At 64.8% G+C, this 52849-nt stretch carries 61 protein-coding genes and 1 pseudogene (2 of these 62 running past the window's edge); 34 read left to right on the top strand and 28 right to left on the bottom strand.

Going from position 1 to position 52849, the window contains the following annotated elements:
* On the bottom strand, positions 1-820 hold the 5' portion of the coding sequence (hemC, locus tag D3876_RS06970) for a hydroxymethylbilane synthase (protein WP_119760616.1). Its footprint begins 107 nt before the window's first position; only the first 820 of its 927 coding nucleotides appear in the window; its start codon is at positions 818-820; its stop codon lies beyond the left edge, outside the window.
* A gap of 43 nt (positions 821-863) precedes the next feature.
* Here hemC and tsaD point away from each other — a divergent pair, with 43 nt between their 5' ends.
* Both tsaD and D3876_RS06960 read left to right on the top strand, forming a co-directional pair.
* Positions 864-1898: a tRNA (adenosine(37)-N6)-threonylcarbamoyltransferase complex transferase subunit TsaD gene (gene tsaD, locus D3876_RS06965; RefSeq protein ID WP_119760614.1), complete on the top strand. Its 1035-nt coding sequence runs from the start codon at positions 864-866 to the stop codon at positions 1896-1898.
* Complete coding sequence (locus D3876_RS06960) at positions 1895-2875, top strand: NAD(P)H-dependent glycerol-3-phosphate dehydrogenase (RefSeq protein ID WP_119760612.1); 981 nt, start codon at positions 1895-1897, stop codon at positions 2873-2875. The genes tsaD and D3876_RS06960 overlap by 4 nt, the downstream gene beginning before the upstream one ends.
* Positions 2876-3094: 219 nt before the next feature.
* On the opposite strand, the gene D3876_RS06955 is transcribed toward D3876_RS06960, so the two are convergent.
* Entirely contained in the window at positions 3095-3817 is a 723-nt protein-coding gene (locus D3876_RS06955) for a DNA alkylation repair protein (RefSeq protein WP_119760610.1), read from the bottom strand.
* 197 nt (positions 3818-4014) lie between these two features.
* Here D3876_RS06955 and D3876_RS06950 point away from each other — a divergent pair, with 197 nt between their 5' ends.
* Genes D3876_RS06950 through D3876_RS06940 form a run of 3 tightly spaced genes read left to right on the top strand, consistent with a single transcriptional unit; the run spans position 4015 to position 6227 of the window.
* The gene (locus tag D3876_RS06950) at positions 4015-4332 is read left to right on the top strand and encodes a phasin family protein (protein WP_119760608.1); all 318 of its coding nucleotides are present in this window, start codon (positions 4015-4017) and stop codon (positions 4330-4332) included.
* A 7-nt stretch (positions 4333-4339) separates the two neighbouring features.
* On the top strand, positions 4340-5578 hold the full coding sequence (locus D3876_RS06945; RefSeq protein WP_119760606.1) for an FAD-dependent oxidoreductase: 1239 nt from the start codon (positions 4340-4342) through the stop codon (positions 5576-5578).
* Between the two features lie 10 nt (positions 5579-5588).
* Positions 5589-6227, top strand: a complete 639-nt coding sequence (locus D3876_RS06940; RefSeq protein WP_119760604.1) for a Pr6Pr family membrane protein — start codon at positions 5589-5591, stop codon at positions 6225-6227.
* Here the strand turns inward: D3876_RS06940 and D3876_RS20750 are convergent.
* The 5 genes from D3876_RS20750 to D3876_RS06915 all read right to left on the bottom strand — a co-directional run bounded on the left by D3876_RS20750 (position 6210) and on the right by D3876_RS06915 (position 11059).
* Positions 6210-6563: a helix-turn-helix domain-containing protein gene (locus D3876_RS20750; RefSeq protein WP_420801940.1), complete on the bottom strand. Its 354-nt coding sequence runs from the start codon at positions 6561-6563 to the stop codon at positions 6210-6212. The two genes, D3876_RS06940 and D3876_RS20750, sit on opposite strands and share 18 nt — an antisense overlap.
* Positions 6529-7695 carry an aminotransferase class V-fold PLP-dependent enzyme gene (locus D3876_RS06930; protein WP_119760601.1) on the bottom strand — a complete coding sequence of 389 codons (1167 nt, stop codon included), beginning with the start codon at positions 7693-7695 and terminating at the stop codon, positions 6529-6531. The genes D3876_RS20750 and D3876_RS06930 overlap by 35 nt, the downstream gene beginning before the upstream one ends.
* Positions 7692-8489: a tryptophan 2,3-dioxygenase gene (locus D3876_RS06925; RefSeq protein WP_119760599.1), complete on the bottom strand. Its 798-nt coding sequence runs from the start codon at positions 8487-8489 to the stop codon at positions 7692-7694. The genes D3876_RS06930 and D3876_RS06925 overlap by 4 nt, the downstream gene beginning before the upstream one ends.
* Positions 8490-8587: 98 nt before the next feature.
* Positions 8588-10678, bottom strand: coding sequence for a RelA/SpoT family protein (locus D3876_RS06920; RefSeq protein WP_119761137.1), 2091 nt, complete (start codon positions 10676-10678; stop codon positions 8588-8590).
* 63 nt (positions 10679-10741) lie between these two features.
* Entirely contained in the window at positions 10742-11059 is a 318-nt protein-coding gene (locus D3876_RS06915) for a CC_3452 family protein (protein WP_119760597.1), read from the bottom strand.
* A gap of 115 nt (positions 11060-11174) precedes the next feature.
* Between D3876_RS06915 and D3876_RS06910 the strand changes: the two genes are divergently transcribed.
* A complete protein-coding gene (locus D3876_RS06910; RefSeq protein WP_119760595.1) occupies positions 11175-11681 on the top strand; it encodes a winged helix-turn-helix transcriptional regulator in 507 nt (168 codons plus the stop codon).
* Between the two features lie 72 nt (positions 11682-11753).
* Here D3876_RS06910 and rpoZ read toward each other — a convergent pair whose 3' ends face one another.
* A complete protein-coding gene (rpoZ, locus tag D3876_RS06905; protein WP_119760593.1) occupies positions 11754-12098 on the bottom strand; it encodes a DNA-directed RNA polymerase subunit omega in 345 nt (114 codons plus the stop codon).
* Between the two features lie 122 nt (positions 12099-12220).
* Between rpoZ and D3876_RS06900 the strand changes: the two genes are divergently transcribed.
* The gene (locus D3876_RS06900; RefSeq protein ID WP_119760591.1) at positions 12221-13393 is read left to right on the top strand and encodes a phospholipase D-like domain-containing protein; all 1173 of its coding nucleotides are present in this window, start codon (positions 12221-12223) and stop codon (positions 13391-13393) included.
* Positions 13394-13401: 8 nt separating this feature from the next.
* On the opposite strand, the gene D3876_RS06895 is transcribed toward D3876_RS06900, so the two are convergent.
* Complete coding sequence (locus D3876_RS06895; protein WP_238475273.1) at positions 13402-14031, bottom strand: class I SAM-dependent methyltransferase; 630 nt, start codon at positions 14029-14031, stop codon at positions 13402-13404.
* A gap of 184 nt (positions 14032-14215) precedes the next feature.
* On the opposite strand from D3876_RS06895, the gene D3876_RS06890 reads away from it, so the two are divergent.
* Positions 14216-15526: an MFS transporter gene (locus D3876_RS06890; RefSeq protein ID WP_119760589.1), complete on the top strand. Its 1311-nt coding sequence runs from the start codon at positions 14216-14218 to the stop codon at positions 15524-15526.
* On the opposite strand, the gene D3876_RS06885 is transcribed toward D3876_RS06890, so the two are convergent.
* Positions 15477-17777: a CDC48 family AAA ATPase gene (locus D3876_RS06885; RefSeq protein WP_119760587.1), complete on the bottom strand. Its 2301-nt coding sequence runs from the start codon at positions 17775-17777 to the stop codon at positions 15477-15479. The genes D3876_RS06890 and D3876_RS06885 overlap by 50 nt on opposite strands.
* 282 nt (positions 17778-18059) lie before the next feature.
* On the opposite strand from D3876_RS06885, the gene D3876_RS06880 reads away from it, so the two are divergent.
* A complete protein-coding gene (locus tag D3876_RS06880) occupies positions 18060-18941 on the top strand; it encodes a LysR substrate-binding domain-containing protein (protein WP_119760585.1) in 882 nt (293 codons plus the stop codon).
* Between the two features lie 148 nt (positions 18942-19089).
* On the opposite strand, the gene D3876_RS06875 is transcribed toward D3876_RS06880, so the two are convergent.
* Positions 19090-19539 carry a peptidylprolyl isomerase gene (locus D3876_RS06875; RefSeq protein WP_119760583.1) on the bottom strand — a complete coding sequence of 150 codons (450 nt, stop codon included), beginning with the start codon at positions 19537-19539 and terminating at the stop codon, positions 19090-19092.
* 393 nt (positions 19540-19932) lie between these two features.
* Between D3876_RS06875 and mgtE the strand changes: the two genes are divergently transcribed.
* The 3 genes from mgtE (at position 19933) to D3876_RS06860 (ending at position 22487) form a co-directional block, all read left to right on the top strand.
* Positions 19933-21348 (top strand): magnesium transporter, encoded by a 1416-nt coding sequence (mgtE, locus tag D3876_RS06870; protein WP_119760581.1) that lies wholly within the window; start codon positions 19933-19935, stop codon positions 21346-21348.
* Positions 21349-21383: 35 nt separating this feature from the next.
* A complete protein-coding gene (locus tag D3876_RS06865; protein ID WP_119760579.1) occupies positions 21384-21788 on the top strand; it encodes a DUF1489 family protein in 405 nt (134 codons plus the stop codon).
* Positions 21789-21899: 111 nt separating this feature from the next.
* A complete protein-coding gene (locus D3876_RS06860) occupies positions 21900-22487 on the top strand; it encodes a response regulator transcription factor (protein WP_119760577.1) in 588 nt (195 codons plus the stop codon).
* 10 nt (positions 22488-22497) lie between these two features.
* Here the strand turns inward: D3876_RS06860 and D3876_RS06855 are convergent, their stop codons facing one another.
* From D3876_RS06855 to argH, 4 genes are read right to left on the bottom strand one after another with little or no spacing between them, the layout of a single operon-like run.
* Positions 22498-23265, bottom strand: coding sequence for a precorrin-2 dehydrogenase/sirohydrochlorin ferrochelatase family protein (locus D3876_RS06855; RefSeq protein WP_119760575.1), 768 nt, complete (start codon positions 23263-23265; stop codon positions 22498-22500).
* 45 nt (positions 23266-23310) lie between these two features.
* Positions 23311-24582, bottom strand: coding sequence for a diaminopimelate decarboxylase (gene lysA / locus D3876_RS06850; RefSeq protein WP_119760573.1), 1272 nt, complete (start codon positions 24580-24582; stop codon positions 23311-23313).
* A 3-nt stretch (positions 24583-24585) separates the two neighbouring features.
* Positions 24586-24828: a lipoprotein gene (locus tag D3876_RS06845; RefSeq protein ID WP_119760571.1), complete on the bottom strand. Its 243-nt coding sequence runs from the start codon at positions 24826-24828 to the stop codon at positions 24586-24588.
* Positions 24825-26201, bottom strand: coding sequence for an argininosuccinate lyase (gene argH, locus D3876_RS06840; RefSeq protein ID WP_119760569.1), 1377 nt, complete (start codon positions 26199-26201; stop codon positions 24825-24827). Before argH ends, D3876_RS06845 begins: the two co-directional genes overlap by 4 nt.
* Before the next feature lie 16 nt (positions 26202-26217).
* Here argH and D3876_RS06835 point away from each other — a divergent pair, with 16 nt between their 5' ends.
* Entirely contained in the window at positions 26218-26832 is a 615-nt protein-coding gene (locus D3876_RS06835) for a TlpA family protein disulfide reductase (protein WP_238475272.1), read from the top strand.
* Between the two features lie 301 nt (positions 26833-27133).
* Here the strand turns inward: D3876_RS06835 and D3876_RS06830 are convergent, their stop codons facing one another.
* Positions 27134-27757, bottom strand: coding sequence for an NADPH-dependent FMN reductase (locus D3876_RS06830; RefSeq protein ID WP_119760565.1), 624 nt, complete (start codon positions 27755-27757; stop codon positions 27134-27136).
* A 66-nt stretch (positions 27758-27823) separates the two neighbouring features.
* On the opposite strand from D3876_RS06830, the gene D3876_RS06825 reads away from it, so the two are divergent.
* From D3876_RS06825 to D3876_RS06815, 3 genes are all read left to right on the top strand, one after another.
* Complete coding sequence (locus D3876_RS06825; protein WP_119760563.1) at positions 27824-28264, top strand: OsmC family protein; 441 nt, start codon at positions 27824-27826, stop codon at positions 28262-28264.
* 62 nt (positions 28265-28326) lie between these two features.
* On the top strand, positions 28327-30039 hold the full coding sequence (locus D3876_RS06820; RefSeq protein WP_119760561.1) for an N-acyl-D-amino-acid deacylase family protein: 1713 nt from the start codon (positions 28327-28329) through the stop codon (positions 30037-30039).
* 3 nt (positions 30040-30042) lie between these two features.
* On the top strand, positions 30043-31089 hold the full coding sequence (locus tag D3876_RS06815) for a YeiH family protein (protein WP_420801939.1): 1047 nt from the start codon (positions 30043-30045) through the stop codon (positions 31087-31089).
* Here the strand turns inward: D3876_RS06815 and cueR are convergent.
* A complete protein-coding gene (cueR, locus tag D3876_RS06810; protein WP_119760559.1) occupies positions 31081-31476 on the bottom strand; it encodes a Cu(I)-responsive transcriptional regulator in 396 nt (131 codons plus the stop codon). The genes D3876_RS06815 and cueR overlap by 9 nt on opposite strands.
* Positions 31473-33818 (bottom strand): heavy metal translocating P-type ATPase, encoded by a 2346-nt coding sequence (locus D3876_RS06805; RefSeq protein ID WP_119761132.1) that lies wholly within the window; start codon positions 33816-33818, stop codon positions 31473-31475. The genes cueR and D3876_RS06805 overlap by 4 nt, the downstream gene beginning before the upstream one ends.
* Positions 33819-34320: 502 nt before the next feature.
* Here D3876_RS06805 and D3876_RS06795 point away from each other — a divergent pair.
* Positions 34321-34551 (top strand): hypothetical protein, encoded by a 231-nt coding sequence (locus D3876_RS06795; RefSeq protein WP_119760555.1) that lies wholly within the window; start codon positions 34321-34323, stop codon positions 34549-34551.
* A 196-nt stretch (positions 34552-34747) separates the two neighbouring features.
* Positions 34748-35109, top strand: a pseudogene (locus D3876_RS06790) (DUF411 domain-containing protein).
* 27 nt (positions 35110-35136) lie between these two features.
* On the opposite strand, the gene D3876_RS06785 reads toward D3876_RS06790, so the two are convergent.
* Positions 35137-35907 (bottom strand): thioesterase family protein, encoded by a 771-nt coding sequence (locus D3876_RS06785; protein WP_119760553.1) that lies wholly within the window; start codon positions 35905-35907, stop codon positions 35137-35139.
* Positions 35908-36002: 95 nt separating this feature from the next.
* On the opposite strand from D3876_RS06785, the gene D3876_RS06780 reads away from it, so the two are divergent.
* Together D3876_RS06780 and D3876_RS20400 are read left to right on the top strand one after the other, a co-directional pair.
* Positions 36003-37250 (top strand): TetR/AcrR family transcriptional regulator, encoded by a 1248-nt coding sequence (locus D3876_RS06780; protein ID WP_119760551.1) that lies wholly within the window; start codon positions 36003-36005, stop codon positions 37248-37250.
* Positions 37251-37261: 11 nt separating this feature from the next.
* Positions 37262-37582 carry a hypothetical protein gene (locus D3876_RS20400; RefSeq protein ID WP_182911901.1) on the top strand — a complete coding sequence of 107 codons (321 nt, stop codon included), beginning with the start codon at positions 37262-37264 and terminating at the stop codon, positions 37580-37582.
* Between the two features lie 347 nt (positions 37583-37929).
* On the opposite strand, the gene D3876_RS06770 is transcribed toward D3876_RS20400, so the two are convergent.
* A complete protein-coding gene (locus D3876_RS06770; protein ID WP_119760547.1) occupies positions 37930-38232 on the bottom strand; it encodes a glycine zipper 2TM domain-containing protein in 303 nt (100 codons plus the stop codon).
* A gap of 1290 nt (positions 38233-39522) precedes the next feature.
* On the opposite strand from D3876_RS06770, the gene D3876_RS06765 reads away from it, so the two are divergent.
* The gene (locus D3876_RS06765; RefSeq protein ID WP_119760545.1) at positions 39523-39831 is read left to right on the top strand and encodes a hypothetical protein; all 309 of its coding nucleotides are present in this window, start codon (positions 39523-39525) and stop codon (positions 39829-39831) included.
* Between the two features lie 27 nt (positions 39832-39858).
* On the opposite strand, the gene D3876_RS06760 is transcribed toward D3876_RS06765, so the two are convergent.
* Positions 39859-40311 carry a hypothetical protein gene (locus D3876_RS06760; RefSeq protein ID WP_119760543.1) on the bottom strand — a complete coding sequence of 151 codons (453 nt, stop codon included), beginning with the start codon at positions 40309-40311 and terminating at the stop codon, positions 39859-39861.
* Between the two features lie 262 nt (positions 40312-40573).
* Between D3876_RS06760 and D3876_RS06755 the strand changes: the two genes are divergently transcribed.
* Entirely contained in the window at positions 40574-40972 is a 399-nt protein-coding gene (locus tag D3876_RS06755) for a low affinity iron permease family protein (protein ID WP_119760541.1), read from the top strand.
* Between the two features lie 9 nt (positions 40973-40981).
* On the opposite strand, the gene D3876_RS06750 is transcribed toward D3876_RS06755, so the two are convergent.
* The 4 genes from D3876_RS06750 to D3876_RS06735 are packed head-to-tail and all read right to left on the bottom strand — an operon-like array spanning position 40982 to position 42628.
* A complete protein-coding gene (locus D3876_RS06750) occupies positions 40982-41344 on the bottom strand; it encodes a VOC family protein (RefSeq protein ID WP_119760539.1) in 363 nt (120 codons plus the stop codon).
* Positions 41341-41778 carry a hypothetical protein gene (locus tag D3876_RS06745; RefSeq protein WP_119760537.1) on the bottom strand — a complete coding sequence of 146 codons (438 nt, stop codon included), beginning with the start codon at positions 41776-41778 and terminating at the stop codon, positions 41341-41343. The genes D3876_RS06750 and D3876_RS06745 overlap by 4 nt, the downstream gene beginning before the upstream one ends.
* The gene (locus D3876_RS06740) at positions 41775-42272 is read right to left on the bottom strand and encodes an SRPBCC family protein (protein ID WP_119760535.1); all 498 of its coding nucleotides are present in this window, start codon (positions 42270-42272) and stop codon (positions 41775-41777) included. Before D3876_RS06740 ends, D3876_RS06745 begins: the two co-directional genes overlap by 4 nt.
* Positions 42269-42628, bottom strand: a complete 360-nt coding sequence (locus tag D3876_RS06735) for an ArsR/SmtB family transcription factor (protein ID WP_119760533.1) — start codon at positions 42626-42628, stop codon at positions 42269-42271. The genes D3876_RS06740 and D3876_RS06735 overlap by 4 nt, the downstream gene beginning before the upstream one ends.
* A 302-nt stretch (positions 42629-42930) precedes the next feature.
* Here D3876_RS06735 and D3876_RS20395 point away from each other — a divergent pair, with 302 nt between their 5' ends.
* From D3876_RS20395 to D3876_RS06700, 7 genes are all read left to right on the top strand, one after another.
* Complete coding sequence (locus D3876_RS20395; protein ID WP_182911900.1) at positions 42931-43095, top strand: hypothetical protein; 165 nt, start codon at positions 42931-42933, stop codon at positions 43093-43095.
* Positions 43096-43149: 54 nt separating this feature from the next.
* The gene (locus tag D3876_RS06730) at positions 43150-43515 is read left to right on the top strand and encodes a hypothetical protein (RefSeq protein WP_119760531.1); all 366 of its coding nucleotides are present in this window, start codon (positions 43150-43152) and stop codon (positions 43513-43515) included.
* A 169-nt stretch (positions 43516-43684) separates the two neighbouring features.
* A complete protein-coding gene (locus D3876_RS06725; RefSeq protein WP_119760529.1) occupies positions 43685-44260 on the top strand; it encodes a hypothetical protein in 576 nt (191 codons plus the stop codon).
* The gene (locus D3876_RS20745; RefSeq protein WP_119760527.1) at positions 44257-44631 is read left to right on the top strand and encodes a GFA family protein; all 375 of its coding nucleotides are present in this window, start codon (positions 44257-44259) and stop codon (positions 44629-44631) included. Before D3876_RS06725 ends, D3876_RS20745 begins: the two co-directional genes overlap by 4 nt.
* 250 nt (positions 44632-44881) lie before the next feature.
* Positions 44882-45829: a hypothetical protein gene (locus D3876_RS06715; RefSeq protein WP_119760525.1), complete on the top strand. Its 948-nt coding sequence runs from the start codon at positions 44882-44884 to the stop codon at positions 45827-45829.
* 438 nt (positions 45830-46267) lie between these two features.
* A complete protein-coding gene (locus tag D3876_RS06705) occupies positions 46268-46906 on the top strand; it encodes a hypothetical protein (protein ID WP_119760521.1) in 639 nt (212 codons plus the stop codon).
* Positions 46907-47084: 178 nt separating this feature from the next.
* Entirely contained in the window at positions 47085-47627 is a 543-nt protein-coding gene (locus tag D3876_RS06700) for a DUF4136 domain-containing protein (RefSeq protein ID WP_119760519.1), read from the top strand.
* 99 nt (positions 47628-47726) lie between these two features.
* Here the strand turns inward: D3876_RS06700 and D3876_RS06695 are convergent, their stop codons facing one another.
* Complete coding sequence (locus D3876_RS06695; RefSeq protein WP_119760517.1) at positions 47727-48398, bottom strand: hypothetical protein; 672 nt, start codon at positions 48396-48398, stop codon at positions 47727-47729.
* A 184-nt stretch (positions 48399-48582) separates the two neighbouring features.
* Here D3876_RS06695 and D3876_RS06690 point away from each other — a divergent pair, with 184 nt between their 5' ends.
* Both D3876_RS06690 and D3876_RS06685 read left to right on the top strand, forming a co-directional pair.
* On the top strand, positions 48583-48975 hold the full coding sequence (locus D3876_RS06690; protein ID WP_147417601.1) for a hypothetical protein: 393 nt from the start codon (positions 48583-48585) through the stop codon (positions 48973-48975).
* Between the two features lie 100 nt (positions 48976-49075).
* Positions 49076-49672 (top strand): hypothetical protein, encoded by a 597-nt coding sequence (locus D3876_RS06685; RefSeq protein ID WP_119760513.1) that lies wholly within the window; start codon positions 49076-49078, stop codon positions 49670-49672.
* Positions 49673-49729: 57 nt separating this feature from the next.
* Here D3876_RS06685 and D3876_RS06680 read toward each other — a convergent pair whose 3' ends face one another.
* Complete coding sequence (locus D3876_RS06680; RefSeq protein WP_182911899.1) at positions 49730-50347, bottom strand: outer membrane protein; 618 nt, start codon at positions 50345-50347, stop codon at positions 49730-49732.
* Between the two features lie 178 nt (positions 50348-50525).
* Between D3876_RS06680 and D3876_RS06675 the strand changes: the two genes are divergently transcribed.
* Entirely contained in the window at positions 50526-50852 is a 327-nt protein-coding gene (locus D3876_RS06675; protein ID WP_119760509.1) for a hypothetical protein, read from the top strand.
* Between the two features lie 14 nt (positions 50853-50866).
* Positions 50867-51196, top strand: a complete 330-nt coding sequence (locus D3876_RS06670) for a hypothetical protein (RefSeq protein ID WP_119760507.1) — start codon at positions 50867-50869, stop codon at positions 51194-51196.
* A gap of 140 nt (positions 51197-51336) precedes the next feature.
* Here the strand turns inward: D3876_RS06670 and D3876_RS06665 are convergent, their stop codons facing one another.
* Complete coding sequence (locus D3876_RS06665) at positions 51337-52377, bottom strand: P63C domain-containing protein (protein WP_119760505.1); 1041 nt, start codon at positions 52375-52377, stop codon at positions 51337-51339.
* 110 nt (positions 52378-52487) lie between these two features.
* Between D3876_RS06665 and D3876_RS06660 the strand changes: the two genes are divergently transcribed.
* On the top strand, positions 52488-52849 hold the 5' portion of the coding sequence (locus D3876_RS06660; RefSeq protein WP_119760503.1) for a cyclodeaminase/cyclohydrolase family protein. 340 nt of this gene lie beyond the right edge of the window; only the first 362 of its 702 coding nucleotides appear in the window; the start codon lies at positions 52488-52490; the stop codon falls past the right edge of the window.

Below are 52849 nucleotides of genomic sequence, written 5' to 3'. Positions count from 1 at the left end.
TCACATGCTCGCGGCCATCATTGCTGAGCAGTTCGGCGCGCAGCCAAAGCCCCATCGCCTCGCGCAAGGCGAGCGCGGCGACGGGCGAGCGGCAGTCCGCGCCGAGCTTCTCGAGCAGCAAACGCTCGGCGGCGACGCACATATGTGTCGTCGCATGGTCGATCGCTCCCAAAAAGGCGCGCAGTGCGCCGCGGTCGGCAAGACATTCGATTCCGACCGCCCCCTGTGACGGCGCGGGCAGCATCTGCTCGACGGGGACCGCATGGCCGATCCCCGCCTGGCCCAGCCGGTCTAGCCCTGCTGCGGCGAGCAGCGTCGCGTCAGCCTCGCCACGTTCGAGCTTTTCGAGCCGCGTCGCGACATTGCCGCGAAACAGCACGATCTCCAGATCGGGGCGTGCGCGCAGGATTTGCGCCGATCGCCGCGGCGAGCTGGTTCCGACGCGCCCGCCTGCTGCAATTGCGCTTATGCTCTCGGCGCCGATCAACCGATCGCGCACATCCGCGCGTTCGAGCATCGCCGCGATCGCGATTCCGGAGGGACGAATCGTCTCGACATCCTTCATCGAATGCACCGCGAAATCGATGCGACCGTCCTCCAGCGCGCGGTCGATCTCCTTGGTCCACAGCGCCTTGCCGCCAACCTCCGCGAGCGCGCGGTCCTGAATCTTGTCGCCGCTGGTCTTGATCGGGACGATCTCGATCGCGCGCGGCGCGAGCTTATGGGCTGCAATCAGCGCGTCGCGCACCATATTGGCCTGGGTCATCGCCAGCGGCGATCCGCGTGTGCCGAGCTTCAGTGTATCGGGAAGGGAGGTCATGGCGGGTTGTGCTAGCGATGAACGCCACTAGAGAAAAGGCACAATGGCACTCATCCTCGGCATAGAATCGAGCTGCGACGAGACCGCGGCGGCGGTGATCGCCACCGACCGGCGCATCCTCTCGCACAAGCTCGCGGGGCAGGAGGCCGCGCATCGGCCCTATGGCGGCGTCGTGCCCGAGATCGCGGCACGCGCACATGTCGAGGCGTTGGAGCCGCTTGTCGCCGCTGCACTCGCCGAGGCGGGGGTCGAACTCGAGGATATCGACGCAATCGCCGCGACCGCGGGGCCGGGGCTGATCGGCGGCGTGATGGTCGGGCTTGTCACAGCCAAGGCGCTCGCGCTCGCCGCGGACAAGCCGCTGATTGCGGTCAATCATCTCGAAGGCCATGCACTCTCGCCGCGGCTGGCGGATGCCGAGCTTCAATTTCCCTATCTGCTGCTGCTCGTGTCGGGCGGGCATTGCCAGTTGCTCTTCGTAGAGGGTGTCGGGCGGTATCGCCGGCTGGCAACAACGATCGATGACGCTGCCGGCGAGGCCTATGACAAGACCGCCAAGCTGCTTGGCCTCGGCTTTCCCGGCGGCCCGGCGGTCGAGAAGGCAGCGCTGGATGGCGATCCGAAAGCCGTCCCCCTCCCCCGCCCGCTCCTCGGTACGCCCGAGCCCCATTTCTCCTTTGCCGGCCTCAAGAGCGCGGTGCTGCGCGCGCGCGATGCGGGCACCCACCGCACCGAGGATATCGCGGCCTCGTTCCAGCAGGCGGTGGTCGATTGCCTGGTTGACAGGACTCGCCGGGCGATCGGACGCGCGCCCGGCGCGACCGCGCTCGTCGTCGCGGGTGGGGTTGCGGCCAACAAGGCGGTGCGCGGGGCACTCGAGGCGCTGGCCGCTGAGAACGACCTTCCCTTTTTCGCACCGCCGCTCTGGCTGTGCACCGACAATGCCGCGATGATCGGCTGGGCGGGCGCCGAACACTTTCTTCAGGGCAGGTCCGATCCGCTCGATTTCGCGGCGCGGCCGCGCTGGCCGCTTGATCCGAATGCGGAAAAGGCACGAGGAGCAGGGGTCAAGGCATGAAAATCGGGGTCATTGGGGGCGGAGCCTGGGGCACTGCGCTTGCGCAGGTTGCGGCGGCTGGCGGCGAGGACGTGCTGCTGTGGGCGCTCGAACCCGACGTGGTAGGCTCGATCAATGGCAGTCACACCAATCCGCTTTATTTGCCCGACGTCCCGCTATCGCCCGGGATTCGCGCGACGGGCCTGCTGGCCGACCTGTCCGACAGCGATGCGCTGCTGGTGGTAAGTCCCGCGCAGCATGTGCGCGCCGTGCTTGGCGGCATCGACGCCGACGGCCGCGCGCTGATCCTGTGCGCCAAGGGGATCGAGTCGGGGACGCAGAAGCTCGTCTCCGAGATCGCCGAGGAAATGTGCCCCGAGGCGTCCATCGCGGTGCTTTCCGGACCGACCTTCGCGGCGGAGGTCGCCAAGGGCCTGCCCACGGCGGTCACGCTGGCCTGCGCGGATGCGGCGCTGGGCGAACGCATCGCAGCGCGCCTCGCGCGCCCGCGTTTTCGCACCTATGGATCGGCCGACGTGATCGGCGCCGAGATCGGCGGCGCGGTCAAGAATGTGCTCGCGATAGCGTGCGGCGTCGTCGACGGGCGCGGACTCGGTTTCAACGCACGCTCAGCGCTGATCGCGCGCGGCTTTGCCGAGATGACACGCTTCGGCGTCGCGCGCGGCGCACGCCCTGAAACGCTGGCGGGACTTTCGGGGCTGGGCGACCTCGTCCTCACCTGCTCGTCGACCCAGTCACGCAACTTTTCGCTGGGCAAGGGGCTGGGCGAGGGTCGGAGCGCGGGGGATCTTCTTGCCGATCGCCGTACGGTTGCCGAAGGCGCCTTTACAGCGCCCGTGCTGCAACAGGCCGCGCGCGCCGCAGGGGTCGAGATGCCCGTCGTCGATGCGGTCTGCGCGCTGCTCACGGGCGCAATGACGGTGGACGCGGTGGTCGAGGACCTGCTCTCGCGACCGCTGCGTCCCGAAGCGCACTAGGAGCCGTGGACAATTATCGTCATTCCAGAAGCCGATTTTCTCCAAATCTCTGATTTGGGTAGAAAATCGAGCTATCTGGAACCCACGAACACTGCACCCTGACAGCATGGTTGCTGCGTTCATGGATTCCGGGTTCCAAGTCGAACCAGCGTAAAACCTTCGGTTTTCCGGGTTCGCCTAGGCCCCAGAATGACGATGAAGGACAATTGTCCACGCGCCCTAGCTCGGTTTCTTCGCGAGCCGTTCCTGAAGCTGCGGGCTTGTCAGCGCCTTCAGCGCGTCCTTGCCGACCCAGCGTGGCGTAGGCGCATTCGACGCCGCCAACCGTTCGGCGATCCTGATCGCCTCGTCATTGAGAATCCGCCGCCGACCACCGACGGCGCGCAGCGCCCAGTTGACGCCCTTCTTCACGAAATTGCGATCGTCCTCGGCGGCGGGTTCGATCAGCGTCAGCGCATCCAGAAAGGGGTCGTCGAGCAGGCCCTTGCCATGGAGCGCAACGCTTGCGAGCAGCGCGAACGATGCGCGCTTAACGAACTCCTCGTCGCGCGACGCCCACGCATGAATCCGGTCAAAGGCATGGGGCGTCCGGTCCCACAGCGAAAAGCACAGCGTGTCGCACACCGCCCAATTGTCGAAATCGGCCGCCCAGCGATCCATGCGATCGGGCGTGACCGCCTCGATGTCATCGACATAGGCGCACAACATCCGCGCCTCGTAGCAGCGCGTTGCCCAGAGCGCGTCGGCGAGCGCTTGGCTGCGCCCCAGACTTTTGGCGAGTTTCTGGATCGACGCCATTTTGACGCCATAGGCGTCGTTCGCATGGATGCCGTAGCGCGGCCCCAGGCTGTCACGATAAGCGGGATCGGCCTCTGCCTCGAAGGTGGCAACGGCCAGCCGGACGGCCTGATCCACGGGTAGCTCAACTGATCGTGCCGGCATCGCGCGCCTCCCCCAACCAGAATTGAACGCCGGGGTTGCGACGTCAACCTTGGCGCTTGTGCGCCGCGCTCGATTCGGCAATCTTGGCAGGACCATAGGGGAGAGGGATTTGACGAAGACCGCCTCCGTTCGAGTGCCGTACGGCGTGCCGATCTTCGATCGTCTCCACCCGACCGCGAAAGCAGGAGGAGAGGATCATGGCTGAAGGAAAATCGGGCGCCACGGGCAAGAGCGCGGATTCGGCGACGGATGCGCTGACCGAGGCGGGCAAGAAGGCCGCCGAAAATTCGGGCGCGATCAGCCTCAAGATGATCGATCATGCCGAAACCAACACGCGCGAGGCCTTTGCGGCGATGCGTGCTGCTGCAAAGGCCTCGAGCCTAGCCGAGGTCCTCCGTATCCAGGGCGATTTCATCCGGGATCAAGGCGTCCGCAGCATGACTTTGGCACGCGAGGTGGGTGAGATGATCGTGCAGTTCGGCAAGGAATCGCTCGACCCGTCGGGCAAGGGCTGACGCTGCGATGGCCGGGCTCACGCGTCGGGGGGCGCTGGGCGTTGGCGCTGGCGCGCTCGCCTCATCGGCGCTCGGGGCGCCGCGCGGCGCAGCGCGTCATGACGTGATCGTGGTCGGCGCGGGCGTATTCGGCGCCTGGACAGCCGCCAGGCTGCAGGATCAGGGCAAGCGCGTGCTGCTGCTCGACGCCTGGGGGCCGGCGCATGCGCGCGCGTCCTCGGGTGGCGAATCGCGGATGACGCGGGGCAGCTACGGTGCGGACGCCGTTTATACGCGCATGGCGTGGGACTCGCTCGGCGATTGGCAGGCGCTCTCTGACGCGGCGGGATTGCCGGTATTTCACAAGGCCGGCGTGCTCTTCTTCTTCCCTCGGCAGGATGCTTTTGTCGAAGCGACGCTCAAGGTTCATCGCGAACTGAAGCTGCCAACGCAGTTGCTCGACATCGCCCAAATGCGGTCGCGCTTTCCGCAGATCGACTTCGCGGGGATCGAGCTCGGCCTTTACGAGCCGGCGTTCGGCGCACTGATGGCGCGGCGCGCTGTGCAAACGCTGGTCGACCGGTTCGTGCGCGCGGGCGGCGCCTATCGACAGGCGGCGATCGTGCCGCCCGATCCCGCCGTTGCGCGTCTCGACCGCGTCGTAACGGCGGCGGGCGAGACACTGTCAGCGACGCAGTTCGTCTTCGCGTGCGGCCCGTGGCTGCCGAGGCTTTTTCCCGACATTCTCGGCCGCCGGATATTCCCGACGCGGCAGGAGGTGTTCTTCTTCGCACCGCCCGCGGGCGATGCGCGATTCGGCCCCGCCCAACTCCCCGGCTGGGCCGATTTCAACGATGGCGACATCTATTACGGCTTTCCCGATCTCGAGAATCGCGGCTTCAAGATCGCGCACGACGCACACGGTCTGCCGATCGACCCCGACACGGTCGATCGCACGCCCTCAGCCGCCGCTCTCGCCGATGTCCGCAGCTTCATGGCGCGCCGCTTCCCCGCGCTCGCCAAGGCTCCCCTCAGCGAGGCGCGCGTCTGCCAGTATGAGAACAGCGCCAATGGCGACCTGCTGATCGACCGCCACCCGCGCTGGGCCAATACGGTCCTTGTCGGCGCAGGTTCGGGACACGGGTTCAAGCATGGCCCGGCGGTCGGTCGTTATGCGGCGGCGCTCGTCACTGATACGCTCGACACGACCGAACCGCGCTTCTCGCTCGCGTCCAAGGGCGAGACGCAGGTGCGCGCGGTGCATTGAGGGGAAAAGCATGAATGCAGGCAGAAGTGTCGCGGCGCTTGGACTTGTTTTGGGAACGGCGACGTTGCTGCTCCAGCTTACGCTCACCGTCACGACCTCGATGCAGCAGGGGCGCAGCCTGCCCGGCGCGATCGTATTCTTCTTCAGCTTCTTCACGATCCTGACCAATATCGGGATCGTGCTCGTCTATCTCGCCGAGTTCTGGCAGCGTCCCGCGCTGCACTTCTTCCGCGAGAGCGTGCACCGCGCCGCGCTGGCGGCGTCGATCGTCTTCGTCATGCTCTTCTACCATCTGATGCTCGCGCGGATCTGGGACCCGCAGGGGCTGTTTCGCGTGGCGGATGTCACGCTCCACTATCTGCTTCCTGTCCTCTACCTGCTCTGGTGGCTGGGCTTCGCGGCGCATCGCCATCTCGAATGGGATGCGCTGCCGCGCATGCTCGCCTATCCCGTGATCTACGTGATCTGGGTGATGGCGCGCGGCGCGGTGGTGGACGAATATCCCTATCCGGTGCTCGAAGTAGCGCGGCTGGGCTATGCCCAGGTTCTCGCCAACATCGCCTTTCTGTTTGTGTTGTTCGCGGCGCTGTGCACGGCCTTCATCGCGGTCGACCGGATGATACCGCAGCGATCAGGCGCCCATCGCTAGATCGGGTTGGGTGCGCAGCCGCTGCGCGTCCTGCACGGGTGGCGCACCGAACAGCCGGCGATATTCGCGGCTGAACTGCGACGGGCTGTCATAGCCCACCTCATGCCCCGCACTCGCCGCATCCATGCCGCGCGACAGCATCAGCGTGCGCGCCTCGTGAAGCCGGATTTGCTTCTGGTACTGGAGCGGGCTCATCGCGGTCACAACCTTGAAATGATGATGAGCGCGTGTGAGATTGGCCGGATCAAGCGCGAGCTTGAAACCCAGATATGGAAGCTGCGGGCTCGCCTCGCGAAGCGGATCAGGGCGCGGAAGCGATGCCGCGCGATCTTTCAAGAAACAACTCGATATCGGATGCGTCATGATAAAGGCCGAGCCCGATACGCAGCACGTCGCCGCGCACGTCGACCGTCACCCCGGCCTCTGCAAGCTGACGATACCAGGACTGCGCCTCTTGCGAACGAAGCGCGAGGAAACGCGCATGCGCGCCGCCGTCGGGCGGATTGATCAGTTCGGCGCCGGCAAAACGCGTGCGATCCAGCCGCTCGGCAAGCCGCTGCTGAAGCGCGGCGACATGCGTGGCAATCGCGGCGGTGGTCAGCCCCTCGCGCGCGAGCATCTCGCGCACCGCGACGAAGCGGTAGAGCCCCGACGGATCGAAAGTCGCGCCAAGGAAGCGCCGCGCATCGGGCGCATAGCCGATCGTCCCTGGTGGCAGCGACAGATCGTCAAATTCAGCATACCAGCCGCTGATCTCGGGCCGGGCGCCAAAGCCTGGCGGGCAGTGCATGAAGCCCACGCCCTCGCCCGCCATCGCATATTTGTACCCGCCCGCAACGAAGATCAGTCTGTCGGCGACCGCCGACAGATCGGTCTCCACCGCCATGAAGCCGTGATAGCCGTCGATCGCGACCCAGCAGCCCTCGGGATCGGCCAATGCCGCGAGTTCGGCGAAGCGATCGAACACATGGCCGCTGTTGAAGAAGACCTGGCTGACGAAGATCAGGTCGTGCCGGCGCTCTCGCGCCGCGTCGAGGAAGCGGTCGGCAAAGCTCTCAAAGGGCGCGACGGGCACGGTCTCGAGCGTGATACGTCCCGACTCGACCCAGCGCGCCGCCTGACGGCGAAAGCTGTGGAACTCGCCGTCGCTCGACAGCACGCGCACCGGCTTCTCGGTGCGCGCGGAGAGCAGGCGCAGCATCAGCTCATGCGTGTTGGAGGCGAAAACGATAGTGGAAGGATCGGGCAAATTGAGTTCAGCGGCGACCTGGGCCTGGGCGGCGGGCCAGACTTCGCCCATCACCCTGTCCCATTTGCGGTCGGCAAGGAAGGCGCCGTCCTCCCAGCAGCGGCGCTGGCCCTCGAAGCTCGCATCGGGCCAGAGATGGTGCGAATGCGCCGCCAGATGCAGCCGACCCTCACGTTCCTGTGCGCCAAGCGCCTGCGTAAACAGATGCTTGTGGCTCATAGCGCCGTCCTGAGCGTCCACAGCTCGGGAAAGGCGCGTTTGCCGACGGTCGACTGGAGATACTGGACCCCCGCGGTGCCGCCGGTGCCACGCTTGAAGCCGATCACGCGCTCGACGGTCTGCGCATGCTTGTGTCGCCAGGTCCCGAGCGCGTCATCGAGATCGACCAGCTTCTCAGCGAGCTGGTACAGATTCCAGTAACGCTCGGTGTCGCGATAGACCTCGGTCCACGCCGCCTCGACCGCGGGGTCGGGCTGATAGGGCGTCGCCCAGTCGCGTTCGAGCGCGGTTTCGGGGACCGCGATTCCGGCGCGGGCGAGCGCGCGGTTGGCCTCGTCCCACAGGCTCGGCGCTTCAAGCGCGGCGCGCATCGCGGCCTGCGCGTGCGGGCGGTCTTCCTGATAACGCAGAAAAGCGCCGTCCTTGAGGCCGAGCAGATATTCGACGGTGCGGAACTGGTCGGACTGGAAGCCCGAACTTGTGCCGAGAACATAGCGGAAGCGCGAATAATCGCTGGGCGTCATCGTCGCGAGAATGTCCCAGGACAGTGTCATGACCGCCTGGATGCGCGAGACGCGCGCAAGCCCCTTGTAGACGGGCACCAGCGCGTCGGCGCGGATCTGGTCGAGCGCGAGCTTGAGCTCGGCGATCATCTGCTTGAGCCAGAGCTCCTTGGTCTGGTGGATGATGATGAACAGCAGCTCGTCATGCCGGTCGGAAACCGGATGCTGCGCGGACAGCAGATCGTCGAGCGCGAGATAGCGCGCATAGGTCATGTCTTGGGGGTCGGTCATGCAATGTCTCGAAGCGGATGGGGTGATGCTCTCTGGCGTCAGCCTATCGCGTTCGACGCCGCCCGAAAAGGACCGCGCAATATCATTTCAGAAACGCGCTAGATTCGTTCGGCCTGGCTGACGGCATCGGCGGCACGCAACGCCGCAAGGATGCGCATCAGATGCTGCACGTCCTTCACCTCGAGATCGACGGTGAAGGTGTGGAAGCTGCCGTCGCGATTTTCCATGCGCAGGTTGAGGATGTTCGCCTTGTGCGTGCCGAAGATGCCCGCCATCACCGCGAGTGCGCCGGGTTCGTTCTTGATGACAACGTTCAACCGCGCGGTGCTGCTGTCCGAGGTTTCGCCCCAGGCGAGATCAATCCAGTCGGCGTCGACGCCGTCCGACAGCGTCTCGCAGTCGATGGTATGCACCTCGATGCCTTCATTGGGCCGCCGCAGACCCACGATCCGGTCGCCGCGCACCGGATGGCAGCATTCCGCCAGGCTGAACGCGACCCCCGGGGTCAGGCCGCGGATCGAGATCGCCTCGCGCTGCGCAGGCGCGTGGCCGCCAGGGGCGCTGCTGCCTGCGGAGCCCGGCATGAGCGCCTCCATCACCTCGACATCGGAAATCATCTGCCGCGCGATGGCTTCCATCAGCGAAGCCTCATCGGGCTTTTTCAGCCGCTTCACCGCCTGCGCCAGCGCTTCGGAACCGAGTTGTGCCGGAAGCCGCCGGACGATTTCGTCATAGATCTTGCGGCCGAGCGCGATCGTCTCGTCCCGTTCCTTGTGACGGACATAGCGGCGGATCGCAGCGCGCGCCTTGCCCGTCACGACGAAGTTGAGCCAGCCGGGCTGCGGCTCCTGCCCCTTGGACTTCAGGATCTGAACCTGATCGCCATTTTCGAGTGGCGTCCTGAGCGGCACGACGCGGCCGTTGACCTTGGCGCCCACCGTCTGGTCACCAAGATCGGTATGGACACCATAGGCGAAATCGACGGGGGTTGCGCCCTTGGGAAGCTGATACAGCTCACCCTTGGGCGTGAAGGCGAAGATCCGATCCTGGTACATCGCCATGCGCGTATGTTCGAGCAATTCCTCAGCGCTATCGGCTGTTTCTAGGATCTCGAGCAGGTCGCGGATCCACCCCGCCTGCCCGTCCGCGCGATCGTGCTGCTTGTAGGCCCAGTGCGCCGCGAGTCCGAATTCGGCCTGGGCGTGCATCGCCCGGGAGCGGATCTGGATCTCGATCCGCGTTTCGCCGGCATGGATGATCGTGGTGTGGATAGACTTGTAGCCGTTGCGCTTGGGGGTGGAGATGAAATCCTTGAAGCGCCCCGGCACCATCGGCCAGCGCTGATGGATCACGCCCAATGCACGGTAGCAGGCATCCGAATCCTCGGCGATGACGCGGAACGCCATGATGTCCGACAATTGCTCGAAGCTGATGTGCCGTTCGGCCATCTTCTTCCAGATCGAATAGGGATGCTTCTCGCGCCCCGAAACCTCGACCTCGATACCCGCGCGGGAAAGCAGCAGCTTCAGCCCCGAACTGATCTTGGCGATGCGGTCGCCGCCACCCTCCTGAAGCTGTTCAAGCCGCTTGGTGATCGACGCATAGGCCTCGGGCTCGAGATGCTGGAAGGCGAGCGTCTGCATCTCCTTCATGAACTCGTACATCCCGATCCGCTCGGCGAGCGGTGCGTAGATATCCATCGTCTCCCTGGCGATGCGCCGGCGCTTTTCATCATTCTTGATGAAGTGCAGCGTTCGCATGTTGTGGAGCCGGTCGGCGAGCTTGACGAGCAGCACGCGGATGTCGTCGGACATGGCGAGCAGGAACTTGCGAAGGTTCTCGGCAGCGCGCTCGCTCTCGGTCTGCGCCTCGATCTTGGAGAGCTTGGTCACGCCGTCGACAAGCCGCGCGACATTGGGGCCGAAGATCTTCTCGATCTCCTCCTGTGTCGTCAGCGTATCCTCGATCGTGTCGTGGAGGATCGCGGTGGCAATCGTCTCATCATCGAGGTGAAGATCGGTGAGAATACCCGCCACCTCAATGGGATGGCTAAAATAGGGATCGCCCGATGCGCGCTTCTGGGTCCCGTGCATCTGCATCGAAAACACATAGGCGCGGTTGAGCAGCGCCTCGTCGGCGTTGGGGTCGTAGGACAGGACCCGATCTACAAGTTCATATTGCCTCAGCACGCGACCCATTTGGGGTCGCGCGTGGGTGCATTGCAACAGATTATTGCGGATTTCCGCGATATGTCATGCCTTGGCGTTGCACCTTGCGAGCGCCTCGGCGTCGAACTCCTCGGCGCCGGCGCGAAACGATGCGAGCTGACCGAGTTCCTTTGCCAGCGACTCGCAAACAAAGGCGGCGCGGCTCTTGCCCTTGGTCGCCGACGCGCAGCCATTGCCGTCGCATTTCCAGATCGTGTCGCGCACGACAAGGCTGGTTGCTGTCGACGTGGCGACCGGCTTGGCCGCATAGAAACTGCCATTGGGCTGAGCCGAAGCCGCGGTGGCGGAAAGCAGCAGGAAGGAAGCTGCCGCCGAGGCGAACAGGGGAGCAAAGCGGATCATGGAGTGCGTCCTTGGCAATTTAAGTTGCGAATCACTACCTATCAGGATGAATTGCTAGTTGCAACTTAAAACCTATATAATTTGCATGACAGGAATTTTACGCTAGGTTTGCGCCATGGGATTAAGAGAACCGCTGAAAGATCTGGCGCAGCATGAATGCGGACTTCCGTGCGCGCTTGAGGCGATGGGCGAGAAATGGTCGTTCCTGATCCTGCGCGCGGCCTTCAATCGGATCTGCCATTTCGAAGAATTCCAGTCGGAGCTTGGCATTGCGCGCAACATTCTCGCCAACCGGCTTTCGCGGCTCGTCGAGCATGGCATTTTGATGCGTCAGCCGCTCCCGGAGGATCGTCGCAAGATCGAATATCGTCTCACCGAGAAAGGCGCAGCGCTGCTTCCGGCCATGCTCGCGCTCAGGCAATGGGGCGAACGTTGGGAATCGGGCACGCCGTCCACACCTGTGCTCGTCGACAAGCAGGATCTCCAGCCGATCCGCCCAATCACCATCCGCGCGCACGACGATCGCGAGCTCAAGCTTGAGGATCTGTGCTGGATGCACGCCGAGGAAATCCGCGCGATCGGCGAGACCAAACAGCCGCCGCTCGCCGACAAGGCGGCCTGAACATCCATTCGCCAGAAACGAAAAAGGCCGGGCAAACGCCCGGCCTTTTCGATTTCAGCAGCAGCGCGGCGATCAGCCGTCGTAGTCGCCGCCGATATTCTGGTTGCGCGGGGGTGCTGCCGCGGTCAGGCGCAGCGCCTCGGCAGACTGGCTGAGCGAGCCGATCTCGTCGACGACATCGTCCTCATCGATCTGGACGCGCTGGAGCATCGAGACCACGGCCTCCTTCATGTCGGCGGGATGAATCGTCTCGTCGGCGATCTCGCGCAGCGCAACGACCGGGTTCTTGTCGCGGTCGCGGTCGAGCGTCAGTTCGGCCCCGCCTGAAATCTGCCGCGCGCGCTGGGCCGCGAACAGCACCAGGTCAAACCGGTTGGGCACCTTGTCGACGCAATCTTCAACGGTAACGCGCGCCATAGTCGCTCCACTTGCTGGCAGATATCGGAAAGAAGCCGGCGAGGTAGCGATGCAGAGCCCAAGAGTCAAGGAAATGCCGCTTTTCCCTTGCCCTTTGCCGCACCCGCACTCATTGATCGCGGATGGACGACGCACGCCCCGCGCGACGCGAAGCACCACAGGAGGTCGACGGCCATCGGCTGACTCCGATTGTGGAGGGACCCGCGCGGCTCAAGGCGCTGCTCGCGCTCATCGCGGGCGCACGCGAGCGAATCCGTCTCTATTATTATATGTTTCTACCCGATTCCTCGGGAGTCGCGGTGCGTGAGGCGTTGCTCGACGCGATGAATCGCGGCGTGCGCGTGTCGCTGATCGTCGACGGCTTCGGCAGCAATACCACGCCCCCCGGATTCTTCGCGCCGCTCAACGATGCCGGCTGCGAACTGTGCCAGTTCATTCCACGCTATGGCAGGCGCTATCTTCTAAGAAACCACCAGAAGATCGCGATCGCCGATGACAGGACCGCGATCATCGGCGGCTTCAACATCGGCGACGATTATTTTGCGCCGCCCGAGGCGGGCAAATGGCACGATCTCGGCCTTGAGGTGCGCGGCCCTGCGGTCGGCTGGCTCGTCACCTATTACGACATTCTCGACCGCTGGGTCCGCTCGGACAATGCGAGCTTTCGGGCGCTCAGGCGGATGCTCGCCGAGGCACTCCCTCCCGCGCCCGGCGGCCCGTTGCGGTGGCTCCTGGGTGGCCCCACCCGGCGGCTGAGCCCGTGGGCGCGCACGGTGAAGCACGATCTGGAGCACGCCCGGCGCGCGGACATGATCGAAGCCTATTTCTCGCCCAGCCGCTCGATGTTCAAGCGAACGCGCAACGTCGCAAAGCGTGGCGGCACCCTGCGCCTTATCACCGCGCAGCGATCCGACAATCCCGCGACGGTTGGCGCCGCGCGCCTGCTTTATGGCGGCCTGTTGAAACAGGGGTGCGAGGTCTACGAATATCTGCCCCGCATGCTCCACATGAAGCTGATGGTCATCGACGATATCACTTATGTGGGATCGGCCAATTTCGATATCCGCAGCCTGTTCCTCAACATGGAGCTGATGTTGCGCATCGAGGATGCGGGCTTTGCCGCGCACATGCGCGCCTTTTTCGAAAGCGAACTCGCAGATTGCGAGCGTATCACCCCCGAGTTGCACAACGCGCGCGCAACCTGGCTCAATCGCGTGCGCTGGGCGCTGTCATGGTTCGTCGTGAACGCGATGGACTATACCGTCACGCGCCGGCTGAATTTCGGGCTCGATTAAACCCCGCGTCAGCCCTTCCACGCCCAGTAGAGCTGCGCGGGCGGGATGTTCCAGAATTCGAAGCCATGATCGATCCGCTCGAAATGCGGCGCGATGAAGTCACGAACCTTGGGCGAGAATTGATAGACGAGGAAGGCGCCGCCGGGGCGGAGCGCGGCCTGGGTCTCCTCGGCGATCTTCGGGCCAACGCCTGCAGGCAGCGTCGAAAAAGGAAGGCCGGACAGCACATAATCGGCATGATCATGGCCTTGCTCGGCAACGATCCTGCGCACATCGGCTGCCGAACCCAGTACCGGGATGAACCGCGGGTCGGGGATCTCCTCGGCCAGATACTCGATGAAATCCGGGTTGGTGTCGATCGCGATCAGCTTCGCGTCGGGCGCGAGCCTCTTCAGGATAGGGCGGCAGAATGTGCCCACGCCCGGCCCATATTCGACGAAAACCTTGGTGTTGGCCCAGTCAACACGCGCCAGCATATTGGCGATCAGCATGTCCGACGAGGGGATGACCGATCCTACCATCACCGGATGCTTCAGAAAGCCCTTGAAGAACATCGCCCAGGGACCGGAACGGCGCCGCGCCCATTCGACAAGCCACGCGGGCAGCTTGCGACCGGTCTTTGCGGATGATGCGGGCATGAAATTCCTCGTCGGTGACAGCAAGGTTACGAGCCCTCGCAAATAAGCGGTTCTTATTCAAGTGGAGGTTAACCCGGTAGCGCCGCAGTTTTTCCTTTCGCATGCGCATTGTTCGGGCGTATCGGGTCGGCATGGGCACGAAACCGGATGGAGCGGTCACCGCGAAGGGCATGACGCGCCTGCCATGTCGATATTGAACGCGGAAGAGCGCGCGCGTCGGCGCGATTTCGGACTGCTGTTCCTCGTGATGCTCACCATCGCGGCGGGCAACACCGCAATGCAGTCGGTCCTCCCTGCGCTCGGGCGCTCGCTCAAGGTTCCCGACAGCGCGGTTGCGGCCGCCTTTTCGGTTTCGGCGGCGATCTGGGTCGTCGCGGCACCTTTCTGGGCGAAGCGGCTCGACCAGCACGGCCAGCGCAAGATGGTGGTGACCGGACTTGTGGGCTTCACCGTGTCGACGCTGCTATGCGGGCTGTTCCTGGCCGCGGGAATCCTTGGCTGGATCGCGCCCGCGCTGACATTCGTGGCCTTTGTTGGCGGCCGGATGATCTACGGCGCTTTCGGCGCCGCCACACCACCCGCCGCGCAGGCGATGGTCGCGGCGCGGACAAGCCGTGACGAGCGCACCAAGGCGCTGACGATGCTCGCGTCCGCGTTCGGGCTCGGTACCATCCTCGGCCCGGCACTCGGTCCCTATTTCCTGCTTCCCGTTGTGGGCATGGCCGGCCCCGCTCTGGTCTTCGCGCTGATCGGGCTGATCGTGGTGATTGCGGCATGGCGGCTGCTTCCCGACGACAGTCCGTCCGCCCATCCGCACGGCGCAGCCGCGAGCTATCCCTCGATCGGCGGCCAGTCGACGGGTGCGACCGTGACCGCTGCGATCGCGTCGCACTCGGTCGAAGTGCGGATGCGCGATCCGCGCATCTGGCCCTGGATGCTCTCGGGGCTGGTGATGGGGCACGCACAGGCGATGACGGGCCAGGCGATCGGCTTTCTCGTAATCGACCGTGTGGGCGGCTCGCTCGATGCCGCGCTCCAGGCCACGGGGATCGTGCTGATGATGGGTGCGGGCGCCGCGCTGCTCGTCCAGTGGGGCCTGATCCCGATGCTCGGGCTCAGGCCGCGCGCGCTCGTGCTGATCGGTCTGGTGCTGTCCGCGATCGGATGTGCGCTGACCGGGCTTGCGACCGATCTGTACGGAATCGCGACCGCCTTTGCGCTGTCATCGCTCGGCTTCGGCTTCACCCGGCCTGGCTTTACCGCGGGGTCGTCGCTCGCGGTGGGCGCGAAGGCGCAGGGTTCTGTCGCGGGCAAGGTCACCGCGATCAACGGCGCAGCGTTCGTGCTGGGACCGTCGATCGGGGTCGGCATGTACGAACTGTGGCGGCCGCTGCCCTATTTCACCGCGGCCGCCGCGCTCGTTGCGCTCTTCGCCTATGCCTGGGTCACTCTTGACCCTTCGGACCGCGCGGATGGAGCATCCCCGGCGCGATGAAACCGATCGGGTCGATCTTCATTGCATCCTGCTTGAGCTTCGATGCCATCGCTTCATATTCGCGCTCCATCTCGGGCGTGACCGACGCGCGCGATTCGGTGAGCGCCTTTTCGAAATGGCCCATCGTCACGCGCTTTACGTCGAGCGACTCGCGCAAAGCGAACAGCCCCGCACGACGCACGAGATCCTCGAGGTCGGCACCCGTGAAACGGTCGGTCCGCTTCGCGAGTTCGTCGAGATCCACGTCCTCGTCCAGCGGCATCTTGCCCGTCTGAATCCCCAGGATACGCCGGCGCCCCCCCTCATCGGGCACGCTCACATAGACAAGTTCATCGAAACGGCCGGGGCGCAGCAGCGCCGGGTCGATCAGATTGGGGCGATTGGTCGCGCCGATCACGACGACCGACTGAAGTTCCTCGAGCCCGTCCATTTCGGCCAGTATCGTGTTGACCACGCGCTCGGTGACCTGCGGTTCACCCATGCCGCCGCCACGCGCGGGGACAAGGCTGTCGAGTTCGTCGATGAAGATCACGCAAGGCGCGACCTGCCGCGCGCGCGCAAAGAGCCGCGCGATCTGCTGTTCGCTTTCGCCATACCATTTGGAGAGGAGATCGCTCGACTTGGTGGCGATGAAGTTCGCCTCGGCCTCGCGCGCCACCGCCTTGGCCAGCAGCGTCTTGCCCGTGCCCGGCGGGCCATAGAGCAGAAAGCCCTTGGCCGGACGGATGCCGAGCCGACGGAACGCATCGGGATCCTTGAGCGGCAGTTCGACGCCTTCGCGCAATCGCATCTGCGCATCATCGAGGCCACCGATATCGTCCCAACTGACATTGGGCGCCTGCACCATCACCTCGCGCATCGCGGAGGGCTGGACGCGCTTGATCGCGGCGAGGAAATCCTCGCGCGTGACCGACAATGTGTCCAGCACCTCGGGCGGGATCGTGCCCGCGGCCAGATCAAGCTTGGGCATGATTCGCCGCACCGCTTCGATCGCCGCCTCGCGCGCGAGCGCGGCAAGATCGGCGCCGACAAAGCCATAGGTTGTCCGCGCCAGCTCGGCGAGGTCGACCTTGTCGCCCAGCGGCATGCCGCGCGTATGGATGCCCAGGATCTCGCGACGGCCGCGCTCGTCGGGCACGCCGACGATGATCTCGCGATCGAAACGCCCCGGACGCCTGAGCGCCTCGTCAATCGCCTCGGGCCGGTTGGTCGCGGCGATGACGACAAGGTTGGTGCGCGATTCGAGCCCGTCCATGAGCGTGAGCAACTGGGCCACGAGTCTCTTTTCGGTCTCGCCCTGCACCTGTCCACGCTTGGGCGCGATCGAATCGATCTCGTCGATGAACAGGATCGAGGGCGCGGCCTTTTGCGCCGCCTCGAAGATTTCACGCAGCTTCTTCTCGCTCTCGCCGTACGCAGAGCCCATGATCTCGGGCCCGTTGATCAGGAAGAATTCGGCGTCGCTCTCATTCGCGACCGCGCGCGCGAGCCGGGTCTTGCCGGTACCTGGCGGACCGTGGAGCAGAACGCCACGCGGCGGATCGACGCCCAGACGCTGGAATAGTTCAGGGTAGCGCAGCGGCAGCTCGACCATTTCGCGAAGCTGATCGATGGTGGAGGCCATGCCGCCGATATCGTCATAAGTGACGTCGGCGCGGCGCGCTTCCTTTGGTTCGGTATATTCGGGCAGCAGCTCGATCTCGGTGTCCGCATCGATATGGACGATGCCCTTCGGACTGGTCGAAACCACCGCGAGCCGGATCTCCTGAAGCGCATAGGCGGGCGCGGCGAGCATCTGGCGCAACTGTTGCGGCATCTCGCCCCGATCCACCTGCTGCTGGCCAACGGTTGCGATCACGTCGCCTGCCGAGACCGGGCGCCCGGCAAAGGTGCGCTGAAGCGCCTGACGTGAACCCTGGAGACGCAGATTTTGTTGTGCGGGTGCGAAGACGACGCGCTGTGCCGGCTTGGTTTCGATCTTGCGGATTTCGACGAAATCGCCCGAGCCGACGCCGGCATTGGCGCGCTGGAGGCCATCGAGCCGTACGAGCTCAAGCCCTTCATCCTCCTGATAGGGCAGCACCGCGCGTGCGCCGGTCGATCGCTTGCCGACGATTTCGACGATATCGCCCTCGGCAAGGCCAAGTGTTTGCATCGTTGCACGCGAAAGCCGGGCAAGCCCCCGACCGCTATCCTCGGCGCGCGCGTTCGCGACTTGCAATCGCCGCCCCTGGGTTTCCTCGTCAGCCATTGGCTATTTGCTCCGCTATCAACGACAGCGGCAAGATAGGGCGCGCGTGGACCCCTTTCGACCCCGGACCAAAAAAAAGGGCCGATCCCGAAGGACCGGCCTTGAAAGTTTTTAGGAGAGGATGCCTGAAAGGCCCGCTCTATGTGCAGTGCAGCAAAGAATGTTGCAAGTGCGAAAAGCCTCTTGCCGATTGCATATATTGCAATCATAAAAGTGTCACGGACAATCAATAGTGAAGCGAGACGCGGCTAGCACCGCCCCAAATGCGTACGAGGAGAATTGATGCGGCGTTTGCCCCCACTCACCGCGATCGAGGCTTTTGTCCAGGTTGCGCGGCTCGGCTCGATCAAGGCCGCGGCGGAGGAGCTTGCGCTGTCTTCGCCGGCGCTAAGTCGCCGCGTCCAGGCGCTCGAACGCTTCCTTGGCCGCGCATTGTTCAGCCGGCGCCATCAGGCATTGGTGCTTACCGAAGACGGCGAAAGGCTGCTCCGCCAGATCGCGCCCGCGATCGACATGCTGTCGCTGGCGATCGACGATCTGTCGACCAATCAAGACGTTCTTCGTTTGCGGCTCGGCATCCTGCCGCTCTTCGCGTCGCAAAAACTGATGCCGCATTTGCCGGCGCTGCGCGCCAGACATCCCGAACTGCATCTCGACATCGACACCGCCGCGCATAGCCTTTCACGGCTGGGCGAAGGCCTCGATGTCGCGATCCCGCTCGCACGCGAGATCGACCCCGCCCTGTATTCGCGGCGTCTGGGGCGGAACCGTGTCTATCCCATTGCGGGACGCAAGCTGACCGAGGGCCCCAATGCGATCCGCACGCCCGAGGATCTGGCGCGCACCACGGTGCTGATCCATCGCGACATGCCCGAGACTTTCGACGTGTTTCGCAACGCGCTGGGACTGAAGAGCCTTGAGCCGATCGCGATCGATCATTTCGATTCGGGCCAATTGATGCTCGAGGCCGCAGCGGGCGGACTCGGCGTCGCCTTCATGCTCGACAGCCATCTGGAGGATGCCGACGATCCGCGGCTCGTCCGCCTGTTCGATGTCGAGGTGGAGAGTCCCTACAGCTATTGGTTCGCGTGCCGCCCGCGCGCACTGGAAGCGCGCCCGGTACGGCTGTTTCACGACTGGCTGGTGCCGCTGTTCGAGACTTGAGGGGCAGCCCATTTCAACCCGCTCATCCTGAGTAGAGACCGAGCTTGGCGAGGGCTCGTATCGAAGGACGCACTCGAACGGTCCTTCGATACGCCATTTCGCCAAGCTCAATGGCTACTCAGGATGAGCGGATACATGAACGCCCGCCTCAGCTCGTGCGCGCGGTGACAATCTTGCCGGGGTTCGCCGGGGGCTCGCCCTTGGGGAGCGCGTCGACATGCTCCATGCCCGAGGTCACTTCACCCCAGACAGTGTACTGACCGTCGAGAAAACGGGCATCGTCGAAACAGATGAAGAACTGGCTGTTGGCGCTGTTGGGGTTCTGCGCGCGCGCCATCGAGCAAACGCCGCGGACGTGCGGTTCGCGGTTGAATTCGGCGGCGAGGTCGGGAAGTTTCGAGCCACCCATGCCCGTGCCGGTGGGATCCCCGCCCTGCGCCATGAAGCCGTCGATCACGCGGTGGAAGATCACGCCGTCGTAAAAGCCTTCATCGGCGAGCTCGGAGATCCGGGCGACGTGGCCGGGTGCGAGGTCGGGGCGCAGCTTGATGACGACGTCGCCGCCATTGTCGAGGGTCAGGGTAAGAGTGTCCGCCATGATCGGCTCCCGGCAAATAGGGTTGCAAAACTGCCGCCCCATATAGCGATCCTTGGCGGCAGGGAAAGTCCGCGCGCGGTGAGGGGGACAAGAGGCGGAGACAGCGCGGGTCGCGTGTACGCTGTCTCCGCCGGGCTTGTGCCAAGCCTGGACGGTTTATAGCCAAGAGCCTCCGCGGAAACATCCCTTTTGACAGCCATTCCACGGATTGCCTGTGCCGTTTCGAGAGCCTAGAGCCTTTCCCGGCAAGGCGGAATCGCCTTGCCGGACAAGAAAGGCTCTCGACTCAATATCTGGAGCACTTCCTGACCGAAAAACCGGTTCCCACTTTTCCGGGAAGTGCTCTAGAGCAACAATCTTGCTGGGGGCCGTGTTTCACGAGGGGAGGCAGCGATGACCGAGACCGAGCTGAAACATGTGCCTGAGGATGTATCGGTCGTTGCCGAACCCAGTCATGACGCCGAGGACCGGCTGACCCCCGAATTCGTGACGGGCGTGCTCGAACGCGTCGATTCGGGTGACGCGGAGGGTGCGCGCGCGCTCGTTGAGCCTCTGCACCCCGCCGACATCGCGGATCTCTTCGAGCTCACCCCGTCCGATCGACGCCAGGCGCTCGCCGCCGCGCTATCCGACCTGCTCGATGGCGACGTTCTCGCCGAGATGAACGATTATGTTCGCGAGGACCTGATCGACGCGCTCGAGCCGCATCAGGTCGCCGAAATCGCGGGCGAACTCGATACCGACGACGCCGTCGCGATCATCGAGGACATGGAGGAAGACGACCAGCGCGCCGTTCTCCGCGCACTGGCCCCCGACGACCGTGCCGCGATCGAAGAGGCGCTGTCCTACCCCGAGGAATCGGCCGGCCGCCTGATGCAGCGCGACCTCATCGCGGTGCCCGAGCATTGGACGGTGGGCGACGTGCTCGACTATTTGCGCGGCAACGAGGATCTGACCACCGATTTCTGGGAAGTCTATGTCGTCGACGCGGCGCACCATCCGGTGGGCTGTTGCGCGCTGAGCTGGGTGCTGCGCACGCCGCGTTCGATCGCAATTTCGGACGTAATGGCGCGCGAGCAGACGCTGATACCGGTCGACATGGATCAGGAAGAGGCAGCGCTGAAGTTCCAGAAATATGCGCTGATCTCGGCGGCGGTGGTCGACCAGTCGGGCCGCCTGGTCGGCATGATCACCGTCGACGACATCGTCCACATCATCCAGGAGGAAGCGGGCGAGGACATCCTCAAGCTTTCGGGCGCGGGCGAAGGCGACATCAACGAGCCCGTGATGGACAGCTACAAGAGCCGCGTGCGCTGGCTGATCGCCAATCTCGCCACCGCGCTCGTTGCCTCCACGATCATCGGGCTGTTCGAAGGCACGATCGCGCAAATGGTGACGCTTGCCGCGCTGATGCCAATCGTTGCGGGGGTCGGCGGCAATGCGGGCACGCAGACCATGGCAGTCACCGTGCGCGCGCTCGCCACCAATCAGCTCACCCAATCCAACACCTGGCGCACGATCCGGCGTGAAATTCGGGTCGCACTGCTCAATGGCGCGACCGTGGCGGTGGTGATCGGAATCGGCGTCGCACTCGCCTTCACCAATCCGCAGCTCGGTGCCGTGATAGCCGCGGCGATGATGACCAACATCCTGATAGCGGGCATGGCCGGCGTGCTCGTGCCGCTGACGCTCGAGCGCTATGGCGCCGACCCTGCGGTCGCGTCCTCGGTCTTCGTCACCATGACGACCGATTCGATGGGCTTCTTTGTCTTTCTGGGGCTCGCGGCCGCAACGGGGCTGACGGGATAGCTTGATCCTGGCAGCGGAGGCGCCCAATTGGGGACATGGCCGAACTCAATCTCACCAAGGTCGCCGTGGGCTGCCCCTCGCTCGAGATTCTCGCGCAGCGGATCGCCGCGCGCAGCAAGAACGAGGTCGCCGAAGTGACGACACGTTATCGCCCGACGCGCCACGAAGAGCTGATCGGCGGGTCGCTCTACTGGATCATCAAGCACAAGCTTGCCGCGCGACAGACGATTCTCGGTTTCGAGGAGATGGAAAGCGAGAAGCGCTGGATCATCCGGCTCGATTCGCACGTGGTTGCCGTCCAACCGCGCCCACGACGCGCACATCAGGGCTGGCGCTATCTCAAGACGAGCGATGCCCCTTCGGATCTCGGCGCTCTCGGCGACGCCGACGAACTGCCGCCCGAGATGCTGGGCGAACTCTCCTCGCTCGCGCTCCTCTGAGTCTGATCGGTTGCAGTGGGAATCAAGGTCTGGGAATTGGCAGTTCATTAACCAAATCGTGAGGGCTTTGCCCTAACCATCCCCGCCTGAGAAATGTCAGCCGGAGTGAATATGGCCCTGTCTCCGCTCAGTGCGGCCAAAGCGACGCCCCCGGGCGCACCGCTCGATATCCTCGTCGTCGACGACAGCCGGACCAACCTGCAGGTCATCGGCCGCAGGCTGTCGCAGATGGGATATCGCTGCTGTCTGTGCGCGAGCGGCGCCGAGGCGCTCGACCGCATCCAGGGGCGCAACTTCGATCTCGTGCTGCTCGACATGGTTATGCCCGGCATGTCGGGAATGACGGTTCTGCGCGAGATCCGGGGCATGCAGCACCGCCGCCACACACCCGTACTGATGATCACCGCGCGGAGCGATCCGGGCGCCGTGGTCGAGGCGCTGGGCGGCGGCGCCGACGATCACGTTGCCAAGCCCTTCGAATTCGAGGTGCTCGATGCGCGGATGCGCAGGCTGATCGAGCGCGCGCAGGAAATCGAGGAACTGCGCCGTTCCAACGAATCGCTCGATGCGCGTATCGCGCACCGTGCGATCGAGATCGGCGAGCTCCGCTCCAAGGTCCACGACATGCTGGCCGATCGCCAGAGACTTGCCGATTCGCTTCAGGCGCTTCAGCAGCAGGTAGACCAGCTCGGCAGCTAGGCGCTGCTGCTTACGCCTCATCCCGCCGGGTCAAGAATATGGAAAGGCCCGCGGGCAACGGCTCCGACGGCGCCGCTATGACACGCGCGGCGTCCGCCCGGATGCGTGCGAGGATTGCGGCGGAAACATCAGGCGCGTGGAATATTGTGTCCGCCTGACCCAATAGCCGCGCCTCGCGCAGGCTGAGATCATCGGGATCGTCCGAACGCAGCACCATCGTGACGAGCCCGGCATCGAACCTGATGTCGGGCGCGGCGAGCCAGCGCGCCACGGCGTCGCCGTCCTGCGCGCGCAACGGATCGAGCGGACCTTCAAGCGCCGCATCGATCGCGCGACGCCGCTGATCGGGCTGGGTCCAGCGGGCACGGATCGCGCCCCGCGCCGAATGAAGCCCCGTCGCCAGCTTGCCCAGCGAAGCCGGCAGCAGCGCCTCGATCCGCTGGCGTAGCACCTTGGCCAGCCCTGCCGACGCGCCGCCCGTCCCGATCGCGACCAACACCGGATCGCGATCGACGATCGCGGGCAATGTGAAATCGCACAGCGCGGGTCGGTCCACCGCATTGACCAGTATCCCACGCGCCTTCAGCCGCGCGACCGCGGCCACCGCCAGATCCTCATCCTCGATCGCGACGATCGCAAGCGCTGCTGCGTCCCCCTCTCCCACGATGATGGCGCCGGCGCGCTGGAGCAGCCGCGCCTTGGCGTCGCGCACGGCACCCTCGCCAAGCAGGATGACCGGGCGCGCCTTCAGGCGCAGGAATATGGGCAGGCTGTGCATTGGCATGCCTTGTCGCGCTTGGCGGCGCGATTGCCAAGTCGCGCCTCAGCCACCCAACCAGTCGGGCATCGAATCGGCGGCGATCAGCGCCTCAAGCGGCTGGCGTGCGCGCACCACCGCCCACCGATCGCCCGAGACCAGCACCTCGGGGGTCAACGCGCGGCTGTTGTACGTGCTTGCCATCGTCGCGCCATAAGCGCCCGCGGTCATGAACGCGATCAGGTCGTTCGCCGCCACGGCGTCCATCTCTCGCGCGATCGCGAAGGTGTCACCCGTCTCGCAGACCGGCCCCACCACATTGGCAGTGAAGCGATGGCCCGATGGAGTCACCGCGCGGATCTCGTGCCAGGCGTCGTAGAGGCTGGGGCGAAGCAGATCGTTCATCGCGGCGTCGGCGATCACCCAGGGATGCGTCACGCCGTCCTTGACGCGGATCACGCGCGAAAGCAGCACGCCGGCATTGGCCACGATCAGCCGACCGGGCTCGAACGCCACGCGCACGTCCCAACCGGCGGTCACGCGGCGGACCATCGCGCCATAATCGGCGGGACTTGGCGGCACCGGCAATGCGGGGTCGTAGGGCACGCCCAGTCCGCCCCCCAGGTCGGCGATGGTGATGTCATGCCCCGCTGCGCGCAATTCGCGGACCAGCGCGCCGATCTTGGTGAAAGCCGCCTCGAGCGGTTCGAGCGCGGTCAACTGACTGCCGATATGCACCGCGACGCCCTGCAGCTTCAGCCCGGGCATCGCGCCGGCGCGAGCATAGGCTGCGAGCGCGGTGTCAATGGGAATGCCGAACTTGTTTTCGGACTTGCCCGTCGAGATCTTGGCATGCGTGCCCGCATCGACGTCGGGATTGACGCGATAGGCAACGCGCGCCTCGACCTCGAGCTCGCTCGCGACTGCCGACAGCATCTCGGCCTCGGGCTCGGACTCCAGGTTGAACTGGCCGATACCGTGCGCGAGCGCGAGGCGCATCTCGTCGGCGGTCTTGCCGACGCCAGAAAAGATGATCTTGTCGGCCGGAATTCCCGCGGCGATTGCGCGGATCAACTCGCCCGCCGACACGACATCGGCGCCGAAGCCCTGCCCCGCGAGCACCGAAAGCACCGCGCGGTTGGGGTTGGCCTTGACCGCGAAGGAAATCCACGGCTCGCCACGCCCGGCGCCCGACACCGCCTCGCGAAACACGCGCGCGTGACGCTCTATGGTTGCCTGCGAATAGACGTAGACGGGCGTGCCGACCGCCTCGGCGATCGCTTCCAGCGCCACGTCCTCGGCGTGCAGCCTGCCGCTGCGAAGATCGAAATGGTCCATGGCTCAGGTCGTCGGCGGAAGGTCGAACTTGTCGTCCTCACGCTCTTCGGATTGCTTGAGAATTTCGTCCTGACGCTCGGGTCGCGCCTGATCGTCGGGGGTGATCAACTCCTCCGATGTCGGAGCGGTCCTTGCGAGCGCGGGTGCGGGGGGGACCTCGTCACCCGCGACGCGCGTCAGCGGCTTCTTGCTGCCGCATCCGGCAAGCACCGTCGCGAGCGCCGCAACGATGAGCAGTTTTCTCATGCACCCATTCCCAATCCAACTTTCGCTTCGATGATGCGCTTCAATACTTCGGACGGCGCCGTGCCGCCATGGCTCGTCCGGCTCGCGACCGAAGCGTCGACCCCCAATAGGCCAAAACAGTCCTGCGTGATACGCGGATCCACTGACTGAAGCACGTCTAGCGGCAGCTCGCCCAAGGTCACGCCACGTTCCTCGGCCAACTTGACGACGCGCCCGGTCACATGATGCGCCTCGCGGAAAGGCAGCCCGCCCGAACGCACCAGCCAATCGGCAAGATCTGTTGCGGTGGCAAAGCCCGATTCCGCAAGCGCGCGCATGCGATCCGTGCGGAAAGTCGCGCTTTCGACCATCCCCGACATCGCCGCGATCGAAAGGCCGAGCAGGTCGTGCGCTTCGAACACGGGTGGCTTGTCGTCCTGCATGTCCTTCGAATAGGCGAGCGGCAGCCCCTTCATCGTCATGGTGAGCGCCACCATGCACCCCGCGATCCGCCCCGAATGGCCGCGCACCAGCTCGGCCGCGTCGGGATTGCGCTTCTGCGGCATGATCGAAGAGCCCGTCGACCATTGGTCGGACAAGGAGACGAAGCCGAAGGGCTGGCTCGCCCAGATGATGAACTCCTCGGCCAGCCGCGACAGGTGAACGGCGCACTGGGTCGCGGCCATCAGATAGTCGAGCGCGAAATCGCGGTCCGAGACCGAATCGAGCGAATTGTCGGTGGGCCGGTCGAAACCAAGCGCCGCGGCGGTCGCGTGCCGGTCGATCGCATAGCCCGTGCCCGCGAGCGCGGCCGCCCCCAGCGGGCACTGGTTCAGACGCCGGCGCGCATCGGCGAAGCGCGAGCGATCGCGTCCGATCATCTCGTAATAGGCCATCAGGTGATGCCCCAGCGTCACCGGCTGCGCCGATTGCAGGTGGGTGAAGCCGGGCATCACGCTTGCGACATGGTCTTCGGCGCGTGCAACGAGGGCGCGCTGCAGCGTCGCCAGTGCGGGTTCGACCATGTCGATCGCGTCGCGCACCCAAAGCCGAAAATCGGTGGCCACCTGATCGTTGCGCGAGCGCGCGGTGTGCAGCCGTCCCGCGGCGGGACCGATGATCTCTGCAAGCCGGCTCTCGGTCACCATATGGATGTCCTCGAGCGTCAGATCCTCGGGAACGCCATTGGCCTCATATTCGCCCGCGATGGCTTCTAGGCCCTGCGTGATCGCCGCGACATCCGCCGTGTCGACGATGCCTTGCGCCCCCAGCATCGCGACATGCGCCTTCGAACCGGCGATGTCCTGCCGCCACAGGCGCTTGTCGAAGGGGATCGAGGCGTTTATCTCGCGCATGACAGCGGCGGGACCTTCCTCGAAACGCCCACCCCACATCGCATTGGAGCCCTTGGTGCGGTCTTCGCTCATTCTACTCCTCGGCCTGGCAGCACTTGGCGGCTGCGATAGGCAATCCGAACCCGCCCCGCAAGCGAACGTCGCCGCGGAAGGCGTGCAGCCCGAACAATTCACGGGCACGCTCGAAATTTCCGGGCGCGGCACGCCGATGCCCAAGGACGCCTTCACCGCGCCCGACGGCAGCGAGGTCACGCTCGAAAAGTTCAGGGGCAAGGCCGTGCTCGTTAATCTTTGGGCGACGTGGTGCGGCCCCTGCATCAAGGAAATGCCCGCGCTCGACGCGCTCGCCAAACGCGAAGAGGGTCGGCTGAAGGTCCTCACCATTTCGCAGGATTCGAAGGGCAAGGAGGTCGTGGCGCCTTGGTTCGAGAAGAACCGCTTCGACAAGCTCGAAGCCTATCTCGACCCCGAGAACCGGCTGGGCCTCAACTATGCCAGCGGCATGCTGCCCACCACCGTCCTCTACGACGCCGAAGGCAAGGAGGTCTGGCGCGTGATCGGCGGAATGGACTGGAACGGCCCGCGCGCCAACACGCTGCTCGCCGAAACGCTGGGCAAGGACGCCAAGGGGGCCGCCACGCCCAGAAGGCCCTTTACCCCTTCGGGCTGACGTAAACTAAATCCGCCCCCTGTCAGTGCTCCGGGCTTGACCCGGAGCCCATGTCCGAAGCGACGATGCGCCTGCGGATATGGGCTCCTGCTTGCGCAGGAGCACTGACGCAGATGCTTCACGTCCCCTAGACACGCGGCAGAAATGCCACATATCGCAAATCCTCGTCCTACAGGCCTGTCCTACATGCACGCCTTTCGTCACCGTGCCTCGCGATGCGTTCGGCCGCGTCGCTTCCGGAGGGCGAATCAAGATGCGCGTTTGTGGGAAGTTTGCGAAGTTAAGCGGCCGGGGCGTCGCCTTATCCGCCCGCCCCTGCGGCGCCGCTCGCGGCATGGGCGAGGTCGTGGAGCGCCTTCATCCGCGCGAAGCTCACCACCTGGCCCGCCAGGATATCGAGCTGCTGGACGATCGCGGGATCGCTCACCTCTCCCTCGGGGTTGAAGACCGGCATCATCGAATTGATCGCGACCGCCATCGGCGTCGACCAGCCCCTGAGTGCGTGCGTGATCGAGCGCAAAGTGGCGAGCGTCGTGCCCGTCGCCTGCCAGCCCGCCGCCACCGCGATCAGCCCGACCGCCCGCCCTTCGAAATAGACGCGCTCGTCGGCCGCCATGTCCTGCACATAGTCGAGCGCATTCTTGATCAGCCCCGAAACGGTGCCGTGATAGCCCGGCGAGGCGATGACGATGCCATCGGCACGGCGCAGACCATCGATCAGCGCGCGCGCCTTGTCGGTGCGCTCGATGATCTCGGGCGCGTACATCGGCATGTCGAGCGACGGCCCGTCGAACAGCAGCGTCTCGGCGCCATCCGCCTCGCAGCGCTTGAGCACGTGGCGCAGCGCGCGCTCGCTCGCGCTGCATTGCTTGGCGGTTCCGCCAAGACCAACGATGAGCGGCGTGCGGGTTTCAAGGCTCGACATGCGCGCCGCTATCGAAGAAATCTCGGGGGCGGGCAAGCCGCTTGTCCGCAAGCAAGGGAGATACGCATGGCGAATGGGCGGATCGAAGCGCATGTGAGCGAGACCGGCGACAGCCCGTTCGCGGTGCGTATCGACGTGTCAGGTCATGTGCTGACGGGCGATGAGCCCGAGGATGTCGGCGGCGCGGATCTTGGCCCTGCACCCTATGACCTGCTGCTCTCGGCGCTCGGCGAATGCACAGCGATGACGGTCAGGCTCTATGCGCGGCAAAAGGGCTGGCCGCTCGATCATGTCTCGGTCAGCCTCACGCACCGCAAGGGCGGCATCGAAGGCCAGCCCGCATGGACCGACAATTTCACCAAGACCGTCCACATCCATGGCGACGAGCTGTCCGACGAGCAGCGCGCGCGGCTGATCGAGGTCGCGGGCAAATGCCCGGTCCACCGGACGCTCGAGAACACGCCCGTGATAGCGACGATCGCGGGCGATCCGCGCGGCGGGCGCTAATCATTTGGAAAACGCTGGTGGCTCTGCAACAAGGTTGGCAATCAAAGTTTAGGGGGGTCCTCATGGCGCTTCGCATTCGCCGCATGTCTGCATCATTACTGCTGGCCGTACTGATTGGCGCAAGCGCGCCCGCCGCACCCGAATATGACCTGCTGATCCGCGGCGGCACGCTCTATGACGGGTCGGGCGACGCCGGCGTGGTGGGCGACATCGCGGTCAAAGGTGATCGGATCGTCCATCTGGGGGGCAAGGCGCCGGGCAGCGCGAAGCAGACGATTGACGCCAAGGGCCTGGCGGTCGCCCCCGGCTTCATCAACATGCTGAGCTGGGCGAACGATTCACTGATCGAGGATGGAAAAGCGCAAAGCGACATTCGGCAAGGGGTTACGCTCGAGGTGATGGGTGAGGGCACGAGCAGCGGGCCGCTCACCCCCGAGATGAAGAAGCGTGCGGTCGAGCGCCAGGGCGACATTCGCTATCCGATCACCTGGACGTCGCTCGGCGAATATCTCGAATTTCTGACGAAGAAGGGCGTCTCGCCCAACGTCGCATCGTTCGTCGGCGCAGCGACCGTGCGGATCAACGTGCTCGGCGAAGGCGACGTCGATCCAAACGCTGACCAGCTTGCGCAGATGCGCAGTATCGTGCGGACCGCGATGCGTGAAGGCGCGATGGGGGTGGGGTCCTCGCTGATCTATGCGCCCGCCTCCTATGCCGAAACGCCCGAACTGATCGCGCTGACCAGCGAGGCCGCGCGGTGTGGCGGCATGTATATCAGCCATATGCGTTCGGAGGGCGACCGGCTGATCGAGGCGATCGACGAGCTCATCGCGATCTCGAAGGCGAGCGGCGCGCCCGCCGAGATCTATCACCTGAAACAGGCGGGACAGGACAATTGGGGCAAGCTCGACGCCGCGATCGCGCGGATCGAGGCTGCCCGCGCCGACGGTCTGCGGATCACCGCCAACATGTATCCCTATGCGATCGCAGGAACCGGCCTCGACGCCTCGATGCCCACCTGGGTGCAGGCGGGCGGGGTCGAGGCGTGGATCGAGCGGCTGCGCGACCCGCAGGTACGGGCACGCGTGATTGCGGAGATGAAGGCTCCCGGAAAAGGCTGGGAGAATCTCTACCGCGCAGCGGGCGGAGCCGAAAATCTCATCGTTGTCGGCTTCAAGAATCCGGCGCTCAAGCCACTCACCGGCAAGACGCTGGCCGAGGTCGCGAAGGCGCGCGGCAAGAGCCCCGAGGACACCGCGATCGACCTCGTCATCGAGGATGGATCGCGCGTCGGCACGCTTTATCGGCTGATGTCGGAAGACAATGTCCGTCGCCAGATCGGCCTTCCCTGGATGAGCTTCGGGTCGGACGAGGAGGCCGCGGCCACCGAGGGCGTCTTCCTGAAATACAACAACCACCCGCGCGCCTATGGCACCTTCGCGCGTGTGCTCGGCCATTATGTCCGCGACCAGAAGGCCGCGACACTGCCCGACGCGATCCATCGGCTCACCGCGCTTCCCGCCCGGAATCTCGGGTTGAAGGAGCGTGGTCGGCTCGCTGCGGGCAATTATGCCGATATTGTGGTTTTTGACCCCGCGAAAATAGCGGACCACGCTACCGTTTCGAAGCCCGCGCAATATGCGACCGGCATGCGGCATGTCGTCGTCAACGGCGTGCAGGTGCTGAAGGACGGCGAACACACCGGCGCAACGCCGGGCCGCGTCGTCCGCGGCGCGGGCTGGACGGGTTGGCCGGGCGGCGGCCAATGCAAGTGACCGATGATCAACATGTCCACGCGTAGTCTGCCGCAAGGCGCCGATCTCTATGGCGATCTCGAGCCTGCACCGCGGGTAACCCCGGTCCATTATCTCCCCGGCCTCGGCGTCGCGGTGCTCGCAACGCTCGCTGCGGGCTATCTGTCGGATCACTATGGCGCGCCGCTGACGCTGATGGCGCTCCTTATCGGGCTCTCGCTCAACTTTCTCAGCGCCGATGCGCGGCTGGCACCGGGACTTGCCTTTGCCTCGCGCACGCTGCTCCGACTGGGCATCGTTCTGGTCGGCCTGCGTGTCACCATAGCGCAGGTCGCCGATCTCGGCCCTTGGGCGTTGGTCGCGCTGCTGCTCATAGTCGCCGCCACGATCGGCGCGGGCGTGGTCGCCGCGCGCACGCTCGGGCTGGGTGCAGCGTTCGGCACGCTCGCGGGAGGCGCGGTCGCGATCTGCGGCGCTTCGGCGGCGCTCGCGCTCGCCGCGGTGCTCGGCGAGCGCCGCGCGAGCCAGGCGCAGCTCACGCTCGTCCTCGTGATCGTTTCGGCGCTCAGCTCGTTCGCGATGTTCCTTTATCCGATCGTCGCGCACCTGATGCGGCTCGATGATACCGGTGCGGGCTTCCTGATCGGCGCCTCGATCCATGATGTCGCGCAGGCGCTGGGCGCGGGCTATTCCTTCTCGCCGGGTGCGGGCGAGACCGCGGCGATCGTGAAACTCGCGCGTGTCGCGCTGCTCGCGCCGGTGCTCGCGCTGGCCGCGCTCTATTTCCCGACCGAAGGCGCAAAACGGACCGCATATTTTCGCCTGCCCTGGTTCGTCATTGGCTTCTTCGCGCTGGCCGCGCTCAATTCCGCCATCACGATTCCGGCGATGGTTGGCGACATCGCCCAACAGACGGCAAGCGCCATGCTCGCTTGCGCGGTCGCCGCCACGGGCATGCGCTCACCGATGAACACGCTGCTCGACAGCGGCCCCCGACCGATGCTTGCGGTGGTGATCCCCACGGTGGTCGCGCTGGCGCTCGCCGCGATGGCTGCAGCGCTGCTAAGCTAACCCTCCGGCTATGCGTTCGATGATCGGGCAGTCGGGTCGGTCATCGCCATGGCAGCGCACGGCGAGATCCATCAGCGTCCGCCGCATCGCATCGAGCGCCTCGGCCTTGTGCTTCAGGTCCTCGGCGCGTGCCAGCGCGATGGCCTTGACTTCGCTGCTCGCGCGGCCCGCGTCGGACCATAAGCCGAGCAGCGAGCGGATTTCCCCGATCGGGAAACCGAGGTCGCGCGCATTGGCGATGAAACGCAGCCGGTGCGCATCGGCTTCCGAATAGTCGCGATAGCCCGAATCGCGACGCGCGGGCGTCGCGATCAGCCCGATCGCCTCATAGTGCCGGATCATCCGCTGCGAGACGCCCGATGCCTTCGAAACCGCACCAATCTTCATAGCTTCACCCGATTCAGCCTGAGAGCGTTCAATATGACGGTGAAGGAGGAAAGCGCCATCGCGGCGCCCGCGAACATGGGCGACATGAGAATACCCGTCACAGGATAGAGCACACCCGCCGCCACAGGCACGCCGATACCGTTGAACACAAAGGAGAAGAACAGGTTCTGACGGATGTTGCGCATCGTCGCCCGGGCAAGCCGTCGCGCGCGGACGATCGCTGAAAGATCGCCGTGCGTCAGCGTGATCCCCGCACTCTCGATCGCGACATCGGTGCCCGTGCCCATGGCCAGCCCGACATCGGCCGCAGCCAGCGCGGGCGCATCGTTGACCCCGTCGCCCGCCATCGCGACGCGCGCGCCGCCCGCCTTGAGCTCGGTTATGATCCGCGCCTTGTCCTCGGGGCGAAGTTCGGCGCAGACTTCATCAAGCCCACCCACCGCGCGCGCGACGGCTTCGGCGGTCCTCGGATTGTCGCCGGTGAGCATGACGACGCGCAGCCCTTCGCCACGCAGCGCCGTGATTGCTTCCGCCGCGCCCGGACGCACCGGATCCGCAACCGCCAGCAGTCCGGCGAGCGCGCCGTCGACCGCGACGAGCATCACGCCACCGCCATTGGCCCGGTGGGCGTCGGCGGCATTTTCGAGTGGTGCCGGATCAACGCCGATCCGCCGCATCTGCGCGGCATTGCCAATCGCCACCGAACGTCGGTTGACGCGCGCGCTGACGCCAAGACCCGTCTGTGAAGCAAAATCCTCGACCTGAGCGAACTCCACCCCGGCTTCCTCGGCGGCAGTGGTGATCGCATGCGCAAGGGGGTGTTCGGATTGCGCCTCGACGGCCGCTACGAGCCGCAGCAGCTCCTCTTCCGCGATCGCGCCCGTGGCTTCGATTGCGATCAGCCGCGGCTTGCCTTCGGTCAGCGTGCCAGTCTTGTCGATGACGAGCGTATCGACCGTCTCAAAGGCCTGGAGCGCTTCGGCATTCTTGATAAGCACACCCGCATGCGCGCCGCGCCCCGCGCCGACCATCACCGACATTGGGGTGGCGAGGCCAAGCGCGCAGGGGCAGGCGATGATCAGGACCGCAATCGCGTTAAGCAGCGCGTGGCCGAGGCGGGGTTCGGGCCCGACGAGATACCAGACGCCAAAGGCTGCGATCGCGATCAGCACGACCAGCGGCACGAACCAGCCCGATATCCGGTCGGCAACCGCCTGGATCGGTGCCCGGCTGCGCTGCGCTTCCGCAACCATCCGAACGATCCGCGCCAGCATCGTGTCGGCGCCGACCGCGCGCGCTTCGATGACGAGGCTGCCGGTGCCATTGACGGTGCCCCCCGTCACCGCGTCGCCCGCCTGCTTGGCGATGGGCAGGGGTTCGCCCGTCAGCATCGACTCGTCGACGGCCGATCGCCCGTCGATCACGACGCCGTCGACGGACACCGCCTCGCCGGGGCGCACGCGCAGGCGCTCGCCCACCACGATCTCGGCGAGCGGAACCTCCTCCTCGGCGCCATCCGCTCCGATCCTCCGCGCGGTCCGCGGCGCAAGATCCATCAGCGCGCGAATGGCGCGGCCCGTTGCAGCGCGCGCGCGCAACTCGAGCACCTGGCCCAGCAGCACGAGCGTCACCACCACGCCCGCCGCTTCGTAATAGACTGGCACCATGCCCCCGTGCATGCGGAAGGCTGGCGGGAACAGGCCGGGCGCGAATGTCGCGACCAGACTGTAGGCGAAGGCGGCGCCAACGCCGATGGCGATCAGCGTGAACATGTTGAGATGGCGCGTTTTGAGCGACATCCAGCCGCGCTCGAAAAAGGGCCAGCCCGCCCAGAGCACGATCGGTGCGGTCAGCGCGAGCTGCAGCCACGGCGAAGCCTTCGCGCTCACCAGATGCAGCCCGAACATATCCGCGCCCATCGACACGAGCAGCAGCGGCACCGCCAGCACCGCGGACACCCGCAAGCGCCGCGTGAAATCCACCAGTTCAGGATTGGGGGCATCGTCGAGCGAAGGCTCCTCGGGCTCGAGCGCCATGCCGCAGATCGGGCACGTCCCAGACCCTTGCTGCCGAATTTCGGGATGCATCGGACATGTCCAGATCGCGCCCGGCGGTGCTTCGGGCGCCTCACGCTGCGCGCCCGAAAGATAGCGTTCGGGATCGGCCAGGAACTTTGTCCGACACCCCGCGCTGCAGAAATGAAAATCTTGTCCCCCATGATAGACATGGTGCGGCGTTGCTTGCGGATCGACGCTCATGCCGCATACCGGATCGCGCGTGCTGCGGGCCTCTTCGGGGCCGACAGCGTTGCTTGAACAATGTGCGTGATGGGCGTGATTCATCGTGTGCTCCTTATCGACGCCCCATGATATAAAGTTTGCCATCATGTCAGAGTCAAGCTCCCCGACTTGCCGGTCCCGGATCGGACAGGTATCTCGGGCGCCATGATCCCAAAGCGCGGCATTGCACGGCTGTTACCGACGCGGTCCATTCTGCTGGCCATGCTCGGTGTGCTGTTGTTGGGGCGCATGGGTCTTGGATGCGACGCTGCGTTTGCAACGCCCGCCCTGCCCGCGCCCATGGATATGAGTGCGGAAGCTTTGCATTGCAGCCCGGACTCGAATCCCGCGCCATCGTCACCGCAATCGGCGCCGACGTGCCTTGCCGCATGCACATTCGCGCTTCCCGCAATCCCGGTCGTATCCGCAGGCGTCGCCTGGCCGGAATCGCCGCCCCAGATCGGCGCGGTGCACGCGCTTTCAGGCGTTGTCCCCGCTCCCGCCGATCCGCCACCGCGCGCCGCGTGATCGCTTTTTTGCTGAATCACTTTCGACGGAGACTTGCATGAAGACGTTCATTTTCGGCCTCGCGGTTGCGATGGCCCTCCCCATTGCCGCGCATGCGGCGGAGCCGACGCATAAGGACCACGCGCACGGCGAAAAGAAGGATTGCTGCTGCTGCGACAAGGGCGCAGCGGACAAGCAATCCTGCTGCGACAAGATGAAGGCGAAGCCGGGCGAGACCGCCAAGGACCCGCACGCCGGCCGCGACATGTCGGAGAAGGCTCCGAAATAGCCGATCCGGAGGAGCCGGCGGCCGATCCCGTCGGCTCCTCCCTTTAAGGCGTCTCGACCAGCCTGATGCATGGCATCATGATCCGGTTCCGACGGACAAGGAATTTCGCGTGATCAGGAAACAAACCTTTCTTCGTGCCGCGCTGGGCGTTCTGGCGCTGACGTCGACCGCTGCGCTGGCCGCGGGCGACATCACGATGCACCGCGATCCCGGATGCGGATGCTGCTCGCAATGGGCGGCGCAGGTGGCCAGGCAGCTCGGGCGCAAGGTCAAGGTCGTCGACAATGCCGATCGGCCCGCGCTGCAGAAGAAACTCGGCGTGCCCGCCGAGCTTTCGTCCTGCCACACCGCGATCGTCGATGGCATGGCGTTCGAGGGGCATGTCCCCATCGCCGACATGAGACGCCTGCTCGCTGGGCGCCCCAAGGGCGTCCGTGGGCTCGCGGTTCCGGGCATGCCGATCGGCTCGCCCGGCATGAAGGTGCCCGGGTCAAGCCACAGCGTTATGCGGTGATTGCCTTTGGCGCGGGTGGCCATACGGTCTTTGCGCGCCACTGAGCCGGGCGCCCGGCCGCGCGGACGGGGTCAGATGAACAGCGCCACGCTCTGCATGCCGCTCGCCACGGGCACGCCATCGGCATTCCAGATCGCCATGCTCTGGCTCGAACAGCCATTGCGTGCGTAGTCGGTGCGCGAGTGAAGCAGCCACCAGCCATCGCGCGTCTCGGGCTTGGCGGTCAGCATGTTGACCAGCCATGTCATCGAACTGATCGGTCCGCGCTGCGTGGCAAGACCCATTGCCGCGGGCGGCAGCGCATCGGCGACCGCCATCAGTGCGACCATTGGATCGAGCCCGTCACGCGCCTTCAGCCGCACCCAGCGCACATAGTCTGCGGCTTCGAAATCGCCTGCGGCTTCGACATATTCAAAATTCTGAAAGAAATACTCGACCTTTTCGCTCGAGCGCGGTGCCGGGAACGGATCGGGAAAGGCCAACGGCGCAGGCAGCGCGACGTGATCGATATGCGAAGGCTGATCGCCCATGAAAACGAAGGTCGCGCCAAGTCCAAGACCAGTCTCGCCCTGCACATTGGCACTGACAAAAGCGGCGGTACGCCCGCGCCTCAGCGTCTTCGTCGGGACCTCGACCGCGCCCGCGAGCGGCCCGACGAACGAAATCTGCGCGGTGCGCAGCGGCGGCAAATCCGCCGCGGTGGCTTGCGCCGCGTGGAGCGCCAGCGCGCTCGAAAGGCCACCATAGGCCGTTCGCCCCTGCATCCAGGTCGGCGGAATATCGAACCGAAGCCCGGCCTCGCCCGGTCTCGCGCCCGCGATGATGTCGGCCAGCGTCGTCATGTATTTCTCTCCATCATCGTTATGGATAGGGTGCATCGTATCCGCGATACAAGACCGACTGTTCGAGCAAGGCGCAAATTGCTAGCTATTCCGCTATGACCAGCGATACCGCGACCACGAACCGACCCGAGACCGCGCGTTTCCAGCGCAAGCGCGAGCTGATCCTCGACGCGGCGGCGGCCGAGATCAACGAGAATGGCGCGCGGGGCATGACCCTGGCCGATGTTGCCGCGGTGGTCGGGCTCAACACGACCAGCGTCACCTATTATTTCAAGCGCAAGGAAGTGCTCGCCGCCGCCTGTTATGACCGCTCGCTCGATCGCATAGAGGCGATCGTTGCCACAGCCGAACGCGCGACCGATCCACGATCGCGCGTGCGCGCCTATGTCGAGGAGAGCTTCGCGCAGCGCGCGCGGATACGACAAGGCGAAGAACCGCATTTTACGGTGCTGTCCGACCTGCGCGCGATGGACGGACCCGAGCGCGACGCCCTGGCGGACCGGTATCGCGGTCTGTTGCGCCGGATCCGCGGTTTTTTCGGCGCGACCAGCGACGATCGGGCCAAGGCGTTGCTGACCGCGCGCACGCATGTTCTGGTCGAGACGATCTTCTGGCTGCCCGGCTGGGTGCAGCACTATGCCACCGACGAGTTTCCGCGCCTTGCCGGGCGAATGTTCGAACTGTTCGACAAGGGGCTCGCGCCCCAAGACGCCGTCTGGACGCCGGTGCGGACGCTCCTTGCGCAGGACACGCCGCTTGAGGGCCCGGAACTCGCACGGCGCAGCTTCCTCAAGGCGGCAACGCGGCTGATCAATGAGCGCGGCTATCGCGGCGCGTCGGTGGACCGGATCGCCTCCGAACTCAACGTCACCAAAGGCAGCTTCTATCATCATCTCGATGCCAAGGACGAGCTGGTCGTCGATTGCTTTGCGCACAGCTTCGAAACGCTCTCGCAGGCACAGCGCGCGGCCGACCGCGCCGGTGGCAGCCAGTGGGAACGGATCTGCTCCGCGATCGCGATGATCCTCGATGTCCAGTTCTCGGAGCGCGGGCCGCTGCTCAGGACGACCGCACTGCAGGCGCTTCCGCCACGCGTGCGCGGTGCGATGGTCGAGCGCTCGGACCATGTCGCGCGACGCTTTGCGGGCATGATGATCGACGGCATCAGCGAAGGATCGGTGCGCGCCGTGGATCCGCTGGTCGCGAGCCAGACCCTGGTCTCGATGCTCAACGCCGCCTATGAGCTGCATAACTGGGCCGACGCCCTCGCCCCCGCGGACGCGATCGACCTCTACGCATCGACGCTCGCTTTCGGGCTGTTTGACGATCGGATGCTCGGCTGAGAGCTGCGTATTTGGCAATCTCGGCGGACCTGTCGAGCCTGCCCGCCGATGCGCGACCATCCATGCAGATCTGTCTGTTCGAAGCCGCGCGCCAGATCGGCGCAACGGCGGGCACGCGGCTCAGATTCGACCGACTGGCCCATATCGAGCCGGGCAACGGCGGATGGCGCTTCCGCGCCGAGACCACCGCGACCTATCTCGATGGCGACCGGGCATCCCGATCCATTGCCGGGCAACGCCCACCACCGTCGTTCAGCTCGATTTCACGAGCTGAACCGTCCGGTATGCTAGCGCCGCTCCCCCGACTCAGATGTGGAGCGGCGATGCCATAGAGATTATGCCCCCATCGGCGAAGGGCAGGCTGGTGTCGCAGAATGCGCATTGTGCCGACAAGCGCCCGATGTGCCAGTTGCTGTTACCGCAGCCAGGGCAATGATTTGCCTCTTCGCGGTGATACATGATCCGGTATCCCATGAGGCCCGGTTCGATGGCTCGGGTGTGTTCGGCAGGCAAGACACGCATGCTACTTCCCCTTTCAGTGGCACTATACATACCACGAACTCACGACAGGGCGTTAGGTTTCGTAGACGAGCCGTGGGTTTTTACGTAGTCGCCATGCGGGACAATGAAAAAGGACGGGACGCCAATGGCATCCCGCCCTCTTGAATTGTCGCCGATGTCAGCGGCAGCGACGCTTGCTGTCGACTTCCTTGCCGATCAGCGCGCCCGCGGCAGCGCCGAGCACGGTGCCCGTTGTCCGCTCGCCGCGCGTGTCGATGGCGCGGCCCAGCAGCGCCCCGCCCGCGGCACCGACGATCAGGCCCGTCGTGCCATCGGACTTGCGGCAATAGGTCCGGCCGTCGCGGCCACGCCATTCCTTGTACTTGTAATTGTTCCGCGCCTCAGCTTTTTCGGTCGGCAGCGCCATAGTGGCGGGAATGACAAGCGACGCGGCGCCCAGAGCAAGAAACAAACTACGCATAACAAAGTCCCTTTTATTGATTTTGATCAATGACCCTTACTCAACGCGCCCATCATGTCGCCGGTTGCATGAACCTGATACAACAACATAACGCATTGATTTATAGTAATAATTTTATTACATGACGTCATTACACCATTCAGCGCGCGCTCCTCAAGCCATGGCGCTGGCTCCCATGCAACGGGCCGAGGTCCGCATCAGGTCAAAAGGCGTCGAAGCGCCCATTTTCATGGACGAGCCGTCCAGACGGCGTGGCGGCGCCGTGGCGGCCGGCCCCCATCGGCGCCATTTCCGGGTTGCACGCGGAGCGTCCAAATGGCACTGGGCGCTCAACGATCGAGCGCCGCGCCGCTTATCCCCGATATCCCCATTATCCACAGGCCAAAGGCTTGATTTTGCGCATTGCGCGACTCAGTCCGTCGTGGAAATCTCGCCCTGTAGCCGAAGTGGCCCGACGGAAACGGGAGGCAGGACGCGGCGACAGGAGACTGAAGAAGAACGGTTTTTCTTGGGAAAAATCATTTGGAAACAGTCGCCAGGGCAATCGATGAGTTGTCGCGAGGCGAACGCCAAGGCGGAAACCGAACGAAAAGTCATAACGAAGCCCATGCAATGTCGGAGCGCTCAGGCGCAAAGGCAGGGCAAAACGCCAGGGATCGGGGCGGCCGCCGCAAGGTGGCGATATCCGGACCCGGCGCAGTGGGGGCTGGCAGCGATGCCAGCCCCCATTCGTGTGCGCGAAACCGCGTGCTTTTTTTGGACGCGAAAATCGGCGGCGCATGTTGTCCGCCGCTTCTCCCCGATATCCCCGTTATCCACAGGTAAAGCGACCCGCTTTCGCCTTTGCGCGACTCGACGCGCCATGAAAGCATCCGCCCGGCCGAAAAGCGCTGGGCGGATACGAGCGGGGCTTTTGCGGCGCCGCCGCCGGACAAGGATTTTCCTTGGCAATCGCGGTGGCCGGGCAATCGACGATGATATTCGCAAAGGCTCCGCGAAAGCGCCCGCCGCGCGATATCGTCAGAGAATCGCCGTGCGGGACAGGGTCATTCGACAAGGATCCCGCGAGGATGCCTGAGGATGGGTCGTCGGTCGCAAATCTGGGCGATCCGGGCTTGGCGCGTGGGGGCTGGCAGCGATGCCAGCCCCCGTTCGCCATTTGGGCCATCCGCCATCCTCCCCGGCTCGCTTGGAGAGCTTGTGGCGGGGCGGGCGTTGGCCGCACTTTCATGCTATAAGCGCAGGGTCGAGGGTCGCGGGCCGAGAGGCGTCGAGAAATGGAGGTGCGCGGTGTCGATCGACCGGAAACAGGTGGAGAAGGAATTCCGCGACGCCGCGGGACAAGGAACGCCGCTGGCCTCGCGTGTCGACGGCAAGCGCGTCGACGGCGCCTGGATCAAGGACGATTATGACGAGAAGCAGCGAGCGCAGATGCTCGAGGTCGAGAGCGAGGGGCCCGCAAAGGGCCTGATCCAGACCGATCTGGTCCCCGATCTCGGCGGCGATGCCGATGCCGACGAGATCGAGGATGACGAGGATGCGCTGGGCGGCACGGTCGACACCAACCGCCCGCGCGGCCGGCGCGACGATCAGCCCTGAACCGCCGGCGCGGCGCGCACGTCGCTGCTATTTCAGCTTGAGTTCGCGCAGCAGCATGCTGCCCGTCACGCGCCGCATCTTGCCGCGCGCACCGAACTCGCTGTCGAGCACGCGCGCATCCTTCTTCATGTGCGCCTCGAACTCCTTTTGCTGACGGAGTTGTTCGGGCGTGTCGTAGATCTTCTTGAAGACGGTGATGAGGTAGAGATCGGGTTCGTCCTCGCGGTTGTTGTTGTTGGCGAGCACGTGATAGTCCTGAATATAGCCCTTGCTCTTGGCGAACTCCTGCGTCGCCTTCCATTCGCGCGCGAGATAGTCGGCATAATTCTCGCCCTGCCCGTCCTCGACGTCGATCATCGCCACCTCCCAATATACATCGGGGGTGTAGGAGCTTTCCTGCGCCGCCACAGGCGCGACGCAGAGCACGGCAAAGGCAAGCGCGGCGGGCACCAGGCCCGCGATCCGATCGATTGTGGTCATGATCAGTATTCCCAGTCATGGCCGCGGGGCGCGCGGACATGCACGCAGCGCGGCGCGTTGGACGGACAGGAACGCTACATCGCAGTGCGGATCGCGGCGCGACCTCTTGGTTGAGACTCACGAAGCGCGGGTAGGGGGAAGCTATCACAGCTCGCCGCACATTGGAACGCGAGCGTTCCGAGCTTACGATCGGCGGCGCTTGCCCCCGTGGACCGGCGCGGGCAGCATGATGCTTCGGAACATAGCCAAAGGGGGGTTCGCGATGGTAAAATGGTTCGAGCGGATTGCGCAGCGGGTGGCGCATTGGGCGGGACAACCGGTCACCTTTTCGATCGCGCTCGCGATTGTCATCCTGTGGGGCGCGAGCGGCCCCATATTCGGCTGGTCCGATACCTGGCAGCTCGTGATCAACACCGGGACGACGATCGTCACCTTCCTGATGGTGTTCCTGATCCAGAACGCGCAGAACCGCGATGCGAGCGCGATACAGGCCAAGCTCGACGAGTTGATCCGTGCGGTACGCGGCGCGCGCGACGAGTTCATCGGCATCGAGCATCTGGGCGAGCAGGAACTCGAGGCGATCCGCCAGGCGCTCGAGAGCGAATTCGGCAAGAGCACGCCGCACCACCTGCCGATCAAGCGCCTGATCGGACGCCGTTGAGCGCTCGCGCTATTGCTTCGGGTCGAGCTGGTGGAGCACGATCGAATTGCCGTCGGGATCGAGGCAGACCATCATCCGGCAATGCGGTCCCTTGACGAGATCGCCGACGAGGGTCACCTCGCGCGACTTGAGACCGGCGACGAGCGCATCGAGATCCGCGACCTCAAAGGCAATCGTGCCGCCCGCGCTGGCGCTGGGAGCCTCGGCGGTGACCGTGGTGATCGCCAGGCACCCGCCTTCGGGCAGGTCATATTCGACCCAGGGACTGGTTTCGGGCCAACCTGACGAGAGGCCGAGCGCGCCTTCGTAGAAGGCGCGTGCGCGCGGCATGTTGGAGACGGGGTACATGGTGAAGGCGACCTTGCGGATCATGATCGTTCTCCCGAATCGACAGCACGGCGGGCCAGCACGCCCCCGACCCACGCGCAGGGCAAAGTCACCGCGACGAGCGCGATCGGATACCAGAGCGGCCCCAGATCCATGTTCGCCGCCGCGACCGCGCCGAGGCTGCTCAGCACGAAGCCGATGCCGCCGAGGATCATCGCGTGACGCATCGGCGCCCAGGGCGCGAGCCGACCCGCGACATAGCATGAGACGACCGCGATGACGACGCGGTAGGACAGCGCGAGCGCATTGTCTCCGGGTTCGTTCATCGGCTCGCCCCAGGGCGGATAGACGTCCAGTTCGTGGAAGAGCTGATCGAGCCCCAGCGCCACGACGAAGTTGATGAGCAGCCCGACGCCGATCGCGAGGAGCGTGCGGCCAAGGCGGCGCGATGGCGCCGCCTGCGTGGCCTGCGCGTTCACTGCGCCTCCTCCTTGGCAAGCCGTTCGGCGAAGATCGCATCGAGCCGCGCATAGCCCGTCTCCATCCCGCCGGCCATTCCACTCCTGAGCGCGGCGTCGCGCGCCGCGGTCGAGGAATAGATGACCGTGGTGACGAGCGTGGTGCACGCGCCTGCCTCGACAAACTCCTGCGTGCAGAGCGTCTCGCCCCCGGTCCAGTCCTCGTCGAACAGCTCGGTGTGGACGATGCGTTCGGGGACGACGATCTCGCGGAAGGTGCCGCCCATGCCCATCGTGCGGCCATCGGCGTTGAGCCATTCATAGCGATAATGGCCGCCGACGCTGAGATTGATCTCGCACACGGGCATGCTCCAGCCTTCGGGACCGAGCAGCCAGCGGCGGACGAGCGCAGGGACGGTCATCGCCTCGAAGACAAGATGGCGGGGCGCATCGAACTGACGCGTGATGACGATTTCGGTATCGCCTTTGTTGGTGATGGTAAGGGCGTTGCTCATTGCGGCTTTCCTTTCCTTGCCCGGTCCTCCAGTGCTTTCATTTCGGCGAGCAGCGCATCGAGACGCTGATAATTGCGCTCCCAGAGCTGCCGATACTCCTCCAGCCAGCCCGACGCTTCGGCAAGCGGGGCGGCCTCGATCCGGCGAGGACGACGCTGCGCCGCGACCCCCGACGAGACGAGACCCGCGCGCTCGAGCATCTTCAGATGCTTGGAGATTGCGGGCTGGCTCATCGCGAAGGGCTCGGCGAGCTCAGCCACCGAAGCCTCGCCTTCGGCAAGCCGCGCCAGGATCGCGCGCCGCGTGGGATCGGCGAGCGCGGTGAAGATGGCATCGAGGCGTTCGGACTGGCTCATTCCACAACTCATTAGTTCAATAACTATATGGTTATATTAAAGCGAAGCCGCCGTCAAGCGGTGCGCCGGCGTGTCCGGCTTGCCCCGGCGAACACTTGCGGCTAGGGATCGCCGCGTCATGCAAGCGCATCTTCCCTACGGTCGATTTTGGTATCGCTGGTACATCCTGGCGGTTCCCGGCCTGCGCGACTGACGCAAGACTGAAAACGGAAAGCCGCCTGAGCTCAGGCGGCGTGCGGCTTTTCACAGACAGGCACTTCCCGCTTCCGCGCCAGACGGCCTCCCCAACCAAGGAGGCAATTATGATCGGCAGTTTCGATTTCGACGTAGTCACCGGCCCTTCGGGCGCCGATGCATCCAAAGCGGCTGCGCCAGCCACGCCCGATGCAAAGGCGACCGGCGAGCAGGGCGCGACGCCGCTCTCTCGGCCACCCCACGCGCTCGCGCGTCGCGTGGCAAGCGAATGATTTGACGCGTGGGGGGCTTGGGCGTGTAATGCGCGCGCAAGGGCGGAGAAGCGCATGGCCAGGAAAGACAAGACCGCGAAGGGCGGGAAGACCGTCAAGGGAAAGAAGGCCGACAGGCTGCCAAAGGAAATCGGCGGGATGAAAATTCCGAAGACACTGCGCAAGGACGGCGAGAAGCTGATTGCGCTGCTCAAGCATCCGCTTGTCGCCGAGATGGCGGCGGCGGGGCTGATGGCCTTTGCCAGGGAAATGCGCGCCGGCAAGGACGGCGAAGGCGGCCAGTCGGGCAGTGGCGCGCCCGCCGAAGAGGCCAGGGTGGCGCGCAAGAGCGCGGGCAAGACGCTGGGCGACCTCGCGCAGGTGGCGGCGATCCTCGGCACTGTGCTCGCGGCGCGGACGGGCGGCAATACGCGACACTGACGCGCGATCTCCGTGCTCAAAGGCATTGAGATCTTCCATCAGTCATGACCGCGACCGCGCTCGCAGGGAGGGCGAAAGTCTCGAGAACTGCCCCCCTTCGTGAAAAGCGCTTTGTTAACCGCGCACTGCGAGGGTCCGATGGCAGGTGAATTCGGGAGGATATTGGGACATGCGGGCGGTGTTTGTTGCTTTCGCCTTGGGGGTGGTGATCGCGGGTGGGCTCGCGGCGGCGCTCTGGGCGGGCGTGGAGAGGCCCAAGCCGGCGGCCGAGGCATCGCCGAAGGAGGCCGAGAACGCGGCACTGCCGGCCGCGCGCGTCATCAGCTATGATCCCGCCGACGACCGCGATGCGTTGCTTGGTTTTGAACGTACATCGCCTTCCGATCCGGTATCGCTGGTCGTCATGGTCGGTGACCGCCGCGCGGGAACGATTGCGCTGGTCCCGCCGCTCGCCGGGACGCGCGACCGGTGGCGGCTGGACGCGCAGGTTTCTATAAGCGAACGCGCCGGCATTGTGCGACTGTACGAGACCGGACGCAGCGAGGAACGGATGAGGGAGCTGGAGTTCAGGCAATGGGCGAACGGCGAGCCGGGCTCTCCCGGAAGCTCAGGACGGTCACCGCGCGCCTGGCAGAGCGAGCGCATGCGTGAAAGCGCCCGCAGAGCCGCATCGCGCCCGATGATCGACTCCAACCGGCCGCCGCCGGTCTTCTCGCCAGTGCCGATCGTCAGGAGCCAGCGATGAGCGTTCAGGGAAGCTGCCACTGCGGGCGGGTGCGCTTTTCGGTGCCGGAGATGCCGCGCGAGGTTAAGTCATGCGGATGCTCGATCTGTCGCAAGCTCGGCAATCTGACGGCCTATTGCCACCCCGACGACTTCAAGCTGGCGCCGGAGAGCGAGGCGGCGCTGTCGCGCTACAGCCATGGCGACCGGATGATCGCCTTGTGCTTCTGCGCGACCTGCGGATGCAGCACGCACTGGCACGCACTGCCCGAGCGGTTCGCGGACTGCTTCCCCGAGGGCGAAGCGCCGCGGCTGGGGTTCAACGCACGGCTGCTCGACGGCTTCGATGCAGGGGCGGTGCAAGTGATCGTGACGGGCGGTCGGGAGGGGTGAGGCTTTGCTGGAAAAAGGTTAGGGAAAGTTAGGCCAGGAACGACTTCCCAACGCGCGGATGAGAGCGGCGCCTTTACCGGCACTGTCATCACGGCGTCCCGGAAGTCGCATCGCGCGCCGTGATCCCAATGCTAATCCGTTTTCAGACGGTGGAAGGCAGCGCGAAAACGAAAAGCCCGGCGCTACAACGGCTTGCCTTTGCCGGGCTGACCGACGAGATACGGCACGGGCTTTATCTGGGGGGATAGCAATGAAGCGTGTTGCACTGGCGTTGACGTGTTCGGTGGCGATGTCGGGCGCCGCCTCGGCGGGGGTTATCGCCAATATCAAGCTGAGCCGAGAGGTGCCCGACATGGTGGCTGAAGCCGCCTGGGACCCGCCGGTGATTGACACGGGCTCGGCGAGCGCACCCTCGGCGACGCCCAAGGCAGTGCTGTGGGAATCCTCGGTCACGCTGACGCAAAGGGCGGGCAAGCCGACCGCGCCGTTCGATGTGGACGGCGCCTTGCCCGCGCATGTCCCCGCGGGTGCGCTGTTCACGGGCTGGCGGCTCGCCGACGGATCGAAGGTGTACTGCACCCAGTCCGCCGAGGCGCCCGGCGCCCCGGGCAAGGCCGCGCTATCGGTGTGCATGACACGCGACGGCACCGCGACGGTGCGCAAGAACGGCAAGCGCTATGCCGAAGCGGTGACGGGCACCCTCGCCGCCCCGCCCGCCTTTCAACCGGGTATCGCCGACGCCAACAATGTGAAGACGCGGCCCTGGGCCGGGCCGGTGCTGTTCTTCAGCTACAAACAGGCGGGCGAGAAGGCGGCGCTGCTGCTCGAGCCAACCAATCACGGAAGCATCATGGCGGTGGGCCAGTTGCGCGTGGGCCACCGCATCGTGCTCGGCGCGATCAAGGGCAATGCGGTGACGCTCGAGCATCGCAGCTTCGCGCTCGACGACTATACCAACCCGCTCTCCACCCGGAAGGATTCGGGGCACAAGGAGGCCGAGGCGACGGTGGACCTGGCGGGCGGCGTGCAGCAGACCGTGACGCTGGGCGGCGGCAGCTTCCGCGTCTCGCGCACGGCGGAGGGAATGGTGGCGGTCGAGGCGCTGAGCGCAATCCCGCAGGACTGGGCGATCGACCCCGCGACGGGCCGGTTGCTGCTCAAGGGTTATCCCTATGTACTGGGGGCGCAGGAGATCTGACTTCCCTTTCCCGGCCGCGGGAACGGGTGGGCTCGGAGGCGACTAATGCGGGACGCTGTAGCGGGCCGGACGCGACCGCGCGCCCGGGGCGCGGTGACGCCGCGCTCGCCGCTTTCGGCGCTCAGCGTGCGCGCATTCTTCTGCATGAGCGCCTCGAACTGCTTGTCGCGGCGATCCTCCTCCTTGGGGTCGGGGACGCTGGCATAGGGTTGGCGTTCCGCTGGCCGGCAAGATAGTCGGATAGAGCTCTTCCTTGCCGTCGACGGGATCTGCCTGGCATGTTCGTTGCCCTCGGGAAATGATCCCCGGCAAGCGGGAGCCCGAGCGCGAAACGCCGACAACAGGCAGTACCCCCAACGCGCCTTCGCCTTCGCAACCCCGATCGCATAGCTTCGCGCGCGCAAGCGCTGGCCGCCAAAATGGTCAGCCCCAGGGGACATGGCGATGATGTACCTCATCAACGAATTCGACGTGCAGCTCGATCACAATGGTCAGGCCAGCCTGCAGATCGCCTTGCCCGAGCCCGTGGCCTATGCCCACGCAGGTCAGGCGCTCGTCCTGATCGAACGCCTTGGGCCCGACGGCGAAGGGCAGGCGGTGGGCGGGGTTCCGATCGCGCCGATGGTCGATGGCATCAACGCGCAGAATATCTCGACCCTGCCCGATGTCGCGGTCTACGCGGGCGCGATGCATCAGGGCGCGCAAGCGCTGCTCGTCGGCGTCACGGGACAGGTGGGCGAGCGCTTTCGCATATTCGTCGGCTGGGCGCGGCGGCAGATCAATGAAGCGCGCGCCGACCTGTCCTGCAAGCTTTGCCGAAAGGCGCTGAAGGCGGCGATCAACGCCGCGCTGGCGGCGGTGGGCATACCGATGCCGGGCGATATCCTCGGCGATGTGCTCGGCGCGCTGCTCGACGGGCTGGCGCTCGACGGAATCGCGGCCTTCCTCAAGGAGCTGTTCGGCGAGCAGATCATCGATTGGCTGAGCGACCAGCTCAACAAACTGCTCGGCCTGTTCCGGGCGATCGACGCGCTTTGCCGCAGACTGTGCGAAGAACTGGACTTCTGCCAGCCATAGCGCGGCGGCGGGGAAGCGAAGCGCGTCGGGCGGGACCGACGGACGTCCGCATCAGGACTTTTCCGGTCCCAACTCAGGTGGAAGCCCGATACCGCGCGCGCGGCATTGCGCCTAATCCTGAACGGCCTTCGGCATTGGGCCGCGATGCGGATCAGCCGATGAAGACAGGAGACCGATCATGCGAAAGCTGGCCCTTGCGCTGCTCATCGCCGCCTGCACCGCCTCGCCTGCGAGCGCGAAAGTGACGACCGACGCCGACCCCGCGGCGAACTTCAGCGCCTACAAGACATATTATTGGGCGATGAAGCCCGAAGGCGGCTCTCCGCTGATGCAGCAACGCATCGTCGACAGCGTCAACGCGCGGCTGCAGGCCAAGGGCTGGACGCTCGCGGCCGACAAGGGCGATGTCGCCGTCGCCGCGCATGTTTCAACCTCCGAGAAGCAGTCGCTCGACACCTTTTACACAGGCGGCCCTATGGGCGGCTGGGGCTGGCGCGGCTGGGGCGGAATGGGCATGGGAAGCGCCACGACCACCGTTCACAGCTATGCCGTCGGAACGCTCATCGTCGACATGTTCGATGCGAGGACGCAGCAAGCCGTGTGGAGAGGGACCGCCACGGGCACGCTCCCCTCGTCGCCCGACAAGGCGACCAAGACGCTCAACAAGGATCTCGACAAGATGTTCGCCAAGTTCCCGCCGGGCAGCGCCCCCGCCCGCTGAGCGGGCGCCCCGTACGGTGGCACGACCGGTGCGGGCGGGCGTTCCTGACGCTGTGGCGGTTCCTGCAGCGCGAAGCCCCGCGGCAGCGGCGGGCCGGAACTAAGCGATCCAGGGGATGCTGTGCCCGCCCATCGCAAAGTCGGTCAGCGTCGGCGCCGTGAAGGTGAAGACAATATGCCATGGGTGGGACTGGGCCCAGGGCAGCGCCGGTCCGACGAACTCCACGCCTTCCACCGTCGTCCCGGGCGCGAAAGCGGTGTCAACGATCGGCGGCAGCGGGGCGTCGCGAAACAGGATGATGTCGGGATTCCCCGTGTACGGAATCACCATCGACCAGGTCCACCACACCCGGGGGAGGACAAACAGGAGGGGCGTCGCCGGCGGCACAAACAGCACTGGGAACCAGACGACCCAGAGCGTGCCCTCCCCCTCGGTCGGCCGCAGATAGACGGTGACGGCGTCCTTCAGATTGTCGGGCGTGGCGGGGGGCTTGTGGTCGCGCAGCGTGAGGATGTCGTCGAGCGATGGCGCGTCGAACCTGCGATCCCCGATATGCTTTTTGAGGAAGCGCTTCGACATCGCCTCGGCCTGCTCTACGGGGGCGCCCGGCGCGATCTCGATCTCGAAATCGGATTTCTCGAAGACCTCCTCGATCGCCGCGCCCGGCCCGGTGATCGAAAGCTCATAATGTGTGTTGCCCTTCACATCCGCAATCGGAGAGGACCAGACGGGGCGCTCCTCTCCCGCGCGCTTCAGATCGGCGAGTTTCATGGTCCACCTCCGGCAGCACCGAGCGCGTGAGTCGCGGCTCACGCGACCGCGGATTATATACGAGCTTCCTGCAACTGGCCCCGCTGTGATTTCGACCGCGTAATTTCCCCCGCGGATGCGGGGCGGCGGCGATGCTATGCTGCGATGGCAAAATCGCGGCAACATTGTCGAGGCGGAGGTTGGCATGCAACTTCGGACAGGCGCCTGGGAAGCGAATATCGATGGCGTCGAGGCCACGCTGTCAATCGTATCGGTGGATCCGGCGGGAATCGTGACGGGCCAGCTCGTGAATTATTCAGACCCCACCATCGTCATAAACGGTCTTTGGGACGACACCGCGCAGCGACTGACCTTCCTGACCAATGCGACCGCCGCCGGCGGCGGGGGCTCGCCGTCGCGCGAGTTCTTCGAGGCGTATCTGATCTCCACGCCGCAGCGCCCCGCGCCCGGTCAGGACATCGTCTGGACCCTGGCCGGATCGGTGCAGAGCATAGGCCATGGCAGCCTTGGCACACACCTATCCAACGCACGCCGCAGCCGCTTCGGCTGGTTCGCGCAGATCAGCGAGGTTTCCTGAGGCCGGGCCCGACGGCCGACGAAGCGCTGCGGCTTGCGCGCCGCGCGTTCCGCGCTAGTCTTTTTGCGCGCATCGGAGGCGCCGCAAGGGGAGCGGGGGCATGACGCCATTCGAATTCGTCTTCGCACTGTTCGGGCTGGTGCTCGGACTATCGATCGCCGAGGTGCTGGGCGGGCTGGCGCGCGCGATCAAGCTCAGCACTGCAAGCGCCGGCGGCGGCCGCGCGCGCGCGGCATTGCGGATCGGCTGGCTGACCCCGCTGTTCGGCGTGCTCGTACTGGTGAGCCTCACGACCTTCTGGCGCGGTGCCTGGGCGTTTCGCGACAGCGAGGCGCCCACGCTCTGGGGGTTGCTGCTGACGCTGGGCCTGAGCGGCGCCTATTATCTGGCGGCGGCGCTGGTCTTTCCCGATCCGGGCAAGGAGGGGCGCGATCTCGACGCGCATTTCATGGCGAACCGCCGCGCCGCGATCGGCGCGATCATCGCCTGCAACCTTGCGGGCATGACGATCAGCGCTATCGCGGCGCCCGGCATGCCCGACGCCGCCTTCTGGATCATCAACCTGCTCTATCTGGCGCTGCTCGCGGCGACGGCGCTCGCGCCGGGTAAGCGCTGGAGCCTTGCGGGGCTGATCGTGCTGCTCGGCATCCACGCGGTGGTGGTGGCGATGACAGTGTTCGTGGGGGACACACTGTAGCGGAGAAGCAACAGGGGCCGGGGTGCTTTCGCTCCCGGTCCCCTCGGCTCAACTGGGCTAGAAGCGGTAAGTGGCGCCCAGCAGCACTTGCTGTGGTTTGTACCAGCCGTCGAAGTCTTTGTAGCGATACTCGCCGCGCAGCGTGACATTGGGCGCCAGCGCATGCTCAATGCCACCGCCGACAACGAGGCCGTTCGACCACTCGCTGCCCGCCACCCCGACAGCGGCGCCCGTAGCCGTGTCAGAATAGCTCCTGCGCAGGCGCTCGGCCCCATAGCCGCCACGCACGTAGGCGAGCGTCCTGTCGCCGAGCACATAACCTGCGCGCGCGGTCCCCTCGTAGTTCCATTTTGGCTTGATTGTTACGGTGAGGCCGTAAATGTCCTCGCGCATTGCCGTGCCTCCCGACCCGATGCCCGCTTCGACGCCGAGGACGACATTGCCGATCCGCACGTCATAGCCAGCAAAAGCGCCATAATCGAAGCTGTCCCCGCTGAAATTGAACTCGTCGACAAGCTGGGTGCCGACGTACAGCCGCGAGCCATCGGTGCGATGGCCCCAACCAGCCTGAGCGCCGAGAAAAAGGCCGTCGAATGCCTTTAGCTCATCGTTCTGCGCGAAGGCCGCAGTCGGGATCATCGCGAAAATCGCGATGGCGAGACTCTTACGAAACATGGATACAATTCCCCCGTTACATGGTCGCGCCCGAATGGCCCCCGCCACGCGGCGCGCGATGCCAGCTAGCGCGCGATGATTGTTGCGGCAAGCGCAGGAGTTCACGTAATTTTCCCCCGCGAGCATGGGCCGGTTCGATGCTATGCTGGTGCGCGCGGGATCAGCCGAGGAGGCGCGCATGCTCCAGAATCTCGATACGGCCTGGCTCTATTGCTTCTCGTCGACGCCGGGCACGCACCACAAGACCTATTTCACGCTGTTCGTCGACCGTGCGGGGTCGAACGGGCGCGAGATACTGGCGACGATCTCGCTCTCCTACCTCTTCACCGACCGGGGCGGCGCGGGGGCGATGGTCAAGAGCTACACCCCGCCCTTTGGCACACCGTTCGAGCACAAGGATTTCGCGGTCAACTCGCTCTGGGCTCCCGATGCCATTGCGGTGACGTACTTTCTGTCGGTCAATGGCGCCGAGGCCTATGCGCAGGCCAATCTCTTCTATCTCTAGCTGAGGAGCGTGCGATGCAGGAAGCGACGCAGGATAGCGACCAGAAGCGCGAGCCCGGCCCCGGCGGCATCCCGCCGCAGGCGGCGGTGATCCTCTATGAGCAAGAGGGCGGCACGATCGTCGCCACCCACTATTTCGCGGCGACCGGACGCGGCGAACTGCCCCCGCCCGAGGCGCTGGAAAAAGCCGCCTTCGCGCAGGCGGCGTCGGACGGGATTGGTGAAGCGGGGGCGCTGGCGGCGCTCCATGTGCGGCCCGAGGCGATCGAGCGGGGGAAGGTGTATCGGGTGGATCCCAAGACGGGCACGCTCGAAGAGGCGAGACCGGAAGCGCCGGGGAAGTGACCGGAGGCCAGATCGATCAGAGCGCGGTGGCGAGGGTGATCGCGCCGAGCAGCGCGCCAAGGAGGTTGGCGACGATGGTGCCCGCAAATACGGTCAAACAAGGCAACGGGCCAATGCTGTCCCGCCGCTGCGAATACCTGCTATCGTGCTTTCTTGTTCATGCTCTCAACCAGGTCATCGAAGAAATCTAGTTGATTATCATTTTTTCTCGGGATGGCCTCAGGAAACGCTCTATAGAAACCTCGTTCGAAATGAACTCGGTCCGTCGCAGATTCGCCAATTCCAACCACTTGCCACAAGTGCTGTCTAAATGACGACATTCCAATTTCGTTGGTTAAGTACTGAAAAAACTTGAACCGACGCCCGCCGGAATCATATACGACTGGATTTTTTTCCTCAAGCTGCTCCAAAATGGCGCCGTTACTATTGGCAAGTGGATAATATATAAATTTTCTAATGAAATGTCCAAAAAATTGAGGGTGTTTACTTGAGTCAGGCTTTTGCCTTTTCAAGCCATATAGCCTGTAAATCATATCGAAAAATTTATCAGGGAACTCTCTTTCCCACTGTCTAAACTCTTCCCGTATAAAACTCTCAAACAGTTTTCTATATTCGTCCCGTGTTTTATCGACGTACCCAGTCGCCTCGTCAACAAGAGCTATAATTCCTAACTTTGCTGCTGATCTGAATATAATCTCTGCTTGGATGGACAAGAAAAATTGCGAAGCTGCAAGCTTACCCCGATTTCTGGCTTCAATTAGCGCGTCGCAGATTTCAATAAGTGTTTCTGCATCATACCCATCGGCTAACTCTCCCCTCACGGTATAGAATGCGATTGGTCGTTCTATTTTGGTAGCAAGCTCAGAGCTAATTACTGCCTGAATTCCTTTTCGCGACATCGTTCGCATAAATGCGTTTCCGCCCTCCGACTTAAGGTGGAGTGCTCGCGCCATTGCTTTCTTACTGATCACCCGTCGTCGATCGTCCAGCACGAAGACGTCCAAGCCTACGTCGCCGACTTTCAATATGCCGTCCGTTTCCGCGGACGGTATTCGAGTCTGATCATGTGCACGCTGCCATCTCGCTTTAGCCGCTTGGACGGCAATTACGCGGCGCTCTTCACTAGAAAGTCGCTCGGCTCGCGCCACGCCACCAAGGCTTTGGGGTGTTGTCATGAGCATACCTTAATCATGCTTGCTGGATGATCTTAACATTATGCTTGCAATGCTCGTTTTGTGCAAGCATTAAGTGAGTCGTATGTGAGCCATGCTTGCTTCGAAAGAGACCGCCCATGAGCCAGTCAACCCTACCGATTGAATTGCCAAAGCAGTTGATTCGCCTCCCGGCCGATCAGCTTCTGGATCAGTTTGGTGCCGGGGGACATTCACCAGGATCTGGTAGTGCGGCGGCTTTAATGGGCTTGCTCTCCGCCCAGTTGATCGCAACTGTCTGCAAGATCTCCAAGGCGGGCGATGGGCAAAGTGTCCAAGAGTTCGAGTTTGTTCTCGGTCGAATAGAGACGCGCGTTATCCCCGAATTGAAAGCGCTGTTTCAGAGAGATGCAGAAGATTTTGACAGGGTTATCAGGGCAAGGGTGCAGCGGGATAACGAAACCGATCCTGCAGCCAAGCGAAGATACCGAGAACAGGCTCT

It is taken from the genome of Sphingomonas cavernae (genome assembly GCF_003590775.1).
Taxonomy (GTDB): domain Bacteria; phylum Pseudomonadota; class Alphaproteobacteria; order Sphingomonadales; family Sphingomonadaceae; genus Sphingobium_A; species Sphingobium_A cavernae.
This window is presented reverse-complemented; position numbering and strand designations above follow the sequence as displayed.

Bases quoted from the DNA above. Each gene is read 5' to 3' on its own strand.
- D3876_RS06930 (WP_119760601.1), bottom strand. From the start codon at position 7,695: ATGAGCCACAAGCATCTGTTTACGCAGGCGCTTGGCGCACAGGAACGT.
- tsaD (WP_119760614.1), top strand. From the start codon at position 864: ATGGCACTCATCCTCGGCATAGAATCGAGCTGCGACGAGACCGCGGCG.
- D3876_RS06825 (WP_119760563.1), top strand. From the start codon at position 27,824: ATGGCGAATGGGCGGATCGAAGCGCATGTGAGCGAGACCGGCGACAGC.
- D3876_RS06795 (WP_119760555.1), top strand. From the start codon at position 34,321: ATGAAGACGTTCATTTTCGGCCTCGCGGTTGCGATGGCCCTCCCCATT.
- D3876_RS06690 (WP_147417601.1), top strand. From the start codon at position 48,583: ATGCAACTTCGGACAGGCGCCTGGGAAGCGAATATCGATGGCGTCGAG.
- D3876_RS06755 (WP_119760541.1), top strand. From the start codon at position 40,574: ATGGTAAAATGGTTCGAGCGGATTGCGCAGCGGGTGGCGCATTGGGCG.
- D3876_RS06725 (WP_119760529.1), top strand. From the start codon at position 43,685: ATGCGGGCGGTGTTTGTTGCTTTCGCCTTGGGGGTGGTGATCGCGGGT.
- D3876_RS06895 (WP_238475273.1), bottom strand. From the start codon at position 14,031: ATGCCCGCATCATCCGCAAAGACCGGTCGCAAGCTGCCCGCGTGGCTT.
- D3876_RS06845 (WP_119760571.1), bottom strand. From the start codon at position 24,828: ATGAGAAAACTGCTCATCGTTGCGGCGCTCGCGACGGTGCTTGCCGGA.
- D3876_RS06890 (WP_119760589.1), top strand. From the start codon at position 14,216: ATGTCGATATTGAACGCGGAAGAGCGCGCGCGTCGGCGCGATTTCGGA.
- D3876_RS06880 (WP_119760585.1), top strand. From the start codon at position 18,060: ATGCGGCGTTTGCCCCCACTCACCGCGATCGAGGCTTTTGTCCAGGTT.
- D3876_RS06730 (WP_119760531.1), top strand. From the start codon at position 43,150: ATGGCCAGGAAAGACAAGACCGCGAAGGGCGGGAAGACCGTCAAGGGA.
- D3876_RS06700 (WP_119760519.1), top strand. From the start codon at position 47,085: ATGCGAAAGCTGGCCCTTGCGCTGCTCATCGCCGCCTGCACCGCCTCG.
- D3876_RS06875 (WP_119760583.1), bottom strand. From the start codon at position 19,539: ATGGCGGACACTCTTACCCTGACCCTCGACAATGGCGGCGACGTCGTC.
- D3876_RS06900 (WP_119760591.1), top strand. From the start codon at position 12,221: ATGGACGACGCACGCCCCGCGCGACGCGAAGCACCACAGGAGGTCGAC.
- D3876_RS06735 (WP_119760533.1), bottom strand. From the start codon at position 42,628: ATGAGCCAGTCCGAACGCCTCGATGCCATCTTCACCGCGCTCGCCGAT.
- D3876_RS06715 (WP_119760525.1), top strand. From the start codon at position 44,882: ATGAAGCGTGTTGCACTGGCGTTGACGTGTTCGGTGGCGATGTCGGGC.
- D3876_RS20395 (WP_182911900.1), top strand. From the start codon at position 42,931: ATGATCGGCAGTTTCGATTTCGACGTAGTCACCGGCCCTTCGGGCGCC.
- D3876_RS06915 (WP_119760597.1), bottom strand. From the start codon at position 11,059: ATGATCCGCTTTGCTCCCCTGTTCGCCTCGGCGGCAGCTTCCTTCCTG.
- D3876_RS06705 (WP_119760521.1), top strand. From the start codon at position 46,268: ATGGCGATGATGTACCTCATCAACGAATTCGACGTGCAGCTCGATCAC.
- lysA (WP_119760573.1), bottom strand. From the start codon at position 24,582: ATGGACCATTTCGATCTTCGCAGCGGCAGGCTGCACGCCGAGGACGTG.
- D3876_RS06820 (WP_119760561.1), top strand. From the start codon at position 28,327: ATGGCGCTTCGCATTCGCCGCATGTCTGCATCATTACTGCTGGCCGTA.
- D3876_RS06770 (WP_119760547.1), bottom strand. From the start codon at position 38,232: ATGCGTAGTTTGTTTCTTGCTCTGGGCGCCGCGTCGCTTGTCATTCCC.
- D3876_RS06680 (WP_182911899.1), bottom strand. From the start codon at position 50,347: ATGTTTCGTAAGAGTCTCGCCATCGCGATTTTCGCGATGATCCCGACT.
- D3876_RS06865 (WP_119760579.1), top strand. From the start codon at position 21,384: ATGGCCGAACTCAATCTCACCAAGGTCGCCGTGGGCTGCCCCTCGCTC.
- D3876_RS06760 (WP_119760543.1), bottom strand. From the start codon at position 40,311: ATGACCACAATCGATCGGATCGCGGGCCTGGTGCCCGCCGCGCTTGCC.
- mgtE (WP_119760581.1), top strand. From the start codon at position 19,933: ATGACCGAGACCGAGCTGAAACATGTGCCTGAGGATGTATCGGTCGTT.
- D3876_RS06945 (WP_119760606.1), top strand. From the start codon at position 4,340: ATGGCCGGGCTCACGCGTCGGGGGGCGCTGGGCGTTGGCGCTGGCGCG.
- D3876_RS06960 (WP_119760612.1), top strand. From the start codon at position 1,895: ATGAAAATCGGGGTCATTGGGGGCGGAGCCTGGGGCACTGCGCTTGCG.
- D3876_RS06740 (WP_119760535.1), bottom strand. From the start codon at position 42,272: ATGAGCAACGCCCTTACCATCACCAACAAAGGCGATACCGAAATCGTC.
- argH (WP_119760569.1), bottom strand. From the start codon at position 26,201: ATGTGGGGTGGGCGTTTCGAGGAAGGTCCCGCCGCTGTCATGCGCGAG.
- D3876_RS06860 (WP_119760577.1), top strand. From the start codon at position 21,900: ATGGCCCTGTCTCCGCTCAGTGCGGCCAAAGCGACGCCCCCGGGCGCA.
- D3876_RS06785 (WP_119760553.1), bottom strand. From the start codon at position 35,907: ATGACGACGCTGGCCGACATCATCGCGGGCGCGAGACCGGGCGAGGCC.
- D3876_RS06950 (WP_119760608.1), top strand. From the start codon at position 4,015: ATGGCTGAAGGAAAATCGGGCGCCACGGGCAAGAGCGCGGATTCGGCG.
- D3876_RS06665 (WP_119760505.1), bottom strand. From the start codon at position 52,377: ATGCTCATGACAACACCCCAAAGCCTTGGTGGCGTGGCGCGAGCCGAG.
- D3876_RS06940 (WP_119760604.1), top strand. From the start codon at position 5,589: ATGAATGCAGGCAGAAGTGTCGCGGCGCTTGGACTTGTTTTGGGAACG.
- cueR (WP_119760559.1), bottom strand. From the start codon at position 31,476: ATGAAGATTGGTGCGGTTTCGAAGGCATCGGGCGTCTCGCAGCGGATG.
- D3876_RS06815 (WP_420801939.1), top strand. From the start codon at position 30,043: ATGATCAACATGTCCACGCGTAGTCTGCCGCAAGGCGCCGATCTCTAT.
- D3876_RS06955 (WP_119760610.1), bottom strand. From the start codon at position 3,817: ATGCCGGCACGATCAGTTGAGCTACCCGTGGATCAGGCCGTCCGGCTG.
- rpoZ (WP_119760593.1), bottom strand. From the start codon at position 12,098: ATGGCGCGCGTTACCGTTGAAGATTGCGTCGACAAGGTGCCCAACCGG.
- D3876_RS06885 (WP_119760587.1), bottom strand. From the start codon at position 17,777: ATGGCTGACGAGGAAACCCAGGGGCGGCGATTGCAAGTCGCGAACGCG.
- D3876_RS06685 (WP_119760513.1), top strand. From the start codon at position 49,076: ATGACGCCATTCGAATTCGTCTTCGCACTGTTCGGGCTGGTGCTCGGA.
- D3876_RS06910 (WP_119760595.1), top strand. From the start codon at position 11,175: ATGGGATTAAGAGAACCGCTGAAAGATCTGGCGCAGCATGAATGCGGA.
- D3876_RS06780 (WP_119760551.1), top strand. From the start codon at position 36,003: ATGACCAGCGATACCGCGACCACGAACCGACCCGAGACCGCGCGTTTC.
- D3876_RS06830 (WP_119760565.1), bottom strand. From the start codon at position 27,757: ATGTCGAGCCTTGAAACCCGCACGCCGCTCATCGTTGGTCTTGGCGGA.
- D3876_RS06695 (WP_119760517.1), bottom strand. From the start codon at position 48,398: ATGAAACTCGCCGATCTGAAGCGCGCGGGAGAGGAGCGCCCCGTCTGG.
- D3876_RS06925 (WP_119760599.1), bottom strand. From the start codon at position 8,489: ATGACCGACCCCCAAGACATGACCTATGCGCGCTATCTCGCGCTCGAC.
- D3876_RS06750 (WP_119760539.1), bottom strand. From the start codon at position 41,344: ATGATCCGCAAGGTCGCCTTCACCATGTACCCCGTCTCCAACATGCCG.
- D3876_RS06675 (WP_119760509.1), top strand. From the start codon at position 50,526: ATGCTCCAGAATCTCGATACGGCCTGGCTCTATTGCTTCTCGTCGACG.
- D3876_RS20745 (WP_119760527.1), top strand. From the start codon at position 44,257: ATGAGCGTTCAGGGAAGCTGCCACTGCGGGCGGGTGCGCTTTTCGGTG.
- D3876_RS06670 (WP_119760507.1), top strand. From the start codon at position 50,867: ATGCAGGAAGCGACGCAGGATAGCGACCAGAAGCGCGAGCCCGGCCCC.
- D3876_RS06855 (WP_119760575.1), bottom strand. From the start codon at position 23,265: ATGCACAGCCTGCCCATATTCCTGCGCCTGAAGGCGCGCCCGGTCATC.
- D3876_RS06805 (WP_119761132.1), bottom strand. From the start codon at position 33,818: ATGAATCACGCCCATCACGCACATTGTTCAAGCAACGCTGTCGGCCCC.